This is a genomic window from uncultured Vagococcus sp. (genome assembly GCF_963518325.1).
Classification (GTDB): Bacteria; Bacillota; Bacilli; order Lactobacillales; family Vagococcaceae; genus Vagococcus_D.
Map to the genome: position 1 here is coordinate 1 of NZ_CAUQJB010000032.1, position 56025 is coordinate 56025.

Annotated in this window: 58 protein-coding genes; 15 read left to right on the top strand and 43 right to left on the bottom strand. The window is 39.7% G+C overall.

Features of this window, described 5'->3' with window-relative positions:
• Positions 1-60 precede the first annotated feature (60 nt).
• From RWN13_RS19085 to RWN13_RS19095, 3 genes are all read right to left on the bottom strand, one after another.
• Entirely contained in the window at positions 61-465 is a 405-nt protein-coding gene (locus tag RWN13_RS19085; protein ID WP_314066954.1) for a VOC family protein, read from the bottom strand.
• A 107-nt stretch (positions 466-572) separates the two neighbouring features.
• Positions 573-1439: a PhzF family phenazine biosynthesis isomerase gene (locus RWN13_RS19090; RefSeq protein WP_314066956.1), complete on the bottom strand. Its 867-nt coding sequence runs from the start codon at positions 1437-1439 to the stop codon at positions 573-575.
• Positions 1440-1451: 12 nt separating this feature from the next.
• On the bottom strand, positions 1452-2249 hold the full coding sequence (locus RWN13_RS19095; RefSeq protein WP_314066957.1) for a class I SAM-dependent methyltransferase: 798 nt from the start codon (positions 2247-2249) through the stop codon (positions 1452-1454).
• Positions 2250-2462: 213 nt separating this feature from the next.
• On the opposite strand from RWN13_RS19095, the gene RWN13_RS19100 reads away from it, so the two are divergent.
• Positions 2463-2972 (top strand): anthrone oxygenase family protein, encoded by a 510-nt coding sequence (locus RWN13_RS19100; protein WP_314066960.1) that lies wholly within the window; start codon positions 2463-2465, stop codon positions 2970-2972.
• 82 nt (positions 2973-3054) lie between these two features.
• The gene (locus tag RWN13_RS19105; RefSeq protein WP_314066963.1) at positions 3055-3645 is read left to right on the top strand and encodes a guanylate kinase; all 591 of its coding nucleotides are present in this window, start codon (positions 3055-3057) and stop codon (positions 3643-3645) included.
• 18 nt (positions 3646-3663) lie between these two features.
• Here the strand turns inward: RWN13_RS19105 and RWN13_RS19110 are convergent, their stop codons facing one another.
• Complete coding sequence (locus RWN13_RS19110) at positions 3664-4629, bottom strand: putative phage abortive infection protein (protein WP_314066965.1); 966 nt, start codon at positions 4627-4629, stop codon at positions 3664-3666.
• Between the two features lie 207 nt (positions 4630-4836).
• On the opposite strand from RWN13_RS19110, the gene RWN13_RS19115 reads away from it, so the two are divergent.
• Entirely contained in the window at positions 4837-5106 is a 270-nt protein-coding gene (locus tag RWN13_RS19115; RefSeq protein ID WP_314066967.1) for a hypothetical protein, read from the top strand.
• A 222-nt stretch (positions 5107-5328) separates the two neighbouring features.
• On the opposite strand, the gene bglX is transcribed toward RWN13_RS19115, so the two are convergent.
• The 3 genes from bglX to RWN13_RS19130 all read right to left on the bottom strand — a co-directional run bounded on the left by bglX (position 5329) and on the right by RWN13_RS19130 (position 9797).
• Positions 5329-7545 carry a beta-glucosidase BglX gene (gene bglX, locus RWN13_RS19120; RefSeq protein WP_314066970.1) on the bottom strand — a complete coding sequence of 739 codons (2217 nt, stop codon included), beginning with the start codon at positions 7543-7545 and terminating at the stop codon, positions 5329-5331.
• A complete protein-coding gene (locus tag RWN13_RS19125) occupies positions 7546-8829 on the bottom strand; it encodes a PTS transporter subunit EIIC (RefSeq protein ID WP_314066972.1) in 1284 nt (427 codons plus the stop codon).
• 128 nt (positions 8830-8957) lie between these two features.
• Positions 8958-9797, bottom strand: coding sequence for an AraC family transcriptional regulator (locus RWN13_RS19130; protein ID WP_314066975.1), 840 nt, complete (start codon positions 9795-9797; stop codon positions 8958-8960).
• Between the two features lie 278 nt (positions 9798-10075).
• Between RWN13_RS19130 and RWN13_RS19135 the strand changes: the two genes are divergently transcribed.
• Positions 10076-10249, top strand: coding sequence for a hypothetical protein (locus RWN13_RS19135; RefSeq protein ID WP_314066977.1), 174 nt, complete (start codon positions 10076-10078; stop codon positions 10247-10249).
• Positions 10250-10387: 138 nt separating this feature from the next.
• Here the strand turns inward: RWN13_RS19135 and RWN13_RS19140 are convergent, their stop codons facing one another.
• Both RWN13_RS19140 and RWN13_RS19145 read right to left on the bottom strand, forming a co-directional pair.
• Positions 10388-12214 (bottom strand): penicillin-binding transpeptidase domain-containing protein, encoded by a 1827-nt coding sequence (locus tag RWN13_RS19140; protein ID WP_314066978.1) that lies wholly within the window; start codon positions 12212-12214, stop codon positions 10388-10390.
• A 157-nt stretch (positions 12215-12371) separates the two neighbouring features.
• Positions 12372-13769, bottom strand: coding sequence for a glycoside hydrolase family 1 protein (locus tag RWN13_RS19145; RefSeq protein WP_314066981.1), 1398 nt, complete (start codon positions 13767-13769; stop codon positions 12372-12374).
• 251 nt (positions 13770-14020) lie between these two features.
• Here RWN13_RS19145 and celB point away from each other — a divergent pair, with 251 nt between their 5' ends.
• Positions 14021-15289, top strand: a complete 1269-nt coding sequence (gene celB, locus RWN13_RS19150) for a PTS cellobiose transporter subunit IIC (RefSeq protein ID WP_314066984.1) — start codon at positions 14021-14023, stop codon at positions 15287-15289.
• A gap of 69 nt (positions 15290-15358) precedes the next feature.
• A complete protein-coding gene (locus tag RWN13_RS19155) occupies positions 15359-16069 on the top strand; it encodes a GntR family transcriptional regulator (protein ID WP_314066987.1) in 711 nt (236 codons plus the stop codon).
• Between the two features lie 49 nt (positions 16070-16118).
• Here RWN13_RS19155 and RWN13_RS19160 read toward each other — a convergent pair whose 3' ends face one another.
• Both RWN13_RS19160 and RWN13_RS19165 read right to left on the bottom strand, forming a co-directional pair.
• Positions 16119-16961, bottom strand: a complete 843-nt coding sequence (locus RWN13_RS19160) for a hypothetical protein (protein ID WP_314066989.1) — start codon at positions 16959-16961, stop codon at positions 16119-16121.
• The gene (locus RWN13_RS19165) at positions 16937-17305 is read right to left on the bottom strand and encodes a hypothetical protein (protein ID WP_314066990.1); all 369 of its coding nucleotides are present in this window, start codon (positions 17303-17305) and stop codon (positions 16937-16939) included. Before RWN13_RS19165 ends, RWN13_RS19160 begins: the two co-directional genes overlap by 25 nt.
• 211 nt (positions 17306-17516) lie before the next feature.
• Here RWN13_RS19165 and RWN13_RS19170 point away from each other — a divergent pair, with 211 nt between their 5' ends.
• The gene (locus RWN13_RS19170; RefSeq protein WP_314067094.1) at positions 17517-19004 is read left to right on the top strand and encodes a PTS transporter subunit EIIC; all 1488 of its coding nucleotides are present in this window, start codon (positions 17517-17519) and stop codon (positions 19002-19004) included.
• Positions 19005-19008: 4 nt separating this feature from the next.
• Positions 19009-19686 carry an N-acetylmannosamine-6-phosphate 2-epimerase gene (locus RWN13_RS19175; RefSeq protein WP_314066991.1) on the top strand — a complete coding sequence of 226 codons (678 nt, stop codon included), beginning with the start codon at positions 19009-19011 and terminating at the stop codon, positions 19684-19686.
• Between the two features lie 80 nt (positions 19687-19766).
• On the opposite strand, the gene RWN13_RS19180 is transcribed toward RWN13_RS19175, so the two are convergent.
• Both RWN13_RS19180 and RWN13_RS19185 read right to left on the bottom strand, forming a co-directional pair.
• Positions 19767-20588 carry a MurR/RpiR family transcriptional regulator gene (locus RWN13_RS19180; RefSeq protein WP_314066994.1) on the bottom strand — a complete coding sequence of 274 codons (822 nt, stop codon included), beginning with the start codon at positions 20586-20588 and terminating at the stop codon, positions 19767-19769.
• 84 nt (positions 20589-20672) lie between these two features.
• Positions 20673-21296 (bottom strand): hypothetical protein, encoded by a 624-nt coding sequence (locus RWN13_RS19185; RefSeq protein ID WP_314066997.1) that lies wholly within the window; start codon positions 21294-21296, stop codon positions 20673-20675.
• Positions 21297-21511: 215 nt separating this feature from the next.
• On the opposite strand from RWN13_RS19185, the gene RWN13_RS19190 reads away from it, so the two are divergent.
• Entirely contained in the window at positions 21512-21898 is a 387-nt protein-coding gene (locus RWN13_RS19190) for a DUF1398 family protein (protein ID WP_314066999.1), read from the top strand.
• Between the two features lie 110 nt (positions 21899-22008).
• On the opposite strand, the gene RWN13_RS19195 is transcribed toward RWN13_RS19190, so the two are convergent.
• The 20 genes from RWN13_RS19195 to RWN13_RS19290 all read right to left on the bottom strand — a co-directional run bounded on the left by RWN13_RS19195 (position 22009) and on the right by RWN13_RS19290 (position 41521).
• Positions 22009-22359: a DUF2200 domain-containing protein gene (locus RWN13_RS19195; RefSeq protein WP_314067001.1), complete on the bottom strand. Its 351-nt coding sequence runs from the start codon at positions 22357-22359 to the stop codon at positions 22009-22011.
• Positions 22360-22397: 38 nt separating this feature from the next.
• Entirely contained in the window at positions 22398-22598 is a 201-nt protein-coding gene (locus tag RWN13_RS19200; protein WP_314067003.1) for a hypothetical protein, read from the bottom strand.
• Between the two features lie 21 nt (positions 22599-22619).
• Entirely contained in the window at positions 22620-23558 is a 939-nt protein-coding gene (locus RWN13_RS19205; protein WP_314067005.1) for a magnesium transporter CorA family protein, read from the bottom strand.
• Positions 23559-23637: 79 nt separating this feature from the next.
• On the bottom strand, positions 23638-24270 hold the full coding sequence (locus RWN13_RS19210; RefSeq protein WP_314067007.1) for a hypothetical protein: 633 nt from the start codon (positions 24268-24270) through the stop codon (positions 23638-23640).
• Between the two features lie 15 nt (positions 24271-24285).
• The gene (locus RWN13_RS19215; protein ID WP_314067009.1) at positions 24286-24810 is read right to left on the bottom strand and encodes a hypothetical protein; all 525 of its coding nucleotides are present in this window, start codon (positions 24808-24810) and stop codon (positions 24286-24288) included.
• A gap of 318 nt (positions 24811-25128) precedes the next feature.
• Positions 25129-25503 carry a hypothetical protein gene (locus RWN13_RS19220; RefSeq protein ID WP_314067012.1) on the bottom strand — a complete coding sequence of 125 codons (375 nt, stop codon included), beginning with the start codon at positions 25501-25503 and terminating at the stop codon, positions 25129-25131.
• A 15-nt stretch (positions 25504-25518) separates the two neighbouring features.
• Entirely contained in the window at positions 25519-27102 is a 1584-nt protein-coding gene (locus RWN13_RS19225) for an ABC transporter (protein ID WP_314067014.1), read from the bottom strand.
• Entirely contained in the window at positions 27095-27853 is a 759-nt protein-coding gene (locus tag RWN13_RS19230; RefSeq protein ID WP_314067015.1) for an ABC transporter ATP-binding protein, read from the bottom strand. The genes RWN13_RS19225 and RWN13_RS19230 overlap by 8 nt, the downstream gene beginning before the upstream one ends.
• Before the next feature lie 141 nt (positions 27854-27994).
• Positions 27995-28222, bottom strand: coding sequence for a hypothetical protein (locus tag RWN13_RS19235; protein ID WP_314067018.1), 228 nt, complete (start codon positions 28220-28222; stop codon positions 27995-27997).
• Positions 28223-28553: 331 nt separating this feature from the next.
• A complete protein-coding gene (locus RWN13_RS19240) occupies positions 28554-29126 on the bottom strand; it encodes a recombinase family protein (protein ID WP_314067021.1) in 573 nt (190 codons plus the stop codon).
• 732 nt (positions 29127-29858) lie between these two features.
• Positions 29859-30887, bottom strand: a complete 1029-nt coding sequence (locus RWN13_RS19245; protein WP_314067025.1) for a WxL protein peptidoglycan domain-containing protein — start codon at positions 30885-30887, stop codon at positions 29859-29861.
• A gap of 23 nt (positions 30888-30910) precedes the next feature.
• The gene (gene lepB, locus RWN13_RS19250) at positions 30911-31588 is read right to left on the bottom strand and encodes a signal peptidase I (RefSeq protein ID WP_314067028.1); all 678 of its coding nucleotides are present in this window, start codon (positions 31586-31588) and stop codon (positions 30911-30913) included.
• 23 nt (positions 31589-31611) lie between these two features.
• A complete protein-coding gene (locus RWN13_RS19255; RefSeq protein WP_314067031.1) occupies positions 31612-32283 on the bottom strand; it encodes a hypothetical protein in 672 nt (223 codons plus the stop codon).
• A gap of 32 nt (positions 32284-32315) precedes the next feature.
• The gene (locus RWN13_RS19260) at positions 32316-33383 is read right to left on the bottom strand and encodes a DUF916 and DUF3324 domain-containing protein (protein ID WP_314067034.1); all 1068 of its coding nucleotides are present in this window, start codon (positions 33381-33383) and stop codon (positions 32316-32318) included.
• A gap of 109 nt (positions 33384-33492) precedes the next feature.
• On the bottom strand, positions 33493-34257 hold the full coding sequence (locus RWN13_RS19265; protein ID WP_314067037.1) for a WxL domain-containing protein: 765 nt from the start codon (positions 34255-34257) through the stop codon (positions 33493-33495).
• Between the two features lie 108 nt (positions 34258-34365).
• Positions 34366-35094: a WxL domain-containing protein gene (locus RWN13_RS19270; protein ID WP_314067039.1), complete on the bottom strand. Its 729-nt coding sequence runs from the start codon at positions 35092-35094 to the stop codon at positions 34366-34368.
• Positions 35095-35167: 73 nt separating this feature from the next.
• Positions 35168-35470 carry an LPXTG cell wall anchor domain-containing protein gene (locus tag RWN13_RS19275; protein ID WP_314067041.1) on the bottom strand — a complete coding sequence of 101 codons (303 nt, stop codon included), beginning with the start codon at positions 35468-35470 and terminating at the stop codon, positions 35168-35170.
• Between the two features lie 36 nt (positions 35471-35506).
• On the bottom strand, positions 35507-39478 hold the full coding sequence (locus tag RWN13_RS19280; protein ID WP_314067044.1) for a pectate lyase-like adhesive domain-containing protein: 3972 nt from the start codon (positions 39476-39478) through the stop codon (positions 35507-35509).
• A gap of 78 nt (positions 39479-39556) precedes the next feature.
• The gene (locus RWN13_RS19285) at positions 39557-40840 is read right to left on the bottom strand and encodes a hypothetical protein (protein WP_314067047.1); all 1284 of its coding nucleotides are present in this window, start codon (positions 40838-40840) and stop codon (positions 39557-39559) included.
• Between the two features lie 135 nt (positions 40841-40975).
• The gene (locus RWN13_RS19290) at positions 40976-41521 is read right to left on the bottom strand and encodes a recombinase family protein (protein ID WP_314067050.1); all 546 of its coding nucleotides are present in this window, start codon (positions 41519-41521) and stop codon (positions 40976-40978) included.
• A gap of 634 nt (positions 41522-42155) precedes the next feature.
• Here RWN13_RS19290 and RWN13_RS19295 point away from each other — a divergent pair.
• Complete coding sequence (locus RWN13_RS19295; RefSeq protein WP_314067054.1) at positions 42156-42764, top strand: recombinase family protein; 609 nt, start codon at positions 42156-42158, stop codon at positions 42762-42764.
• Between the two features lie 371 nt (positions 42765-43135).
• On the opposite strand, the gene RWN13_RS19300 is transcribed toward RWN13_RS19295, so the two are convergent.
• Together RWN13_RS19300 and RWN13_RS19305 are read right to left on the bottom strand one after the other, a co-directional pair.
• Positions 43136-43462: a YbjQ family protein gene (locus RWN13_RS19300; RefSeq protein ID WP_314067056.1), complete on the bottom strand. Its 327-nt coding sequence runs from the start codon at positions 43460-43462 to the stop codon at positions 43136-43138.
• A 12-nt stretch (positions 43463-43474) separates the two neighbouring features.
• Positions 43475-44218 carry a MerR family transcriptional regulator gene (locus tag RWN13_RS19305; RefSeq protein ID WP_314067058.1) on the bottom strand — a complete coding sequence of 248 codons (744 nt, stop codon included), beginning with the start codon at positions 44216-44218 and terminating at the stop codon, positions 43475-43477.
• 317 nt (positions 44219-44535) lie between these two features.
• On the opposite strand from RWN13_RS19305, the gene RWN13_RS19310 reads away from it, so the two are divergent.
• The 5 genes from RWN13_RS19310 (at position 44536) to RWN13_RS19330 (ending at position 47745) form a co-directional block, all read left to right on the top strand.
• Entirely contained in the window at positions 44536-44967 is a 432-nt protein-coding gene (locus RWN13_RS19310) for a universal stress protein (protein ID WP_314067061.1), read from the top strand.
• Between the two features lie 19 nt (positions 44968-44986).
• A complete protein-coding gene (locus RWN13_RS19315; RefSeq protein WP_314067063.1) occupies positions 44987-45355 on the top strand; it encodes an iron chaperone in 369 nt (122 codons plus the stop codon).
• A gap of 141 nt (positions 45356-45496) precedes the next feature.
• Complete coding sequence (locus tag RWN13_RS19320) at positions 45497-46222, top strand: VTT domain-containing protein (RefSeq protein WP_314067066.1); 726 nt, start codon at positions 45497-45499, stop codon at positions 46220-46222.
• Between the two features lie 48 nt (positions 46223-46270).
• On the top strand, positions 46271-47197 hold the full coding sequence (locus RWN13_RS19325; RefSeq protein WP_314067069.1) for a CorA family divalent cation transporter: 927 nt from the start codon (positions 46271-46273) through the stop codon (positions 47195-47197).
• A gap of 116 nt (positions 47198-47313) precedes the next feature.
• A complete protein-coding gene (locus tag RWN13_RS19330) occupies positions 47314-47745 on the top strand; it encodes a universal stress protein (RefSeq protein WP_314067071.1) in 432 nt (143 codons plus the stop codon).
• Positions 47746-47786: 41 nt separating this feature from the next.
• On the opposite strand, the gene RWN13_RS19335 is transcribed toward RWN13_RS19330, so the two are convergent.
• The 8 genes from RWN13_RS19335 to RWN13_RS19370 all read right to left on the bottom strand — a co-directional run.
• The gene (locus tag RWN13_RS19335) at positions 47787-48830 is read right to left on the bottom strand and encodes a DUF916 and DUF3324 domain-containing protein (protein ID WP_314067074.1); all 1044 of its coding nucleotides are present in this window, start codon (positions 48828-48830) and stop codon (positions 47787-47789) included.
• A 69-nt stretch (positions 48831-48899) separates the two neighbouring features.
• Entirely contained in the window at positions 48900-49502 is a 603-nt protein-coding gene (locus tag RWN13_RS19340) for a WxL domain-containing protein (protein WP_314067076.1), read from the bottom strand.
• A 1-nt stretch (position 49503) separates the two neighbouring features.
• Positions 49504-49815, bottom strand: coding sequence for a hypothetical protein (locus tag RWN13_RS19345; RefSeq protein ID WP_314067079.1), 312 nt, complete (start codon positions 49813-49815; stop codon positions 49504-49506).
• Between the two features lie 15 nt (positions 49816-49830).
• Positions 49831-51330, bottom strand: a complete 1500-nt coding sequence (locus RWN13_RS19350) for an adhesive domain-containing protein (RefSeq protein ID WP_314067081.1) — start codon at positions 51328-51330, stop codon at positions 49831-49833.
• Between the two features lie 294 nt (positions 51331-51624).
• Positions 51625-51900, bottom strand: coding sequence for a hypothetical protein (locus RWN13_RS19355; protein WP_314067084.1), 276 nt, complete (start codon positions 51898-51900; stop codon positions 51625-51627).
• 38 nt (positions 51901-51938) lie between these two features.
• Positions 51939-55070 carry a UDP-N-acetylmuramoyl-tripeptide--D-alanyl-D-alanine ligase gene (locus RWN13_RS19360; protein ID WP_314067086.1) on the bottom strand — a complete coding sequence of 1044 codons (3132 nt, stop codon included), beginning with the start codon at positions 55068-55070 and terminating at the stop codon, positions 51939-51941.
• A 136-nt stretch (positions 55071-55206) separates the two neighbouring features.
• Positions 55207-55341: an LPXTG cell wall anchor domain-containing protein gene (locus RWN13_RS19365; protein ID WP_314067089.1), complete on the bottom strand. Its 135-nt coding sequence runs from the start codon at positions 55339-55341 to the stop codon at positions 55207-55209.
• A gap of 47 nt (positions 55342-55388) precedes the next feature.
• Positions 55389-56025, bottom strand: a 637-nt coding sequence (locus RWN13_RS19370) for a hypothetical protein (protein WP_314067092.1), incomplete at its 5' end; no start/stop codon positions are given.

Here is a 56025-nt window from a genome sequence, read left to right on the forward strand (position 1 = left end):
ACAAAAAAAGTGGGATAAAAGCAGATTAATCATCTACTTTTGTCCCATCCTCTTTTTTTGTTAAATCAGATTAAATGACCAGTTAATACCAAACTTGTCTGTTGCTTGACCAAATAGTTCTGACCATTCAGTTTTTTGCAGAGGCATTACATTTTGAGCATCTGTTGACAAGCCTTCGAAATACTGAGTTAATTTATCGGCATCCGTCACTTCTATCACTAATCCAACATTGCGTCCATAAGGAACAGCGGTCATAAAACTAGGTGTATCCGAAAACATGATCGTATGACCTTCCACAACTAGACTAGCATTCATCACTAAGCCCTGACTCTTTTCATCTAAATCAGGCATTCCTAAACTGCCATAAGTGACTAAGTCCTGACAGCTTGTTCCAAAAACACCTTCATAAAACTGAATGGCTTCCTTTGATTGATCCTCAAATGTAAAATAAGTTGCTATTGGCATTAATTAATCCCACCTTTTTTTATTTTAGTATAACACAGTCATATTAATAGCTAATACTTTTACGCTTAGAGACTGATGTTAGAAGGTTAAGGAGATAACAGGAATGTTTATCCCAACTTAATCTCAATTACTCGATTAAAACAAGCCGTCCCCACAATACTTACCTGAAAGTCTTTCTGGCGAGTAACCTTGACCTGAACAAGACCTTCACGATTCACATGTTTCCCCTGATAGACCCTTAACTCTTTATCGAGCTCCTCATAAACGTGAGTCAGAAGATAAGCTCCCATGACCCCAGATGCCGTTCCCGTCACCGAGTCCTCAGCCGTTTCAGCATAAGGCGAAGAAAAATGGCGACCGTAATAAGTTCCTTCACTAATGGAAAGGGGAGCAAAAGGATGAACTGAAGCACGTGGTTGAGCCTCGAGTAACTGAGGAAAAACCGCTGCATTCACCGACATTTTATCTAGAATACCAGCCTCCCTAAGGGGAACAAGTAAGGTCCATGACCCCGTATTCCCATATTGAATCGGCCATGTGGGATGTAAATCCGCTACCTCAATTCCCAAACTGGCACACAAGGATGTCGGATTTCCTTGAAACTCAATAAACTGGGGGCGAGCCTGTCTCATCTCAATCTCCTGATTTTCAGCCCTGTAAGAAATTGGCAATATCCCCGCACCAGTCTCAATCGTCAACTCACAATCCTCGCGATCACGATACAGCGCAAAAATAGCGCCCATGGTAGCATGTCCACACAAGGGTGTTTCATAACCAGGTGTAAAATACCGCAAGCGGTGATCGGCCCCCTTACTTGAACAGATAAAGACTGTCTCATTAAAACCAATCTTTTTAGCTAGTTGCTGCATCTCTACCTCAGTAAAGTCATCACCATTTAACACCACTCCAGCCGGATTCCCCTGACCTGGAACTTGTGTGAACCCATCAATATGTAATACTCTGCACTCTCTCAATTCATTACACCTCTACTTAATCCCAATATTCACCCGGTAACTGAAATAAAAACGACGGGGTTGACCACCAAAGAACTCCTTAACTGCCTTCTCAAAAGCTACTAACTCATTCGCTATTAATTCTGGCTGATGCTTCAAGATATTCTGAATCCCACCTTGACTTAAGGCCAGTTTTATAAAACGGTCACCGTCCCCCAGTTCCGTTTTTGACACTAGCACTTGTCTCGTAAATCGAAAGTAACCACTGCGGGACATATTGATTAAATGATTGTCCTTTGCCCATTTTCTCTGATTATCCCGTAAGGCTGGCTCTGTCATTTCTAGCTGATTGACCTTATTGAACAAGGAGTGATAAAGCTGCTCGGCTTGCCAGTCAGAGACAGGTGGCCACTCATTGTCAATCGTCAAAAAAACACCATCATGAGTTAATAACCGATTGATTTCCTGTAAAGTGGTATGCGGCTCCATCCAATGAAAAGATTGGCTACAACTGACAATGTCGGCACAACCTGTCTGTAAACCTGTATCATGAGCAAGCGCCTGCTGGTAATCAACGTTAGTGGTCTTTTGTTTTTGAGCCACACCTAGCATATCATCATTTGGCTCCACCCCAATCACCAATTGAGCATGATTGGACCAAGCTCTTGTTGAGAGACCCGTCCCACTTCCTAAATCAACCACAACTGCTGGCTTTCTGCCTAAGTCACCACAGGCTAAGGCAATCACATCCTCTGGAAAGGAGGGCCTAACGTCTTCATAAAGCTCAGCAAAGCCAGAAAAACGTTCAACATTCTTTTGATGATTTGTCATAACAAAAACCTCCTACTTGTATAATAGTAATGGGTTAATTATAGCATACCCCTCTCTTTCAATTCACCGAACTTGCTTTTTTAATTCAAAGTGATGCATGATTTTATCAAAAAATGGTATGATAGAACCATCACTAAGGGGCGTGTAACTCACCTTTTTTAGTCTAAATTACAAGTCTCTTAGGAAAACACCTATCAAAAAGGAGGTCAAATAATGATTGGACCACTTCCCATCAGCCATGCTGCCCTTTTAGGGATTACGTTTCTTTTAGGAGGCTCACTGTTTCTTTTTTTCTTTTTTTGGTCAATTTCGAAAATGCCCAGTCTCAATAAAGCACCTGCCGATGTAGCAATTCCATCGATGAACGCTATTAATAAAGCCCTAAAAACCCCTTTATTTAGTAGCGCGTTCTTTCTAACCCCTCTGGCTTATCTGGCTTGCGGTTTATTAACCCAATACATTGCCCAACACGGAGGCGCTTTATTTTTCTATCTGAGTGGGATTATCTATGTCATTGGCGTTGTGATTGTCACCGGTACCATCAATGAGCCTTTAAATTTCCAATTAGCACAAGTAAAAACGGCTGCCTCTAATGACAATCAGCAAACCTGGCAAACTTATTCGACAAAATGGCAATTCTGGAATAACCTTCGCACCCTTAGTAGCGGTATTGCCCTTCTGCTATTTTTTATCGGCGTCTTTTTCTTACTCAAGTATGATTAAAACTAACCCCAGGACCATGTCGGAAGTCACAACGTATTGGCATTACCGATTAACAATCCATCAGTGAAAGGAGCAGGTTCTCATGATTAACACCGGATTAAAACACTCACTATTTGTTATTATTGGCCCTAGCGGCTCAGGTAAAACCCGAGTGACAGAAGCGGTGTTCCCGAAACAGGCAAAAATCATCACCCACACCACTCGGCCAATCCGCCAAGAAGAAAGAGAAGGCATCGATTACTACTTTGAGACTGAAAACAGCTTTCAAAAGCTATTTCAATCTGGTCAACTAGTGGAGCAAGATCGGTACCACGGCTTTCATTACGGTGTCGGCCTTGCTGAAATCAGCAAGCGAACGGCTAGTCAGCCAGCTTATGCCGTATTGACTTACAGCGGTTTAAAGGAAGTTTACCGCCATTTTCCTGAGGATGTCATTGTCATCTTCTTTGACGTCACTAAAGAGCACGTCCAGCATCGCTTAGCCCTACGAGAACAGGATTCAAAGTTAATTCAGGAACGTCTCACGCTCTATGATCAGGAGATTCTCATTCGCGATCAGCTTGAAATTTTTGCCAAGTGCTATATGTTAGATGCTAACCAACCCTTTAACGAGGTGGTGACTCAATTCAGCCAAATTCTTACAGATGTCAAAAAAAACGTTATCCGGCCCTAACTGGATAACGTTTTTATCTTAATAGCTAGTTCGTTTTAAGTAGTTCTGTTGCAGACTGCGAGATTCCTGATAAGCCTCGCGCATTTCTTGGCGATGAGCACTGCTCACCTGTTCATCAGTATGTGCCACAAAATGGGTGATGGCAATATCCTTCATAACAGCTGGTAAATTAAGATAAACGTTATCTTTTATTTGACCTTCATCTCCAAAGAAAGACGTATAAGATAAATCAATCCCTGTTTCTACCCCTTTAAGGCTAAAGAGTGAGTAAATAAAGATCAGATATAATTCTCCTTCAGACAGCTGACTACGTAAAATACCAATATAACGATGATACTCTGTGCCATCTAGTTCCAAGGCCTCACGCCGTTGATTTAACAGAGTAATAATCGTTTGAAAACGATGGAAAAATGGGTCAATAATTAGTTTTTGTGAGGCCAACCAGTCTTCAATCTCTGGTTGATTTTCATTCAAGGTTTCTCTGATTTGACGTTTCATTTCTGCCAAAGCGTTCTGATCCATGGCTGTCTCAGCTAAAATCGGTAAATCTTCACTAGTTTGAACAAAGTCGCTTAAGGCTTTGGCCATATCAGTTCCAGAGTTAAGCTCTACTTTTTTCTGATTAAAAAGGGTAAGTAGGTGATAAAATTCTTCCCCAGTCGCCCCCTGCCCAATTTGGCGAGTCACCCCAGTTTGACTGATCATCAAGCGATTAAACAATTGCCACAACAAGACGGGAATCGCCACTAAAACAGTCAATTTTAAGGCTTCTAGCCAGGGATTAAGGGTTGTCCCAAAAAACAGGAACCTAAAGGCAATCAACGCTATCACCCCAGCAATGATCGTTTTGTAAATAAATTGCCGTTGACGGCTTGTTTGTTGAAAACTCTGTTGAGGAATGGTTAAGGTCTGCTTCGATTTATCAATAATATCACCAATTGTCACATTTTTAAATTTTTCATATGAGCTCTTTTTTTCGGTCATTGGTCTTGCTCCTATTCTTAATAGAGGTTCTCCCTCTATTAAATCATTTAATAGTCATTTATTCAATTAATTCAGCATTTAATAGGAAAGAAGTCCTCATCCCCTGAAAACAACAGTCGTTTGTTAATATTAATACAAGCATAGTGTTTTATTAATTACCTTTTATATGATATTTTTTACTTATATTCAAATAAAGGTGGGATAAACATGGATGAACAAATCACACATATCAGAAAGCGACAAGTTACAAGTCACTCAACAGAAACCATTTACGAGGTACTACTGGACAGCGGCGACACGCTCTCTGTGCCAACCTTATTAGACTATCTATCGTGGGGCTTTAATTATTATTTTATCGATTCTGCCAATCGGCCCGTCCATGTGGAAGCCTGTCACCCTATATATAAAGACTCATTTATTCAATCAAAAAACACCAATGCTATTCAAGATAGTTTGTTATTACTCCCCACTTTTTAAAAGGGAAGTGACATGTTATTTTATCGTTCGAATAGTCTGTCTATTTCGTTGTTGATTATTGAGCAAAGTCGCTCTATAATAAAGAGTCACTAATGTCCATAGTGGCACAAACCTTGCCTCTAGTTACGAACGTAACTAGGGGCTCTTTTTATTCACAACCCGATCACAAATAAAGCGGCTAACGGGATCACAATGACCTCGGTAGCCGACTTCTACTCGTTATTAAATAAGTCTTACTCTGATACTTTGACACGCCTGACTGTTTTTACCTACAAAAATCTCAAACTCACCCAGCTCTGAAGCCAGTCCCATGTCTTGTTGATAAAAACGAAGCATCTCTTCCGTTACCTCAAACCGTAGCTCACGACTCTCATAAGCCCCTAACTGAATTTTTTTAAATCCTTTTAGTGACTTAACGGGTTGAACGACGCTAGCGTATAAATCGCGAATGTACAATTGAACAACTTCTTGCCCTTCAATTGCTGACTGATTGGTCACCGTAACCCTTACTTCTAATGGTTTAGTAACACTGAACTCTTTCGTGTTAACCCCCAGCTCAGAATAAGTGGTTTCATGATAAGATAACCCATAGCCAAATGGAAACAACGGCTGATTGGGTGCATCCAAATACTTAGAAACAAAACGACCGCTATGTTGAGACTCATTTTCTGGACGACCCGTGCTGTAGTTATTGTAATAAACAGGAATTTGTCCTTCATTGACAGGGAAACTTTGTGTAATTCGTCCAGAAGGATTAACCTTGCCATATAGAATATCCGCTAAAGCATTGCCACCTTCAGTCCCTGGGAACCAGCCTTGAATTAGGCCGTCCACTAACGACTCTTCTTCTGTCAAGACCAAAGGGCGACCACTGATGATGATCAAAACGATTGGTTTATGTAATCCCGCTAATTCCTTAAGTAACTCCTGTTGTTTAGCAGGAATTCTTAAGTTAGTCCGACTACCAGCCTCACCACTTTGCAAGGTGTGCTCGCCTAAGGCCATGACAATCACATCCGCTTCCTCAGCTAGTTTGATAGCCGCTAATTTTGTTTGCTCCTTTTCCTCCTGACTCAATTCAATCCCCGAAATGATTTTTTGCGAATAACCAAACTCACCTAAAAATCCATAATCCTCCAGCATGTCACACCCTTGTTCATAGTCAACATGCTGACTATAGCTTCTCATGGCTTCTTTAATGGTCGTAACGTCTTCCATTCGACCATGAACCGCCCATAAGCCCATAAGTTCCTGACTGTCTCCGTAAGGGCCTATTAACGCTACTTTTTGTTCTGGCTTCAAAGGCAGTACCTGATTTTCATTTTTTAACAAGACCATTGACTCACCAGCAATCTTGCGAGCCATCGCTTTATTTTCTAACGTGAAAACACCGACCTCTTCCCCTTCAACCGTCACACCACGATAAGGATCTTCGAATAAACCAAGGTCATTTTTTAGTGTTAGCACTCGCCAAACTGCCTGATCCAATTGATCCATGGAAATGCGACCCTCGTCAATCAATTCGGCTAAATGATTGGAATAACAGGCTGTCTTCATGTCAATGTCATTACTCGCTTCCATGGCCAGGTAGGTCGCTTCTTTGTTGTTTTCAGCATAACCGTGTGTCACCAGTTCCTGGACCGCCGCATAATCACTAATGACCACACCGTCAAATCCCCATTCCTTCCGCAATACCTCATTCATCAGCCATTTATTACCAGTTGCAGGCACGCCTTCAACCGTATTAAAAGAGGTCATCACTAGTTTACTGCCAGCATTCACTGCCGCCTCATACGCTGGTAAATACTCTTGACGCAAACGCCGTTCTGACATGTCTACATGATTATAATCACGACCGCCTTCTGCCGCACCATATGCCGCAAAATGCTTCACACAGGAAGCCAACCCTTTCCCTTCATCAAAGTCATGCTGAAACCCTCTAACCATGGCCTCAGCGTAACGCGAATTTAAATACACATCCTCACCAGTCGATTCTAAACAACGGCCCCAACGGGGATCTTTGACCAAATCAACCATCGGCGCATAGGTTACATGGGCACCACCTGCAACTGACTCCAACGCTATTTTTTGATAGCCCTTCTCAATCAGTTCAGGATTCCAAGAAGCCGCCTGTCCCAGAGGAATCGGGTAAACTGTCCGATAACCATAAATAATATCCGACATAAACATCAAAGGGATTTTATGACGACTTTTGGCCAAGTAATTATCCTGAATCCGTCGAACGGTTTCCGCTCCAGTAATATTCAGAACAGAACCCACCAGTTCAACCATCTCTTCCTTGATGCCTAACTTTTTCTGAGGCCCAACTAACATAGCTTGGTCTTCTTGAAAAAAATCACCAGACAACTGAATTAATTGCCCAATCTTTTCGTCTATTGTTAATTCCTGCAAAAGTGTTGCTAATTGTTGACTATTCATTTAACGTTGAGCTCCTTCTTGTTCTTTTTTGACAGCATCTTTTTCTGCCCATTTAAACCACGGATACCATAATAAAGGCGACAATACCACATGTAGCAATAGCATCAAAACAATGATCGATCCCTTGCCTTGAACGGCAGCAAAAACCCCCACAGGCAAGCCAAACACTGTCGCTGCTCCAGTAAAGCGTGCCACGATGCCCAGTTTGATTAAGACATAGGAAATAATAATGGCAATCGTGTTATTAAAAATAAAAGGAAAGGCAAATTTAAAATTCAGAACTAAGGGGGTCCCAAAGATAACTGGCTCGGTAATACCAAACAAGGCTGGAATAATCGAAATTTTCCCCAACTCACGGTACTGTTTACTCTTCGAAAGCAACATGAGAAAGACTAGCCCTAACGCCATCCCTCCCCAAGTAATGGTCGTAAAGAAGGCATTTCCTAAAATATTAGGCGGTGTTTGCCCAGCAGCCACCGCTTCTAAATTTTCCATGTCCAAAGCCATCCAAATAGGCATCATGATTGGCATGATCACATTGGTCCCATGAATCCCAAAGAACCATAGAACCTGTTGAACAATACTGATGATAATCATTGCCCCAATCGTTCCACCTAACCCTTTAAGAGGTTCCTGAATCGTAGTATAAACCAATTGATGCATGGTTTCATAAGGGGTTAGCAAGAAAAGTCGGGCCACAATGATAAAGACAATCCCTAAAATAATCGTGGGAATCAATGCCTCAAATACCCGTGTAACCATCGGCGGGACACCCTCAGGCATTTTAATGGTCCAACCGCGTTTCTTGATGATCGCATAGCCTTTGCCGACCACTAACCCGATAATAATTGCTGTAAAAACCCCTTGAGCGCCTAGCCAAGTTGTCGGTAACACGGTCACTGCGCCATCACCTACAGGCATTGAAACAGAAGGTGTCACAATTAGAAAACACATCAAGGCAATCAGTGCTGCCGATATGCCATCATCATTTGGAACCAAACGGTTGACCAAGTTTTTCCCTAATAAAATAACGACATAAACAGCCATGGCTCCAATGGTAAAATTCGTGACCTGATTTAAAACTGGGACGAAGCCTTGTAAAAACCCAATATCTTTACCGGCATTGCCAATAAAGATGACCAGTAATAAACTCATTGAGCCTAAAAAAACAGGACCTAAGGTGGCCATCATCGACGCAGACAAGGCTTGTAAATAGATATTCGTCCCCAGTTTGTCAAAATAGGGATTGACCTTGTCAAACCATGCAATTACTTTTTCTTTCATTTTCAAATCCTCCTAGTTTAGAACGGTTTGTTCTGAATGTCTGTTAACTGACTATATGTCCTCCTTATTATAACGGTTTCATTTCTGAGACAACGGTATTCAATTACCATGATTTCGGAATAATATTGTCATTTTCTTTTTTTGCGAAACTCGCTAGGTGACATTTGATGATATTTTTCAAACGCACCAAAGAAGGTTCGGACATTATTAAAACCAGAAGATAACGCAATATCCAAAATCGTCCATTCTGAGTTAATCAACAAGTTTTGGGCGTGTTCAATGCGAACCAAGCTTAAATAATCAGAAAAATTAGTCCCCATATTTTTTTTGAAAAATTTCGAAAAATAAGTCCGCGAATAATTAAAATGGGCTGCTACCTCAGTCAATGACAGATCCCTTTGATAGTTTCCTTTAATATAATTAACTATATCAACTAATTTCTTTTGATTTTCTACTGATTTCAACCGATTTTGATCATCTAAAGGCTGTTTATGATAGTTAAGTAAGAATAATATCAGCTGGTACACATTAATTTTCGTGGCCAATCGTCCCTCTGTTGTGTCATCTTGAGCCTCCTCCACCAACTTAGTCAGACAGTTTTCTAGTTCTTCTCCAATTGGATATTTAACACTATTCAGTTTAAAGACATACTCCTGGTTGTAATGATTTTCTGTGACTTTTTGCATAAATTTCAGCGGTAACTGGATGACTAAAATATGATTTTTAATCGGACTATTTGTGGCGTGAACCACATTGGAATTAAGTAAAATCAAATCGCCTTCCTGCAAGAGATACTGATTCATTTCCGTATGAATCCTTAGTTGGCCTTCAATACAATAAAGAATTTCCACACTTGCGTGCCAGTGAGGAGCGATAATTCGCTCATAACTGTCTGCCTTAAAAGCAAACAGCTTTACCTCTAATAACTCATCAGGTTTAATGACCTCGTGTCGATAACTAGACTTCATCTCTGCTCTCCTTTATCATCATTTACATCAAAATACTTATTCCCCCCTCTCTGATAGTGCCAGTATACCTTATCTCCCACCTACGGAAAACTACTCTTTTGCCAAAAGTAGCTCATTAAACTTTCTGTTAAAAATAAAAAATTGACACTGTTTACCCATAAAACCTGACAACATTGTTAGCTGACACCTAACCACTTTCTTGCTATACTGATGCTATAATTACAGACGGAAAAACGGATGCTTTAGCATCAAAGTCCTGATGAAAGGAGTTCCTTAACATGAAGCCAGCACTCTTAATTATTTCGATCACCCTCTTTTGTTTCATCCTACTAAGTTTTGGCTTTATTTATTTTTGCGCCATTAGCGTCCTGATCAACTTGGGATTAGCTGGTTGGTTTGCTCTTGCCAAGGGAGTTGATCGCAAACAGATTAAACAACCTAATCTTGATTAACTGGCATTTAACAATCAGAAACCAGTCTTATTGAGCTAAACTAGCTAATCCCTATGACAAAAGCTAATCCTCATCGACCTGATTCACGACGGAATAAAGCAAAAACAGTCATCCCCCAAGGAGATGACTGTTTTTGCTTTATTCCGTTAATTTTTTCAATTCCAAGGCCCGTTTTAAGAGGTTGTTAGAAATCGGTGCAATGATATCGGTGGGCACATCCACTCGTGAACCCGCTTTGTTAACCGTCACATAGACGATAAACTCAGGATCTTCAATCGGCGCCATCTGCACCACTGAATGAACGTATTGGTCTTTGAGGTAGGAGCCATTTTCAAAAATTTGCGCCGTCCCCGTCTTAGCGCCAACGTTATAGCCTTCAATGGCATACATTGTTCCCAAACCATATTCCGGCAACGTCACCACATCATTCATTAACCCTAGTACTTTAGTGGCCGTTTCGGGGCGAATCGGTTCACTGATCACTTCCGGCTCGATGATCTCTTCTTTGCCATCTGTAACGATTTTTTCTATAAAATTAAGTTTCATCATCTTACCCTGATTGGCAATGGCCGTAAAACCTTGCATCATTTGGAAGTTAGTGACCCCAATCCCCTGACCATAAGCCGTCATGGCTCTATCGACGGTGGTCGAGTCTTGAATCACTCCTGAACTTTCCCCAGAAAGTCCAGAATTAGTCGTCTTGCCAAAACCAAATTTATCTAAATAGGTCTGCCAGGTAGGCCCCATAGCTTGTTGCAAATGAACCATTCCCACATTACTGGACCAAGCAAAGGCTTGTCTATATGTCATCAGACCCTTACCTGCCACATTATGATCATAAATCGTGGCATCATCCACTTTAATATTTCCCGACATAAAGGTGGCATTCTCGTCAAAGTTGCCTGAATCAATAGCTGCAGCAGCCGTAAAAACTTTCATCGTCGAGCCTGGCTCATAAGAGGGGTCCTCGATTAGCAAATTACGCCACATGGCTTCTTGGGTATCTGTATCTGAAAGCCCCTCTTTCGTTTCCGGATTAAAAGTCGGTCGCTGAGAGGCGGCTAGAATATTCCCTGTCTTAGCATCTGCCAGCATGACTCGCATATCCGTCATGGCAAACTGGCTGTAAACACTGCTCATAAGCTCCTCTGCATAACTTTGCAACTTCACATCAAAGGTAGTGTAAATATCTGCCCCATCTTCTTTTTTAGACACTTCCACGACAGTCCCTGGAATCTTGCGTCCCTGGCTGTCTTTTTCAAAACGGATTTTGCCATTAGTCCCACTGAGTATCTTGTCGTACATGGCTTCAATTCCAAGAACCCCAACAGCTGCCTTATCTTCTGGAAAATCAGTATAACCGATCATATAAGAAGCAAACTCACCGTTTGGATACATCCGACTTTGACTTTCCTTAAAATAAAACCCTTTGATATCAGCCGCCTTAAAGTCTTCTTCAATTTTTTTCTTGGTCTCAATATCGATGCCTTTTCCTTTAGAACCAAACTCGGAATAAAGAATTGGCTTGCCAGCCTTGTTTTTACCAGGATTGAGATATTTGTCTAACTCCTTGCTTTCAATGCCAAGATGTTTTTGAATGATTTCAGCCGCTTGGGCTTTTTTGTCTTTTTCCAAATAAAGAATAGGACGTTCACCAGTTTTAGTATCGGCAATTCCTTTATAGGTTTCATCTAAAACGACGTACATTAAATAAGAAGACACCTCCGTCGCAATAATTTCACCATTGCGATCGTATATCGTCCCTCGCTTAGCGACAACTGGCTCTTCCCCTTGATATAACTGTTTGGTTTTTTCGTCTAAGGAAACCTTTCCTACTTTTCCAGCACTAACTATATATGATAAGCGCCCAATAAATAACATAAAGACAAGTATTGTCAAAATGAAAAAAATTCTGGCTACTTTCCGACGTTCCATAATTGGATCTACACTTCTACGTTTTTTCATACGAATTCCCCATTTTCTCTGTTACCCTTAGTTTACGCATAAAACCCAAGGGAGTCAAAGGTTTTAATCCTTGTTTGAGCAATGATTAACAAACCTTAAGAAATGAAAAAAACTAACAGAAACTCACAACACGTTCCTGTTAGTTTTATTAAGTTATTTAATCATTAAACCCATTGGCATCTGAGACAGCTTTATACCAATGACCACTCTTCTTAATCGTCCGTTTACCATCTTGGTCAAGATCAACCGCGATAAAGCCATAACGGTTTTTATAAGCATTCATCCATGACCAGTTATCCATACACGTCCACATATGGTAACCTTGGACATTACTGCCCTCTTGAATGGCTTGATGAACAAATTTCAAATGATCTTTAACAAATTCAATCCGGTAATCATCTTGAATTTCACCATTCTCATCAATGTATTGTTCTTCACCTTCAACCCCCATACCATTTTCAGAAATATAACAACGAATATTGCCGTAATTTTCCCGGACATTGGTTAAAATATCGTACACGCCTTTTTCATAAATTTCCCAACCACGGTAAGGATTCATTTTGCGACCTGGCATCTCATAATTATCAAAATAATCATCTGGAAGAGGCCCGTTACTGTGGTCTACCTCTGATTCTTTCGCCTTAATACGACGAGGTTGATAGTAGTTAATGCCTAGCAAATCGATGGTATTCTCTTTAATAATCTCAAGATCCCCCTCTTCGATTTGTGGCAACATCTCAAGTTCTTTGATGACCTCAATTAAACCAGCTGGAAATTCCCCTTTAATAGCAGGATCCAGAAATGAGCGATTGAAGAAAAGATCTGCATAATTAGCCGCTTTAACATCTGCTTCATTCTGAGGGTCACGTGGGTAACTTGGGGTTAGGTTCAAAATAATCCCAATTTCCCCTTCTAGCTTCATTGAATGATAGACCTTAATAGCTTTGGCGCTTGCTAAGTTTTCATGGTAACCCACTTGAACAGCTTCCTTCATGTTGATGTGATTTGGGTAATGGAAATCGTATAAATAACCACCTTCAACTGGAACAATCGGTTCATTGTGAGTAAACCATTTTTTAACACGGTCACCAAATAGTTCGAAACACGTTTGAGCAAATACCACATAAGCATCGACTGTTTCACGATTCAACCAACCACCTTTTGCTTGCATCGCCATTGGCATATCAAAGTGGAATAAATTGATAAAGGGTTCAATATCATTGGCCAACAACTCATCAATCACTTGATTGTAAAACGTCACAGCCTGAGGATTAACCTCACCAGTTCCCTCAGGTATCAGACGACTCCACTGAATGCTTGTCCGAAATGATGTATGACCTGTGGCTTTCATCAATTGGATATCCTCTTGATACTTTGTCAAAAATTGAGAGGTTTTTTCTGGCCCAACCTGATTAAAGAACCGTTCAGGTGATTCTTCGTACCATTGATCCCAAATACTGTCGCCTTTTCCGTCACTTGGTAAACGACCTTCTGTTTGTGGGCCACTGGCTGCGGATCCCCACCAAAATCCTGCTGGAAACGTATATGTTGTCATTAGTTAAACTCCTTTTATTCAGTCTTTTATTCTCTTACTTTTTCTATTATACACCACAACACCAGACAAAGACAAATCTTTTAATAATAAAAGACTAGTCTTTGTAAAATAAAAATGGTACAATGTTTTAGAAATCGATTTCATAGATATCTTGGTTCAAGGCCTAATTACCCTTGTCCAGACTAATTAACGGAGAGCTTTCCTTCGACTGTTAAGCAGCGAACAAGCCTCTAAAAAGGAGCGTATTAATCATGAATCAGTTTATGGATAAATTAGCGGAAAAAATCTTACCCATCGCTAATAAACTGGGGAATAATCGTTATTTAACCGTCTTGCGGGACGCCTTTATGTTGTCCTTTCCCCTGACGATGTTTGGCTCAATTATTGTGGTTGTCAATAATTTACCTTTTTTTAGCGACAGTACGAAAGGAACTTTGACCACCTTATTTGGGAACGGACAAAATGCCACCATGAGCATTATGTCTGTCTTTGTCACCTTTGGTATCGGTTATTATTTATGTAAATCTTACGACGTCGAAGCCATCTTCGGTGGTGCTGTTTCCTTTTCATCTTTTCTTATTTTAACTCCTTTTTTCACCACTCTTGAGGATGGCTCCGAATTAGGTGGCGTCTTAACCCTCGACCGCTTAGGTGCTAAAGGCATGTTTATCGGCATGATTGCCGCCTTTATCGCAGCTGAATTATTTGCTCGCATCACAAAAAAAGGCTGGCAAATTAAAATGCCTGACGGCGTGCCACCGGCTGTTGCTAAATCATTTGCCGCCTTAATTCCAGCGATTATCACTCTTTTTATTTTCTTAATGGTCAATGCTGGCATGACTGGGATTTTCCATGCGAATCTCCATGACTTAGTTTATGAAGTTATTCAAAAACCATTAATGGGACTTGGCAGCGGCTTGCCAGCTACCTTGGTTGCCTTATTCTTTGTCCAGTTTCTTTGGTTCTTTGGCCTCCATGGGCAAATCATCGTCAACTCCGTCATGGACCCTATTTGGAACACGTTGATGCTAGAAAACCTAGATGCTTATAAAGCTGGTGAAACACTACCACATATTATTACCAAGCCATTTATGGAAGTCTTTACCGTTGGCTTAGGCGGATCTGGTATGACCCTAGCCGTTGTCATCTTAATGGCCTTTTTCGTCAAAAGTCAACAATCAAAAGATGTGGGCCGCTTAGCTCTGGCTCCTGGTATTTTTAATGTCAATGAGCCGGTTATTTTCGGTTTACCGATTGTCATGAATGCCACCATCTTTATTCCTTGGTTGTTAGCTCCATTAGTAGTAACTACCTTGAACTACTTTGTGATGGCGATTGGCCTTGTCCCTGCGCCAACTGGTGTCTCAGTTCCTTGGACCGTGCCGATTATCATCAATGGGATTTTAGCAACTAACTCCATCTTAGGAGGCTTACTGCAAATCGTCGACTTTATCATTGTCGGTGTTATCTGGTTCCCATTCCTAAAAATGCTAGATAAGCAGCGGACGATTACGGAATAACCATTATTAGATTGTCTAAGTGGCAGAACTTCTATATAATAAGGTCATAATGAAAGGTGGCCGATGAACGTGACGAAGTATGAAAAAATTGCGAATATTTTACGAGACCGTATCAAGGATGGCCTCTACCCTAAAGATTCGCTTTTGCCTAATCAACTGAAATTTGTTGAGGAATTCAACGTTAGCCGCGTCACCATCAAAAAAGCCATCAATATTTTGGCTATGGAAGGGTTAGTGTACAGCCAACGAGGCGCAGGTACCCGCGTTCTTAAAAGTAATATCTGGGGTGGTCAAGACTTCTCCGCCAAAGAATATGACGGTCTTAGCCAACAGATGAAAAATCATGATTTAACCAGTCAAATTATTGCCTTTGAGGTGGAATTTCCTGATGAACTAGTTCGCGAAAAACTGTTACTAGACAGCCACCAGCCTGTCTATAAAATCATTAGACTACGCTTACTAGCCAATGAGCCCTATGTCCTTGAACACACTTATATGCCCACAGAGTTAGTTCCTAACTTAACCCCAGCCATCTTGGAAAAGTCCATTTACGACTACATCCATCAGGCATTAGGGATTTCCTTCGCCGGTGCCTACCGCAATCTCAAAGCAGATAAAGCGGATCACTTTGATAGGGACCACTTAAACTGCTTAGAAACCGATCCAATCTTAGAGGTTGAGCAAGTCATTTACTTAAAAGACGGCCAACCCATAGAATATTCCCGTAGTCGCAATCGGTTTGACCAACGGAGTTATTCAATATTGGATGTTATCGAATAAACTAAAAGAACCCCTAGCTAACATTTTAGTTGGCTGGAGGTTCTTTTCATTATTCCCTGGCTTGAGTAATCCCTAAACTGTCAATCATCTGTTCAAACATCACTTGTTCTTCAGGCTTTAGGCTTTCTTCTGAATAGAATAAAATATGTCCTTCAATTTCGTCCGTTTCAAATTCATAAACAAACCCTTTTCTACTTAAGGTCATTAAGACCTCCCGTTGAAGCCCATGATAATCAACTTTTTCTTTTTCCGTGACTTTTAAACCAAGATCAGCCAATGAATAACTATCAGGTGATACTGCAGAGGCCTTATTTTTAATTGAAAGTTCCACTAACAATCCTGGAAAGTCATCACTCCCTACCACTAGCCAGGAATTCCCATTAGCATCACTGACATCGCCTTCCAATATAAGGTTAAACGCAGCAGGTAAATCCAGCTCCACCCGCTCTTTTTCCACGTCAAATTGGGTATTTTTTTCACCAGCAAAGGACTGAGCAACACTCGCCTCTTGAACTTCCGATATGTAAGTATTCTGACTGCCTTTAAACATCCGCAGTAGTGTCAAACCAATCAGCAGCAACAGCAAGATTACCACTAAGCCAAATTTCTTAGTCGGTTGAAGGGGCTTTACTCCCGTTTCAGCGGTAGTTTCAGGTTTCTCATAGATATGATAATTTGTTGAAAAAACCGTAAAATCAGGCCCATCAACATAGGTAGCAAAGCCTGTTCCTTCTCCCAAAGGATCTTCCAAAACGTCCTGAACCTCTGATGGAGACTCTTGGGTCAATATCCTCACCCGATCTGTCAAAAAAGCAAAAAAATCAGCAACTGACTCATAAAAATCAGCAAACTCCAATACTTCCAACCTTAAATAATCGGTTTTAGCCGGCAACTGCGCCCTAAAAAGGCAATAAAATCAGTGGTTAATCCATCGATATTACCTAAAGTTTGTTGGCTAAATGCGGCCAATTGTTGAGAATTTTCTAAAAATTCTTCCTGTGTGACAATAAAATCCAACTTATCCGTCCACTCTTGCCAAAAGTCATGCAGAGTCTCTTCCGTCATTTCTTCACTTTCACTCAATATCTTTAAGGCCCGTTCGTGCGCTTCCCAGACTAGCTGGTATCGTTCCAGCATTTCCATATTTAATAGTCCCAGCCAAAATAAAGGCAGACTGTTATTGGCTTCAAACAACACCTGTGCCTCTTTATTATATAAATAACTGCGATTTCCCATCTATGCGCCTCTTTTCATGACTCATCTCTACTATTAATTCTACCTTAAAAACAGAATAATTCACACCCTCCACTTTTCTTTTTGCTGAATTCATTGAAAACACTTGCTGTTTATTTTTTCATGTGTTACGATTATTTTGAAAATATTATCAAAAGGAGTGAGTATCTTGAAAAAGTTTTTTGAAAAAGCACAACAATTTGGCAAATCATTTATGTTGCCAATTGCGATTTTACCAGCTGCAGGGTTACTTTTAGGAATTGGTGGCGCATTGTCTAATCCCAATACAGTTAATGCCTATCCCGTTTTGGACATCAAGTGGTTGCAAATCATCTTCGCCATTATGTCAGCCGCAGGTAACATCGTCTTCGCTAACTTACCTGTTCTTTTCGCTGTTGGTGTCGCTGTAGGGTTAGCCCGTTCGGATAAAGGCACCGCTGCTTTGGCAGCACTTCTAGGTTATCTGGTGATGAACGCCACCATCAATGCCATCCTAGTGATCACAGGTAAACTAGCTACTGACAACTTAGCTGGGGCTGGTCAAGGAATGGCCCTAGGTATTCAAACCTTGGAGTCCGGGGTCTTTGGTGGCCTTGTAGTAGGTATTACTGCCTCTTACCTCCACAATCGCTTTAACAAAACCGAGCTGCCCCAATTTCTCGGATTTTTTAGTGGCTCCCGCTTTGTGCCAATCATCACCGCACTGGCTGCCATCGTCTTAGGCGTCATCATGTTTTACGTCTGGCCTTTATTTCAGTCACTTATTTTTAACATCGGTGATGTGGTTAATTCAACTGGCTATATCGGTACCTTCTTTTACGGATTTATTCTCCGTCTACTTGGTCCTTTTGGCCTGCATCATATTTTTTATTTGCCATTCTGGCAAACAGCCCTTGGCGGTACCTTAGAAGTCGGTGGGAAATTATTCCAAGGCACTCAAACGATCTTTTTTGCTCAATTGGCTGATCCTAGTACCACACAATTTTTTGAAGGAACCTCCCGTTTTATGTCCGGCCGTTTTATTACGATGATGTTTGGATTAGTTGGGGCCGCTTTTGCTATTTACCGGACTGCCAAACCTGAAAATAAAAAAGTCGTTGGCGGCTTAATGTTAACAGCTGCCTTGACCTCATTTCTAACGGGTATCACCGAGCCGTTAGAATTTGCCTTCCTCTTTGTGGCACCAGCTTTATACGTCGTTCATGCCGCATTTGACGGCCTGGCCTTTATGTTTGCTCATATTTTCAAAATTACAATCGGTCAGACCTTTTCAGGTGGCTTCATTGACTTTATGCTTTTTGGTGTCTTGCAAGGAAACAGCAAAACCAATTGGGTCATGGTTCTAGTGGTCGGTGTGGTCTGGTTCTTCCTCTATTACCTGACCTTTAGTTTTTTGATTCGCAAGTTTAACTTCAAAACACCTGGTCGTGGCGAAGAAATCGAAAAAGAGATCACCCAAACAGGAACTGAGCGTGCGGAAGCAGTTGTTGCCGCATTAGGAGGGACGGATAATCTAGAAACGGTTGACTGCTGTGCCACCCGTTTAAGAGTTACCGTTAAACGAGCAGATCTGGTCAATGAAACAGCCTTAAAACAGACCGGTTCAAAAGGACTTGTCAAAAAGGGAAATGGCATTCAAGTCATTTACGGACCACAAGTCACCATTATAAAAAACGAAATCGAAGAAATGATTGGAGAGTAACCCCTTGTTAAATACTGTTAAAAACAAACTAATTGTCTCATGCCAAGCACTTGAGAACGAACCCCTTCACAGTCCGTTTATTATGGCTAAAATGGCTTTGGCCGCTGCTCAAGGAGGAGCCGCTGGCATACGAGCGAACTCGGTAGTCGATATCTTAGCAATCAAAGAGGCAGTCAATTTGCCTGTCGTTGGTATTATTAAACGGGATTACCCTGACTCAGCCGTTTTTATTACAGCTACTACAAAAGAAATCGATGAATTGGCCACAACAGAATGTGAGATGATTGCCTTAGACGCCACAAGTCGAAAACGGCCAAATGGTCAAACCTTAGCTGAGCTTGTCACTTACGCTAAGGCAACCTACCCCCACAAGCTTTTAATGGCTGATGTAGCCACTGTTGAAGACGTGATCGTGGCCAATCAACTGGGATTTGATTGTGTTTCCAGCACCTTAATCGGCTACACTGCCGAATCAAAACAGGACGAGGTAGCGGCTAATGACTTTGCCATTCTGAAGGAAATGTTGGACATTAGTCACCTTCCATTAATCGCCGAAGGAAATATTGATACACCACAGAAAGCCCAAAGAGTCTTAACTCTCGGCGTTCATAGCGTTGTAGTCGGCAGCGCCATTACTCGCCCACAACTAATCACTGAAAAATTTGTCAACGCACTCCCATAGAACAGACATAAGAGATAAAGAAGGCATTCACCGAATGACCTTCTTTTTTCAATCAAAAAAAAAAGCTGAAATCAGCTTTTTCATTTTGGTTCGCTTTCTTCTTTTAAAATCAACTCCAACGTATCGCTACGCTTGCCATATAAGACAGAATCCCCTAATAATTCATAAAACAAGCAATCTAAAACAAAAAACATGGTCAGTTGGGTGTTAATAAAACGCCCATCGTGCATCGACTTCACGCTCGATGTGTAAATACTAATATCCGCCAACTTTGTCAACGTGCTGTCTTTAAAATTAGTTAGAGTACTGATTGTCACCTGATTCTCCATGGCAATATGGCAGGCTTTAATTAAGGCTTGTGTTTCCCCTGAATTAGACAAACAAATCAATAAATCATCTGGGCCTAATAATTTTGCCCCCATCAACATCATATGTGGGTCAGTCACACAATCTACCGTTAGCCCCATCCGCATCAATTGATACTTAAATTCATTAGCCGTTAGACCCGAACTACCAATCCCACAAAGGGTAATCTTATTGGCTGTTTTTATGGCTGCCACTAAACTGGCGAGCTGCTTGTCGTCCACTAATTGTTTAGAAGCCGCAACCATCGTGTCATAAAAAGAGCCGACCACTTCAATCACACCCGATTTATCTGTCGGTTCTTGTGTCATTTCTCGCCCTAAATAGGACTTCAGCTCAGCAAAACTAACGTAACTCAGCTTCTTGCAAAAACGGGTGACCGTCGCGTTTGATACGTCAGCATTTTTAGCAAGCTCTTGGATAGTCAACTGGCTAATAGCTTCCATATGAGAAATAATATAATCGCCTAAACGAGCTTCCGTTTTGGATAATTGATTGTAGGACTGAGTCAATCTGTTAGCAAAATTCAGTTCATTCATATGCCACCTCATTCTCGAATTGTCATCCCTAGTATAACATATGTGGCAGCCAGGCTCAGAGTAGCAAAAGAAAAACAGCTCTTTCTAAATAATTCTCAAGAAATACAATAGGACTACAATCACAATAATCCCAACTCCCAAAGGACGCAAAACTTTATTCTTAACCCGTGTCCACTGCATATTTTTTAGAATGGCTTCGTTCTTCTTATTTAAGTCAATATGTTTAATCTCCGTAGTATCACAATACACGACAAAGATGGGCTGTTCCTTAGAGAAAAGATTATTATTTTCGCCAATTATCAACGAAAGACCGCGAATCTCAGAAGGTAACGTTCGTGAGCCTTTTTTAGAAATTCCCCACTGCTCCTCATCTTTAACAAAATAATTATTGTCATCTTCATAAACAATCGTCTCAGGATCTGCCCAGTCAGCCCCCTCAATTTTACCTTGCCAAGCTATTTTTAAGTCATCAATAAATCCTTGGCAGTTTCTGGCAACCAGAACATTTCGATAGGTGTCAATAATAATCAACGGGGCTAATAAGACAAACAACAACACCTTTAAAAACATGGGGACCACCCCCAGACTGATCAGCAATAAACACACTAAAATGCCATCAATCCCTAAACGCTTTACCGAGCGTTGCTTATATAATTGTTCAATCGAATGCTGGTATTTACTAAAATCATTTGCAACAGATTCTTTCATCTTAAGCTCCTTATGCTAAATAGATTGGTTTAATCATTGAGTCGGCCCACTTTATATAAGCGACCGTCACTATTAATCGTAGTTTAATTTTATCATAGGAAGCCTAGCAAATGAATTAAAAAGAAAAAAATCTACGCCACACACTCAACGTATTAATTGGCTATAGGCTATAATTAAGGTATCCTTAACTAATAACGCTGAAAGAAGGGTTTCCCATGCTAAACATCAAAGAAATAGAACAAGCCGTTAACAATGAACAAAATGCCGGTGGTTTTGCCGATTTAATGAAAACTTTTTTACAATTAGGTGTGAAAAAATATGACTATCTGATAGCCCAAGGACTTTACCGTTATTACGATGATGATCACCATCTTGACTTACAGATGAATGCTGTTTCTAAATCGGTCTCTCCCCAAGGCAATCCAACTAAACTAAAAGAAGCGGTCCAAAAAGCGCAAGCTGGACAAATTGATTTTGACATCTTTTGCCAACTAGCAGGCGAAGCAGGGATTACCCATTGGCAAACTGACCTGATAAAAAAGAAGGTCACTTACTATAAACACACAACCCCTCTCTTAATTGAACCGATTCCAGGATTATAAAAACAGGCTGAGCAGGTTATTTTTCTTTTCAATGCTTATCCCAATTCACAATCTTACAACAAAAAAACTTAGAGACGACTCTCTAAGTCACTAGTATAACCTTGGAAGATTTATTTCCGTAAGATTTTTTCCATGGACTTTCCTTTGGCTAATTCATCAACCAATTTGTCCATGTAACGAATTTTTTGCATCAACTCGTCTTCTATCTCTTCCACTCGATACCCACAAATAAGCCCTTTGATCATCGTTACGTTCGGGTTTATTTGTGGTGCTTCTTTAAAAAACACCTCAAAATCAACCCGATTGTCGATTTGTTGCTGCAAACTGGTCTGGTCATAGCCCGTCAGCCAATAAATGACCTCATCCACTTCATCTTTAGTTCGGCCCTTTTTCTCCACCTTTTGAATGTATAATGGATAAACACTCGCAAAAGACATGGTAAAAATTTTTGGTTTTTTCACTGTCATTCCTCCCTTCCTGGCTCCTAAGAATCAGATACTTAGGTTTGATTAAGCTCTCTCACAATTAATTCTACCCCAATTTCCAAGGCCTTGATTCTATTGCTCAGCAAGGTTAACTGCCCCTTATATCGTTGAGGGTCTTTGCTAAGAAGGCTACTATGAGCTTTTTGACTTTTGCCAATTAAAGAATCAATCGCCCGTTTAGCCTCCAGTAAGTCATCCTGACTGTATCGATCCATCTCACCACCTCCAATCATCACTTAGAAATAATCTTTTTTCTTTAGAATCATTCCGACGGCCGTTGAAATAGCTACTGTTATACCTACTAATATCCAGAAGGCAAAGGGGGTTTTTTCAAAGGGTAGCCTGACATTCATCCCCCATAAAGCCCCAATGATTGCTGGCACGGTGAGAATAATTGAGACAGATGTTAACACCTTCATCAAATTATTTAAACGATTGGAAATAATCGAAGAAAATAAATCACCAATCTGTTCCAACAACTGATGGTATTGCTGAATCATCATCTCTGCCTGTCGATTCTCGTTATCCATGTTAAGTAGCAACTTTTTGGCCTTCCCTCCCTTGCTAAATACATCAGTTGACTTAATCCCCTGAAAGACAGGCTGATTACTTTTAGTCGCTGCATCAATAAAGACCAGACTTTTTTTCAGGGTCAAAAGACGATACAATTGCCTGTTTTTATTGGAAATAACACTTTCTTCTTCCAAGGCTTTGATTCCCTGACTAATTTCTTTCAAATAAAGAATATAGGTGTAAGAAATCAACCAAGCCACTTCTAAGACAAAACTCTCCTGATCAGCTAAATTTTCAACATAGTCATTCGTTAAAAGGTCGTCAAAAAAACTAGGCAAACTAGCCGAAGCCGTAATAATCAACTTATCTGTTAATACAATCGAAAACGGTTGAGCATCATACCCTGTCATGCCCATCTTGTTTCGGATTTTAAACGGATACAGCAATGTCACTAACGCCGCTGATGAATCGCTCTTAAACTCATATCTGGCGATTTCATCCGAATCCAACACATTAGTTAAATAATCCTTTGGAAACCCATAAGTTCGAGACACTTCCAAAATCTCTTCTTTAGACGGACTAAACAAATGAAGCCACTGTGCCTCTTCTTGTTCCTCACATTTCTTGATACGTGACGCCTTTGTATAATACCCTTGAATCATACAAATCCCCCTCAATTGATTAACTGGCCTTTCAATCTAAGACACGTGATAACAGATGGTTCACTTATCTAGCTACATGTTATGTTATTTTCAAGGATCTTGCAAAGGTTTCACCTTTAACGTTACATGACTCCCTAGCAGCCCCATAAACCGTCTTGACATTATCAGTTCCATCCAGCAGAGACATTGACAATTGCATCAAATAAACAGAGCCCTTTTCTTGTAAATAGGGGGCAATTGCCTCTTTAATCGCCTCTTCGTAAGCAGCCTGTTGCCCTGACATAATCAACGGAAAGCTATCAGGAATTAGCCTCACTTGATAATCAGACTCTTTTCCCTTTTTCTGATAACCCGCTTTAACTTTAGCCATCGTTAAAGGAACTGTATCAGGATTAGAAAAGAACAAAAATTTTTGATGATCATCCTGAATGATTGCTTCAATAATTGGATCTTCAATTTTCCAAATAGGCACACCATCGATGTCAGATTCCTCAATCAAACTGGCATATACCGTACAAGTAATCATGAACCCCACCACATCCGACTTGAGTTCCTTCTTAATCAACGCCATGAGTTTTTTTCTCTGGTCCTCTAAATCCATCTGAGGTTTAATAATCAGGTGCTTTTTAACATTATCATCCTCATTAAAAAGAGCCTCCATATAGGAAATATTACTATCATGGGCATGAATGCCAATTATCTGTTTCATCATCTGCACCTCTTCCCCTTATATTAACTCTTGATAATACCCTTCTCTGCCAATTCCAACAGTCTGAAAATAACGAGAGAGACTTAAATCTTCTGCCAGCCAATCCTGATTATCTTCGTAACTGCCGTCTTTTTTCATTAACTCAATCTCTTCTTGTATATCCTCTGGGGTAGACGGACGATAACAGCCTACACTAATTGCTAAAAAACCATAACCTGTTTCTTCATCGAATTCTCCCTCTGACTGATTAAGCTCGGCTAACAACACCAAGACCTCTTCGGCAGGCCTTTGAAAAACAGGACAGCCCTTTATTGTGGGGATTGTTCTTTCAGATTTTGATCCGTATAAACACTCAATAAACGAGACTTTATCATCTTCAAATGAAATCGATAACTCGTAATCATCTAAGTATAAAGTCTCACTTTCATCCTCTTTAGATCCCTTAAAGACCGCTAAAACACTTGCTTTGTTATCACCAAAATTAACTGGCTGATCGCCGATTAATGCCCCTTTAAGTGGTAGTAATTCAATGACAGTTTTCATTTTTATCCCCTTCCATGCAACTAAGCTGTTACTTATTATAACCATTCTTTTGAACAAAGTCGAAAGTAAACCCACTAACATAAGGGGTGTTTTGCCAATTTAGCAAAATAAGGCTCTCTTACAATTAACGGCCGGTCTTGTCCTTTTATTGACACTCCTTAGAAATGTCAAGCCCACCGATCTCAAGACAGTCGGTAAAAAGTAGCTCTTACTTTGAAACTGAATGAAGTCTGAGTGATGTTTAAAGTCCCTCATTGACTTAATATCCACGCAACCCATGTCGAAATTAATTGTTCAAAAACGAAAAAGGCAGCTCATTTAATTATGAGCTGCTTCTTTTTGGTTTTTGCGATTATCTACCAACTTAAAATGAATTAATTCGTTGATGCTTGCAACTAGCATAACAACTGCCATAATGGCAGACATGTCAGTTAAACTGTTAGTTAGAGAACCACCTCTCATAAGAAACATTGACATAGATATTACCCCATAGGTATATATATTTACACGATAATAGTCATTTTTATTGACTATTACATACAGAGTGACAATTCCCCAAAATAAAAATAAAGGCGTCAGCAGTCCGTTACCGTGTCTGCCTGTACTTGTTACACTAATAATCAGGTCTTTTATCAATAGTCCCAAAACCAACAATGTCATTAATGCGTAAGCTATTTTTGCCTTCTTAGTCATAAGGTCTCTCCTCCTTTAATTAAACTTCATCCAAAACGACTTCCGAAAATGAGTCATCCAGCCATAAGTCCCTACGATAATCAGAACCGCGACAACCAATGTCACAGGCCAAAATGGCAAGTACAACGATGCAACTCCATATAGTACCAATAGGATTACACTGACCAATATCGATGCCATCATCGTCAAAACTAATCCTATCTTGCCGGAACCACGAGAAAATAACTGATCCAAGTTGGTCCAATCCAACAATAATAATCGGTAATCCCTGGCGAAATAAAACAAACTCAATAAAAATGTGCCTAAGACAGCGCCAGCTAATAAAGCAACAATAAATGGCCAAGGAAGTTTAGTAACCACACCACCAAGCAAGGCCACCAAACTACTTAAACTGATTTGAATCGCGACCCCAACTAAAAACTTTTGCTTCAAATAGACTTTCAGAGACAACGGCAGGCTTTTGACAAATTGAAAGTTTTCCTGATCAAGAGAAATCAAATTACTGATAAAAGATGTTTGATTAACCATCATAACCGTCAAAGTCATCCCTGCCACAAAGACCACTCCCGTCATCCGATAATCAATCTGACTTAAATTCAAGGCCCCACTAACGGCAAAGCTCACAATAAAAATGGTTGGCATTAAGATTGAGTTGGATACTACCTGCATGATTAAATTCGGTTCTTTGACTAACTGCTTATTGTAACTCAATAACAATTGGTTTAAATTTTGATGACCTTTATAGGAACGTTTGCCACTACCTTTGGCCGTTGAAGCAGCCGTTAACTGCTCATAAAGTTTAGGCAAGATGAAGAGCTTAATCGCCCCAAGACTCACCAGGAGTACTGCTACTAGTCCAGCCAAACTTATGAAGCCATTTAGAGCAAAGGGCTGACTAGCGATCTGATAAATTGGCAAGAAAAGTGCGATGACACCACGATCCATCGTCGCCGTATCAGCACTAATATTCTGACCATTCATATAAAGAATCCCGCCAACTGCCAGCAACATCGAAATAACCAGTAGCCCACTGGTCACAACTTTTTTATGAGATTTAAAAAAGGCCGTTCTAGTTAAGCCAAAAACAATCAAGCAACAGACACTGAAGATAATCCCTAACATGACGACAAAAAGCACAATCGATAATAACAGTGTTAATGGTAAAAAAAGACCAGAACGCAGACCTGTCAGTAAAAACACCACTAACAGCGGAAAGACAAAGGGCATAACCGTTAACGTCACCACTAAGATTTTAGCAGCAAATATTTCACTTTGACGTATCGGCAAAGGCAAATAGGCCTGTAAATCTTGGCTTTCAAAAAAAACATTGTAAATCACAGTAATCCCTTGAGAAAAAGCTAAAATACTAAATAAAGCCACATAATAGGTAAAATACCCAGGTAACTTACTGAAATCCAAGGCGACCATCGACAGACCGTAAATCACCAAAAATAGAACCATGGAAAAGACATACTGCATCAATAACGAACGAGTTAGCCCTTTCCCCGTTTTGCCCTTTTTACGAGCCTGAATCGTCTGTTGAGGATTCGCATATCGCAAGTTGACCTTGATCAACTCCGAGAGTCGGTTCTTATTCATGAGCATCACCTTGGCTGTCAATCTGCTGCCCTGATTGGCGACCAGCCATTCTCAAATAAATGGTTTCCAATGATTCATTGGGTGATTCGGCTAATAAATCTGCCACAGAGCCATTGTAAATTAATTCCCCTTGCTTTAATATTGCTAAATTGTCACACAACTGTTGAGCAGTATCTAAAACATGCGTGGAAAAAATCACTGTTTTCCCCTTCTTAGCATGGGCACTCATCAATTCCTTTAAATCAAAAGCAGCCTGAGGGTCTAGACCTTGCAAAGGTTCATCCAAAATCCAAATATCTGGATCTGGCAACAGCGCACCGATGATCAGTGTTTTTTGACGCATGCCGTGAGAAAAACTAGCAATGGTTTCATCTTTGTGAGTTCCCATGTCAAAGAGTGTGGCTAATTCATTTAAACGACTGTCTTTAGCTCCTGCTTCCAGTTCATAGGAAGCCCCTATTAAATCCCAATACTCGCCTGCTGTAAGTTGTAAAAAGATATCTGGCGTATCTGGGACATAGGCTATTTTTTGCTTAATCTCCAAAGAGTGTTCCTTTAAATCAAGGCCATCAACTCTGATGGTCCCACTGGAAGGCTCTAAGATACTTACCAGACTTTTAATCGTTGTTGATTTGCCAGCCCCATTATGTCCCAAAAGTCCAAAGATTTCCCCTTGTTTAATGGTCAGATTTAATGACTTAAGTGCTTCTTTACTACCATAATTTTTACTCAAATTAACCAGTTCGATCATCTTTATCCCACCTTTATTATCGATTTTACGCCTTTTTAAAATTGTTGCAACTAAATAATTATGATTGGATTATAGGTCCCTTTAACCGATAGCTAAACAGCCCAAAGAAATTTCCTTCCTTTGGAGCTGTTAGTTATTTAGTTAATTTTTTTCCACACTATTTTTTTGCTGCTGAGCTCTGTCACTAACAACGTCGATTGGATTCGCTTTATTAATCCCCCCAAAACCAGTGTTCACCATAGTGCCCCACCCTTTTTTGACCGGCTCAATTCCTTTGGCTCTTAATTCATCGTTTTTCTTTCGTAATTTTGTACGATGTGCCAGGTTTTTCTTTTGTTGATGCTCACTCACTTTATCAAAAAGACTCATAAATTATCACCTCATCTTATTATCTTCTCTTTATTATACCAATAATAGCCTAATAAAAGGTGACAATTATGTCAGATTCTCTCTCTAATTTAACCGTCGTTCCACTTACATGACAACAATTAACATAATGTTCGAATTAATACATTTGAGGTGAAATAAATACGACATTTATCCCTGGGCATAAGCTCTAGCTTCTAAACCCACATTCAGAATTACCTCTTATCCAATGACTGATTTTAAAAAAACTAATTTACTGTGTTAAGTGGTTACTCTTCTTATATCTCCACTGTGACCTAATCTTAACACCTGTACATATATCCCTCATGTTGCTTTAGCCGCATCCACGCAGTGGGATATTTCGCTGGTGTAAGTACTTGTAAAGAGTTGTTCCTGAAATCTGACATTCTGAAATAATTTCTGACACGGATAAATTGCTATTAATATAAAGTTCAATAGCACGATCAATTTTCTTAATCGGACTAGGACGACCTAACTTAACACCGTTTTTACGCGCAGCATCAAGACCCGCCAATACACGTTCCCGTATTAATGTCGTTTCCATTTCAGCAAAAGCTCCCATTATGGTAAATAGTAAACGACCTGTTGGAGTTGACGTATCGATATGGTTCTCAAGACTGACGAATTTGATGTCACGGTTAGAAAAAATATCTATCAATTTAAGCAGATGTTGCGTTCCACGAGCTAACCGATCTAACTTATATATCACTAGCGTATCTCCAGGCTGAAGGGTCTCTAGTAGATTTGCAAGTACAGGTCGCGATTCCTTTAAGCCACTTTCTCTTTCTGTAAAAATATAATCTACGCCATATGCTTTTAGTGCTTCCGCTTGGGAATCAAATTTTTGATGAGTTGTACTAATACGGGCATAACCATATATAGCCATAATTTTCTCCTTAATAATTTTACATCTTTTCTTTTAACTTAATTTGTCTCGAACTATTTTCAACACACCTTAATTTATGAGTGAATGGCTCCGCAACCTTGTTAAGAGCCTGACATTATTCGTTGTCACTTGCTACGTTTACTTCGATACACTTATCTGTCTACTATCATAAAAGTTTAACTACCTACCGTGATAAACCTTAATGTCTTTTTATCAGTCAATAATTTTCGGTGAAGGCCCTCGTTAAGAGCATGTGACAGCGAAAAAAACGTAACATGATCTTATTTAATAGATCCATTGATTAAATTAGTTCCGCTATTCTTCAGATATAGTTCTAGATAATACTATTGATTAGTTTAAGCTGATAGCTATCAAGGAGGATGCAAAAAATTATAACCCATCATATGCTCATTGTTTCTCCTGAAATTCATTAAACGCCCTTTAACGAACAAAATTCAAAAAAATCATCATATACTTCTCTTAATTCTCGGTCATTCACTTGCTTCGTCTCCTCAATATTGGTAAAGACATAAGAATAATAGCTAACGGACAAGTAGTCAAGAACATTGCTCAGTTGTGTCAGCCATCCAAAATCTTTCAAAGTCTAATTAATTTAATAATAGGCTTTATAAATAACCAATAGGACATTACTTCACAAGTCTTTTTACTATACTTGCCATTAACCTCTCAAGCAAATTTCTCAGCAAACGGCCAGCCTAATCTGGCCATTAATTAGTTAATCAGACGACGGATGACCATGTACAGTATGAACGTCCCCATAATCAACACCACAATAATAGTTAATAATAGCCCTATACTAACTTCATTCTTTATGATAGCTTCTGCATATGTTTTGCTCTCTTTAAGATTATTTTCCGTTACCTCAAAGGGCTCTTGCCACTCCCAACTTAATTGACCAACCGTAACCTTCGTATGAGTCATATATGACCCAACTTTTGGTTTATCCATCATTATTGGAAAATCAATTTGAGAATAGGGAGCCATCCTCATTTGCTCTAACTTACTTTCAGCCAATACTCTATCTGAGTCACTTGCTGTTACATAACTTTCTACTACCATCTCTCTGACTATTGTTGGCGTATCATTATTGAAGCTAGCTTTAGCCATATTTTTTCCTCCTTTAGTCACAAATATACTGTTATTTGGACTCATAGATCCTTTAATACTGCTCTCAGACTCTAACGATTCTCTCAATGAAACAGAGTAGACGTATGTATACTCATTTCTGATCATTACCTTGTCTTTCGTTTTTTCTTCTTTGGAAACCTTTTGTAATTCAATTCCACCTAAAATCACACCTTCAAACTCTTTTTTAGGTATGGTTAGGTCTATTTCAATTTGCTTGGTTTCTCCCTTTTTTAGTCTCACTTCTTTTGGCGCTTGTGCAATATCTGTCAGTTTAACTTTAAGACCATTTGTATTTTTCAAAGAACTTGGACTGTATTCAATGATTCCAGTTTCCCCAGTTTTAGCGTCTGACACGTGAACATTCAGCTTTAACTCATCATCAGTTTCATTGGTCACTTCAGTTATCACTGTTTGTTTTTGAGATGGTTTGACTAATAAATCAAAATAGTTGCCCTCTCCAATTTGGTTTTCTGGCATCATATTTCTATAGGAAAAACCTATCCCTTCCTCTGGTTTGTCACTTTCAGCTTGACTTACAACTGGCATTAATAAACAAAGTAGCAACAACAAGAACGGCATAACGAGCGCTTGATTAGTAGTTAGTTTTCTCATTGTACAAATATGACTCCTCTTATTTAATAGTTAGTAAACTTTGGAAATAATCCCATCTCAACTTTCCCTATGACATCTTCTTGATTGACTACCCCGTAGTGACGACTATCCATCGCACTTTGCCGATTATCTCCAAGAACAAAATAGGTGTCTTTTGGCACTTTCGATTCCCCAATCACTTCTTTCAAGCTGAAATTTTCTGTTAATAATTCTTCTCCCAGTTCCTTTTTCCTACTGTTTAAATATCTTTCGGGTCTCCCTTCATTGTTAATGAACAAGTCATTATTTCGATAATCTAATGTGTCTCCTGGCAACCCCACAATCCGCCGTATTGAATAGGTCTTTTCTTTTCCTGGTACCTTTATATAAACCAAATCAAAGCGGGAGAGGTTTGTATGTCGACTGGCCAATACAATATCTTTATGATTAATTAATGGCATCATGGAATAACCATCCATTTTCCCAAAAGAATAAGTCAATTGTATGGCTGTCAAAATGATTAGACAAGCTAGTAAAAAGGCTAATGCTAAGGATGTTAACTCACGCCCTAACAGCCTCTTTCTATTTAACTTTTTTTTCTTATAATAAGCAGAACTGTGCCTCTTTCGCCTTTTGTTAACTGGTATTAGCCCTTTATCATTAGAGTTATCCTGATAATCATGACGGCCACTAGTTTTTATCTGCCTGTTCCTCTGCTTCATTTATTTCACCAAACTCATCTTGTTTACTTTTTCTCTTTTAATGACGTTTCATCTACTTTATAAAAATTGAGCACTTGTTTCTGAGTTTTTTGAGCATTGTCAATGTCTTCAAGAAAATTTGACAATGATTCCACGCCGGACTCATCATCCAAAAATTGTTCTGAAGCTAGGTTAACTCCCAATTGACCAACCTGAGCATAATATCGATTCAATTGTTGTTGCCCCTCTGTTGAGGCTGAATTATTAGCCCTCTTAGCAGCATAACTTGCCATCCTAATTGATAGATTATGGATATTTTCATTTAATTTTATTCCATCTATCTTTCCAGCTAGTCGTTCATTTATTTGTTCTGCTGCTTTATCTAGCAAATAGTAGCCTGTGACAATCGTCTCAGAGTCTCCCGCTGTCATATTTGTTAACTGATAGAACTTAGAATAGCCCGCCATACTAACCGAAATGACCATTAATACAATCAAGAAAATTAGCCGTTTTCCTTGTTTGCTTTTTAATTCAGCTAATCTTTGTAGATCCCGTCGCCATTTCCTAATACGGGTTCTTCTTTTTGGTTTAAGTCTCTCCGCTTCTTTCATTTTTTTACCTGTGAACACTCGAGAAACGATTGTCACCAGTATTAAGAAAAAAAATAAAATCCCTAAAGATAGACCTGTCAACATAACCATATCCAATATTTCCATTTACATCTTCCCTTTTTGTAAAGTTAAGCATATTATCTTTTTTTATTTTTACTCTTTTTCTTATTAGCTGCTCGTTCTTTCTTAATTAACCCCTTTATACCAGCGCCGACACCCACAGTGACAATTCCAACACCAACTATTAACGCAATCCATTTCCACTCTATCCCCTTTTCTTGTACGAGATTGACATCCTCTTGATTGAATTGATCAGCCTGCTCTTTCGTAATGGTAAAGTCCTTGTCCCACTCCCATTCCCCCCCTTGAGCAGATGCCAACACATGAGCTGTATAGTTTCCAGCCTCCATAGGTGCGCCACCTAAACCGACAGGATACGACATTAAGGTATTGGGTGCCATTTCCATATTATTCTTTTTACTGCTATACGATACATCTTTACTACCTTGTTTCATTATTTCAACATCCAACGTTAGCCCATCGATTTTCATGGCTTGTAAATTCGACACATCCAAAAAAATGGCATTTCGATAATTCTCAAGTTCAGGATAGACTTTTTTCAGTTCTAGTTTTGGCTCTAATGCCTTCTCTGTCATTTGAAGCGTCATACCAAATAAATAAGCAATTTTATTGACGATGGTGGTTGTTTCTCCCTCTGCACCAGGTTGATTTTTCGATTGTAGCTGAACACCACCAGTTACAATGCCATCAAATGGTATCTCTGGCATTTCAATTTTAATGTCAAAAAAACCTTCATCCTTGGCTGCAACCGTGATTTCTTCTGGAATTTTAGCTAGATCAGGTAAATCAAACTTCATGCTACTGTCCTTATTAAACTTACTTGGTCCATATTCGAGTCCCCCTCCCCCATTGGTTCTAGCGCCATTTAAACTTAGTTCTAAAACTAATTCTTCTGATCCTAAATTTCTAATTTTTACCGGAATTGTCTGGGTTTGCCCAGAAGTCATCTTCAATTTAAGAGCTCCGCTCTCTTCTATTTGATTTTCTGGAAATTGTATCTCATAAATATAACCGACTTCATTGACGATGCTACTCTCATCTACCGCAAACACTGTCGGTGATAAAACAATTGAAACAAGTAACAGTATCAATAGAATCAGGGATTTTCGCCTCTTTAAATCCATTAAACTCTCCTTTATTTATAGGAAAAGCACTAAAATTAACATTTTAGTGCTTTTCTACATGATTCATTCGTATTAGAATGCCTTAACTATTTCTGATTCACTAACCTTTTTATAATGAAGCGATTGTCCAAGTAATCTCTGCCACATAAGCTTCTGTCAGACTAAGTGGTGTATTAGCAGGAACATCTAGTTGAACCGACTCTCCCATAGTAGGAACCGCAATAGGGTTCTTACCAATATTAGCAGGGCGTCCAAATTCTACCGTATGCGTTCCCCAACCAGTTCCTGAACTAGCGTTTAGAGCAGTTTCAGTATTGGGAGTTCCATCTGTTTTTAATGTAAAGGTAGATTTAGCTACTGGTTGTAAATCTTCTGGCTGTGTAGAATCAACATGTGGATTCATAAAGGTGATTTCAGCCCCTTTTAATATATTACCTGAAGTCGCTTGAGTAAATGGTTTTGTTACAGCTGCTTTCAATTCCCAGCCCTTAAACGCACCATCACCACGAATATCAGATACTTGCACATAATTTCCGCGCTCAATAGGCTGGCCGTCAGCATCAACTAAATTAGTCGGTAAAGCAAAATATTTCCCCGCACCTGTTGTCAAATCTACTTCACCAAATTTCAAATTAGAAACTAAGTTAACTTGTAAGGTACCTTTGTCTTTATTTTCAACAATTTCTTCTTCATCCTTAGGCTTTACAATCTCTCCTGGTTTTTCTGGATCTGTCGGGCCAACTGGCTCCGTACTTTCCACATATTTGATTGTTCCTTTTCCTGTTGTCGTATCAGCCGCTGCAAAAGCAGTTGCTCCTGACCCTAACACTAATGCTGATAATAATACCGCGCTTGTTAACTTTTGTAATTTCATTTTGTAAATCCTCCTATAATTTCTTTTTTATGTCAACTTGCATATAACAAGTGATCACCTACTTGGTTTCCGGCCCTTTTAACGTTATTCCCGAATCGAACAGAATGTTTACAATACCGCTATTGTCCACGTTAAAGTAGTGGAGTATTTAACTGGATCTTTAGCTATTTGGCCGGGAACAAAAAGAGCAACAGCGCTGTTTTTATACATCGGTTTGTCCTCAACGGTCGGATCAGTCACCGGCTTTCCATCAGCATTTATTACTGGTGTCAACGTATTCTCAATTCCTTCGACTGAACCAGATGACCCAAACTCAATTGTCCATGTGCCTGAGCCCTTGCCTTTACCGGCTATAGCAATTGGATACGTCGCGCCAATTTCACTGATTTTTATGGCATCTTTAACGATCGTCGGCTGATATTCCTGATTGGTTGTTGAGTTCCCCCACTGCTTGTCAAAAGACAAGACAGCCCCAGACAATTCTTTAGTTTGAGCATGTTCATTCATAAACTGAGTTTCTTGTCTAACAGTTAACTGCCATCCCTCTAGCGAACCACGATTATCGGACAATTGAATGTAGTTTGCCCGCGCTGGGGTATCCCCTTTAAATAACTGAGCATTACTATAATAAACCTGATCCTCAGTAGAAACCGCTTGTGGTCCAAAGATGAACTGAGGGACTAAATCTAATCGTAACAGCCCCTCTGTTTTAACTATTTCGCCTCCTGGCTCAACCTCATTTTTTGGTTTTTCCGGATCGATTGGTGGTGTTTCCCAATCTGAACCTAAATACTTTAGTGTGCCACTCGAAATTGATTCATCAGAGGCTGCATCCACTCGGGATCCTCCCATTACTATCGGTAATAAGAGAAGACTACATATATGGCCCCATTTTATCCTGTTATGCACCTTAGTTCCTCCTCTCCTGACATTTCCGAAATAGCATGTAACCACCACTCAAGGTGACCATTACGCCCATAAAACTAAGTGACATGGCTGATTGTTCACCAGTTTGTGGTAACCTAACAATTGGCTTGGCTTTAGATGGAGGCACTGGAACAGGCGCTGGCTTATCAAGCGTTTCTAGATAAAATTCAACAGTGGCGTCATTACCTGCGCTTCCTTCTTTGTTAGCAGCTTGCATATTATAGGGAAGTATAACTAACACGCCATACATAACCGCAATCGTAAAGTAGACTAATTTCTTCGTCAAATACTATTCACCTCTCTCTACTCGGATAACAGTCACTTACTGAATGGTATCTCTTAATGTCCATTTAATGATCCCTTCGTATGTGCCCGTTGTTTTTGGGGCTTTAGATGAATCGATTTCCAACTTAATGCCATCTGCTTTGTCCGATTTTTGCCAGCTATCTGAAATATTGTAAATCCCATCATCACGAACTGAGTCACTGACGTAAATCGTTTTAGCTTCGTCAGTCAAAGTGAACTCTCTGTTGTTATACACATACTTCAATGCCCCTGGGTAATCATCGGTTCCATTAGTCATCTCTTGCATAATTTTAGCTGTGACATCCCAGTTAGGACGCGTTTTTCGATTGTCAGTTATCACTAAGGGCGTATCAATGTTAGTCTTATCTGCTCCGACCTTTTTTTGAAAATCAAGTATGGACACTTGGCCAAAATTGATCATGGCTGGAACAGATTCTAACACCAATTTACCAGCAACTATTCCCCCTGGATTTTTAACACTTCCGCTATTCTTTATCACTATATGAGACGCTTCCGTACTAACTGGCCCTGGAACAAAGGGAAACTCTTGTGGTGACTCGCCTATTCCCCAGGCAGTGTTCTCAATTACCGTATCTACAGCCTCTTGATTAACAACTGTTTTAAATGTAATTGTCGCTTTATCTTGCGGTGCTAAATCACCTAATTCAACTTCCAATTGTCGTGTTTGATCATGATAAATGACCTTTGGTAACGAGACAGCGACACCATTGAATGCCATTTCCACATTTGCCTCCGATAATTTAAAATCTAGACCTGTTGGGATAACATCAGTCAAGCGAGCATTGTACCAAACCTTCTCACTATCAATTGAATCCTTATTTTGAATTTCAACTGTATAACTTAACACAGAGCCAATTTGAGTAATTGGCTGTCCCTCAGATTCCCTATCTGAGCTAACCGTTTTTATTACGTGAGGCTGACTGGGAACCACATCCTGAATGTTGAATAAGCGTGAGGGGTCGAAACGTTCGTCCTTAATAGCGTCGTGATACCCTTCATAACTGTCATAGACTAGACTGTTCTCCGAAAGATTACCATATACACCATCTGGTTCAGCTGTATAGGTTCTTGGAGGATTGATAACATCAGTTTTACCTGCTGTTTCAGTCAAAGTAGTGGTGTCTTTAGCATAAACTTCCACATTTTCATCTGACAACTCCACATACCTCGGTAAGTTAATTATCCATTTTTTGACTGTTGAGTTGCTTGGTTGGGAATTTGCTGTAATTGTCTCACTAATCAAGTCACCTCCATCGCTCTTCAAAAATTGACCATTAACTTTAACAAATAATTTCACTTCAGAAAGCTCTTCTTGGTCCCTTTGATCAAACAAATCAATAGTTCCCTCAATTTGTTTGGTCGCATTAGATAGACGAGTCACAGCCAGGAGATTCCCTGGTGGTGTCACATCCTGTGTCACAACAGGCGGAGCTTTCAAATCCTCAACTTGACTAAAAATATTACGCTTTGAGGTCTCGTCTAAAACACCTCTCCAAGCTTTAACCACTTCTACTCGGTCACCTTTGGCTAAAAAGGCCTTAATAGACGTTGGGACATTGTCCACTTTAAATAGCCCTGCCCTAGGTGACTCTCCGTAGATAGACATACCTGGATTGTTATTATTCATTCCAACGGTTGTTCCGACAACTTCACTCACCTTACCTGTTTTGGTTGTAATTTTTAATTTTACGTACGCCTCATCTGTCCAGGCATCCCGCCCGGTTTCTTGATCCCCAACAGGAACTGTTATATGACCAAAGGCACTTTGATCCGCATTCGTTGATTGTCGAAGTTCATCTACGATCGGCGCTGCGTTATTTCCGCTCATTCTGGCATAAGCACTTGCACCTTGTCCTCCCTCACCATATAAAGTTGGAAAGGTATTGTCCGTATAACTGACAATTTTACTAAAATTGGCTCCACTTAATGAATAGTCAAACAGTGGCCAATTATGAGTTGGATCCCCATCTAAATTGGCTCCTTTTTTCCAAACACTCAAATTTGATTCCGTCGATGTAAAGATGGATGGATTGGAGGTCGTTCCAGCACCAATATCAAAGACCATCCCTCCACCATTACGCTCATTTCTAAAATCAAAATACAGAGGATTATCCACCTTTATATCGGATTGATTCGTATTAAAAATCCCTTGATTGGCACTTGCCGTTTTACCATTGGCCACAAAAATACTTTTTTTGCCTGCAATCAAATTGCCACCATTTTCAGCACGCATATCGATAGCCGCTCCATTATCAGCGTCTACATTTACAACGGCACTTTGTGTGTCACCTAGCTGTTTATCTGCTAACTCAAAGGTATTATTTCCACCATTAGTATAAACAATCCCCTGGTTTCCATTTACAGAACCTGGATCTTGTGGACTACCATTTCCCTCAGTGTACACACTCATTTTCCCACCAGAGGCTACTTTGATACTATTATTGCCACCATACATTCTGATGGCAGGAGTCGTTGCCCCAGCTGTCGTACTCGTTCCTCCACTGACCTTGTTTATTTCAATGAGAGAGTTGTTAGATATATTAAAGGTTTGCGACCCTTGAGATCTAAATCTCAGTGTGGCTCCACGAGCATTTGCAGCACCAGAAGAGGTTAACTTCATCGTACTTCCGTGATCGACTGTAAATACGCCACCCAAACTTTGTAAAATCATCGCAGGGGTACCTGTCGCCTTAATGTCCAATGTTGCACCGTTGTCTAAAGTGATGGTGGACCCATTTCCAACTAATGCTATCAAGGTCCCATCATCGCCTGTGTCAACTCTATTTCCCGATCCTTTTAAACTTGTTTGTTGACCATCAAGTAAAAAAGATCCTTGAGCCTGAATATTAAAAATCAAACCTACTTCAGCATGAAGATTAAGTTGACTATTTTCAATGATGATGATTTGCGTATTGGCCCTAGCACTATAAAAGAAGGCGTTATTGACACTTGAACTCACCTGGGCATTATTTTTAACGGTAAATAGTTCCGAAGTGAACATGCCTCTCGTATCACTCGCAGTATCAAGAGTGTTATTAAATCGGTTAACCCCACCATCAATGGTTATTTTTCCCCGTTCAAGTTCGAAGATTGTTCTTGTCCCAGCAGATGTGGCAATATCAACGTCTGCCAGCTGAAGCTCCCAATTGGTACTATTCACCGCTGAAGCCGATACCCGTTGAGAAGTGCCACTACCCGTGAGTCTAATGTCAGTCATTCGAAAAATTGACTGTGTTGGCGCAGCCCCAAGAGTAATCGTTTGGCCCCCCATATTTAACTCTTTCCCATTTCCATTGATTACAATCGAACGGCTATAAGTTCCTAATATCGGCCTGCTTTCTGCTGTGATATCTGCTAAGAGACTAATGTCAGAAACACTAGAATTCCCCATAGCATCAACAAATTCTTGCCAGGTACTGACTGTGGTAGCTGCTCTTGCAGATAGTATCTGACCACTTGTTGCCAGGCTTTCACCAGAAACTGGCAGCTTAACTGAAACAAATAAATCCTCAAGAGTGACATTAGAATCATCAGATTGGACAGATAATTGATGCTCTCCTTCTTTCAATCCAGTTACATAAAAAAGCAAGTTATGAGTATAAAATTCTTCCTCTTCATCCAATATGTCTTTATTATTATTTTGAATCGTTAAGATAGATGTCTCTTTATCAAACTCTATGGCAAAGCCTTTAGCATTTTTTTTATCGAAGCCGTTATACGCCATTTCCTTAGGAAATTGAATTGAAACTCTTTCCTTAAAATTCGACGGCTGACTGTATCTAAATTCAGATTTTTCGTTTACAACAAACGCATTGCTGCTGTTAATTGAGATTCGAGGAGTATCATCTATCGATGAAGATTCTTTAGCCACTAATTTAGTCGACCGATTGAACGTTGGAATAATAAAAAATACAAGCATGGCTATCAGACAGCTACATGCTATTAAACCTATTTTTCTATTTTTCATGTATGCTCTCCTTCCTTTCCAATTACTGATAGAGGGAAAGGTCTTCCTTCCCCTCTATCATCGTCAAAAATGTCTGTATTACAATTCGCCTGTATAATAAAAATTAATAACTTTAGGTTCTTTAGATTTCACTGCAACAAAATCCTGGCTATCACTGCTGTCAAGTTCCATTTCTTCCTCTGTAAAGTCAAATTGCAACATATTGACATTTACAAGATCGCCCACCTCAACTTGGATTTCTTCTTCTGTGTAAAGTCTATAGCCTAAATCATCTTCTAAATCAACCCAATGTTTAACTAAAAGAGTGGTAAATAGTTCTGTACTCGCACCACTAAAGGTTACTGTGTGACGTCCATCTTTCTTTAATTGAGTGACTTCGTTTCCTTTTTTTAGAGCGGCATTTTGACGGACTGCTGTTATTTGACCATCTTTAAAAGATGTATTCACAACTAAACCACCATTTTCTATAGCCACGGCTTTAGGATTGGATGACCAAACATAGTTTTCAATATTTGACATATTTCTACCCACGGTTTTATACGCCTGATTAATGACAAATGGGTTGTCCGTTATAACTAATCCACTATTTTCATAAACCTCGTTGACGGCTGCGCCACTATACGCTCGCAACATTTGCTTGTCAGCATGTAAGGCAGATAGATGACTGTTAATATTTGTCGAAATACCTGTAATTGAGCTACCTGCATCTTCCGCTTGAATATGGGCGATAATTGAACGAGCACCACTAATCTTTCCCTTACCAACTACTGTAGCACCCTTCCATGCGTAGATATCGCGGTAAGCATAAATCCCAATGCCATTCTCACTTGTTCCTTTAAGAACAGCGCCATAATAAGGCTTAATATCATTGTCACTATACACACCAAAATTATTACCGTAGCCTTCTACCGTCCCATCTTTCATTTGAATCTCGTTATGAACTTTAACACCTGTTCCATTTGCAGTCCCAACTACTTTGCCATTTCCAGAATATTTGAAGGCTTTTAAGTGGTTCCCAACATTAATCGCCACATCACTAGTTGTGGTAACATCTAATTCTCCGGCTCCCCTAAATTCTAAATCCTTTGCTGCTTGAATGCCGTTGATCGTAATAGGTTGACTATTATTAAGTGTAATCTTAATGTCTTTTGAACTATAAATGGTTGAATTACTTTGCAATTCGTATGTCCCTTTTTTAGTCGACAAAATAGTTGTCCCTTGAGCATCCGTTATTATCGTTGCATCGTAGCCCTTCAAATCTGTTCCACCCGTTAAAACAGCGTGAGCCTCTGCGTTCATTGGAATACTTAATGAAAACAGTGCTCCTGCCCCCATACATAAAAGACTTGTTTTTAACTTCACTTCTTTTCCTCCTAATTAACTCTATTATTTATTATTATATTGCTCAAATTCCATCCTCTGGTTTTATCACAACTAAAATAAATCACACTTATTCGTCAACTTACTCTTTCCCTAATCTGAAGCGGCCGTTGACTGCTAAATAACCGGGGTTTTAGTGACATATTTATGAACTGTCCCTAAAGATACCTCGCATTTTTCAGCAATTTGTCTCATAGATAATTTATTATCCGCATAAAGAAAATTCATCAGTTCAATTTTCTCCTTATCAATTTGCGGTCTTCCCCATACTTTGCCTTTGGAAGACGCCTTGACCATTTTGTCTTTAATTTTGTAACGTCCTACTTCTTTTTCCATGTTAACAACCACATTCAATATAAAACCAAAATCTCCTGAGGTAAAACTGTCCACACCATCATCTATAGAAATTAATTGAATCTTTTTCTCAGACAACCGGTTCATTAATTTGGCTAACTCTTTTGTCGTCATTAAAAACACTCTGAGATTAGACACAATTAACTTATCACCCTTCTTACTATTAGAAAGCATTTCATCTAATTCTCTATGGGGGGTTCTACTGTCAGTTTCTACCAAACAGTCTTCACATCGATAGTCTTTCATTTTCTCCATTTGTAAAAAAAGTGTCTCTGGATAATCTTTCCTCAAATAAGCGTAAACAGTCATTTTTTTCTCCCTCTCTACAAAATTGTTTTCACTGGTAATTAACGTCGTCCTAAGAAAAACTGAACAAGGCCTATAGCCATGAAAAAAACATGGGTATGAGTTACCCTATGTCTGTTCCTATCTCCTAATAAATGTAACGTCCACCTTACTTTCTCAAGAAGAAATTCCTATTTCCGAACAACTTAAATCTCAGACTTATCACTTAAACTCAGAGACTCCTGATTTTGATAGTGACTAAACTCTGGTAAGAGACTAGCTATTGGTAATAGTGCTCTAACCATAGCGTCAGACACTTAATGAGAGATTACACTAAACTATTGTTAGATTGAATGCCACTTTTTAGTTTCCTTACGGGTATATTTATAAACTAGAAATACGGTTTAATCACGTTAACAAACCAAAGTCGCCTTAAGATTACAAATGTAATCCAACTTTCCAAAAAACAATAGTTTAATATAAAGTTAGGACTAAGTCAACAAGAAAAATAGATATATATTTTGAACAACACAAAAAAACAACTGAAAATCCTTGTTATCAGCGATTTCAAGCGTTATTCATTAACATAATAATAATTGATCAATATTTATACAAATAATTATGATCATTTTCATTCTAATACGACAGGAGAATAAACATGGCCATTATTGGATATATGCGTGTTAGCACGCCCTCACAAAAATTTGATTCGCAACAAATCGCCATAGAAAAGTACGGAGTTGATAAAATCTATAAAGAGTATGCTAGCGGAAAAAAAGAAAATAGAAGTGAACTGAATCGGGCACTCAATAGCCTTCAAACGGGTGATACTTTAGTCATTTTTAAATTAGATCGCTTGGCTCGTCGAACCAAACATCTGCTCACTTTATTGGAATCCTTTAATCAACGGGGCATTCATTTTGTAAGTATTCAAAATCAAATTGATACCTCTACCCCCATGGGAAAATTTTTCTTTACTGTCATGAGTGCTTTTTCTGAAATGGAAGTTGAATTAATTAGAGAACGCGTCTTAGCTGGATTAGAAGCGGCAAGAGATAACGGAAAAACCTTAGGCCGACCAAACATGTCAAAAGAAGCGGAAAAAGCCATCAACCTATATTTAAATACAGATTTAACGACGGCAGCAATCGCAAAAAAATGTCACATCTCAGTCACGACCTTGTATAACTACTTACATTTGCACCAAATACCTAGAAAGCAAAAAAGTTCTAAAGAGGGTTATGTTAATCCTTCACCGCCTCAATAACGTTGAAACAATTCACAAGTTGCCATGCTATTTGTTACAGATCGATCAGATTCAGAACAGAATGACCGCACCATATTCGTAAAAATGAAGAAAGACAGGACTTTAGTCCTGCCTTTCAACCATTCCAATGACATAAGGAGCCATTAAAGTGATAGCCATGATTCTGTTATCTCACAGGTTTAACAAAATCTCGCCCCATATCTCCCGTGATTCTTAATCTCTTTTGACAAATTCGATTCCACTAAATGATCTATTAAAAGCTGAGCTCATCTAAATAAGTAAAGAAAGAGTTCTATTTAATGCTCTTAATATGACAAACTCATTATTGGTGCTGCATTTAGCTTAATTCTGCACAAATTATTTCGCCAAGATTATCTCTCTAATTTAACCACCGTCCCACTTGCCGTGACAACAATTAACATAATGTCCGAATTGATCAATTGACTGTAGTTCAGCCTCAACCCCACAATCCCATTGCCGCCCAACCGGTGAGCTTGTGCCTCCAACTCTTGAATCGCCCCTTCTCGTCCTAATCGGTACTCCTGTTCATAAGCACTGGATTTACCACCAAACATACTTTTGAGGCCACTTAAGGCATCTTTAAGCAAGTTCACTGAACGGACCTGTTCACTAAAAATAGCTGCTTTGTTTTCTAGTATTTTTTGACCGATAATCTTTTCCGTGGTTGTGATCTGCATCTTTTTCATCTCCTAATTGATTTTCAGTTGAATCGTATAACTCATTGTCTGACTGTATAATAACGATAATTGGACATTTTCTAATATAACCAAGGGAGCTTTCTTTGCTAAATGTTCCTTAACTAAGATATCAGACTTAAAGCTTTCGATCGCTTCATTGAACTGTTCATCTGATTCCGCTAGAAAAGTCAAGCTAGCATATAACCCTTGAGCTAATGGCACATCCCAGTCACTTGAATGACTCAGATAACCAACTTCTGGCCTCTCACTCATAAACTGACACAAATAGCCCATTTCTTCAAGGTTCGTCGCATCAAAATCTGCCATTTTACTGATTGCTTTCAGCTTAAGCTCAGTCCCATCTTCATCATCCTTTAAGAACTTAAAAAAGCGCGGCCCTTCTTCCATAAACACAATTTCATTTAACTTTGTCTGCTGGGCGTCAATCGTCTGAGAGAGAATCTCTCGGATAGTTTCTAACGCCTTGATTTGCTGCTCGATTCTCATCAATGAGGTGGCTAAATGATCACTTAGCTCCTCCTCTTCAAACATCTTCTTAATTTCATCGATTGAATGACCTAACTTCCTAAAAAAGAGAATTTGGTATAAACGGTAAACCTCTACCTCTGAAAAAAACTGGTAGCCATTTTCCTGTGTAAAGGCTGGTACTAATAACCCCTCCTTTAGATAGTGTCTCAAGGTATATTTCGTTATTTTAAATAGCTTGGCTAATTCGCCACTTGTTAAGTCAATCATTTTTACTCCTTTTGTAGACGCCTTGTCTCATGTGTATTTGAAATTCTTAAGAGTCTCATTGTGACTCTTAACTAAACCAATAGAATGATCTGTCTGATAATCTAATGCACTGCTACTATTTTAGAACTGGTGTTGATGCTCTTATCATACACCCTGTAGTTACCACACAGTCAATAATTATATCTATTATCTTGTAAATTCTCCTCTTACAAAAAATAACAGCATAAAAATTGACTAATCAGACTATTCAAAAGATAATAGTAATTAGATACAGATAACAAACGTATATAATAAAAAGAAACATATGGAGGGTTATTATGCCAAATAGAGGAAAATATAAAAAGATATTAGTCGGTATCGACAATTCAGAAAATGCTAGCAAAGCTTTTTTTGAAGCTGCTCATATTGCCAAGCGAAATGAAGCCGTGCTTTATGTCGTCCATGTCATTAATAATCTAGTAGGTTATTTAACAGATGATGCCCTAAGTCAATTAAAAGATGACGCCCAAGAATTAAGTCATAACTTAATTGCTCAAGCAGAAAATATCGGCTTTAGCAATATTGAAGTCATCATTCAAGTCGGTTCACCTAAACAGTTAATCACCCATACCTTGCCTAAAGAGCTAGGTGCCGAACTAATCGTCCTTGGGGCAACGGGCAAGCATCGTTTACAAGAGTCATTGCTAGGTTCCGTCCCTCACTACGCTTCAACTAATGCCAATCGCAACGTCTTAATTGTTAGACAATAAACAGACAGGAGTTAGTCCTATGAAAGAATTCGATGCATTTTTAGCTAAAATTGAACAACCCGATCAAAAAAAAAGAGTGACAGACGTCTTATCTTGGGTCAATGAGACCTATCCTGAGTTAGAAAGAGTCATCAAGTGGAACCAACCGATGTTTACCGACCACGGTACTTTTATTATTGGATTCAGCGTCTCAAAAAAACACTTTGCCATCTCTCCTGAGAGCGTCACACTCAAGCTTTTCTCTCAAGATATTGAAAAGACCGGCTATAGTTTCACCGAGAATATTATCCGCATTAACTGGGACCAACCAGTTGATTACGACTTACTAAAAAAGATGATTGACTTTAACATTGCCGATAAAGCTGAATTCACCCAATTTTGGAGATAATAGCCTAGCTATTGTCTCTTTTTTGTATCTAGAACAGGGCTTTCATTTCAGCTTCCAACTCAAATGTAGTATGATGGAGACAAAGAGTTAACGAGATAACTAGGTTAATTTAATCAACTAAGTATTAAGATGGGAGCACTTATGACACATATAAAGAAAAGAGCCCTTTCTTTTTTTCTACTTATTCTTTTTTCCTTACTCATGTTAGGGTTATTTTTTGATCTTTATCCATTGTTCAAACAAGTCATAAAGGACTCAGGGAATGAACAACAATTGGTTTCATATATCCATGCTTATGGCAGCAAAGGCGTCTTAAGCCTTGTTGGCTTACAAGCCCTGCAAGTCATCATGATGTTTTTCCCTGCAGCAGCTATCCAAGTCTTAGCTGGACTGTGTTATGGGGTTTTATGGGGGGCTTTAATAAGTTTAGCAGGTTATATTTTGGGAAATGTCTTAGTTTTTATTGGTGTTAGACAGTTCAAACAGACCTTTCCCTTGTTTTTTGATGATCCCATCAAAAAATCAAAAAAGATTTCTTTTTTTGATTTAAAGTCAATAAAAACCATGAAACAGCCTCAAGTATTGGTCTTTTTCCTCCACTTGATTCCCGGTATTCCAAATGGGATTCTCCCTTATCTTTTTGCGGAAACGAAGATAAAACTACGGACTTATTTAGTCAGCATGAGTCTGGCTAGCATCCCCTCAACCCTTTTAATGACTTGGTTAGGAGAGTCTGTCGTGAAACAAAATCCTCATTTGATCGTACTTATAAGCCTGCTGGTCGTCTTGCTATTAGGCATTAGTCTCTGTTTTAGAAAGCAAATTAAACTGAAAATTCAGAGACTGACACATAACTCTCAGCACTAATCACTTCTCGCTTAACTCACGTCAATCTAACTGGAAGAAGGTCATGTCATGAATATATATTATGTCAAAGATGAACAAGATATTGATAAAATGGCTCAAGATGAGCGTTGTTTTATCATCTGTAATCAAGAACACTTCAAAGTCATTAAAGAGCAGTTTAACCTTTTTAGAGCAGAGGAACACCGCCATGGTGATCAATTTGATTTGATTCATTTCAAACGGTATGTTGACCATGATGTCTTATCATTTTCCTTTTTTGAGTGGCTAAATCAAGGCTTTCAATTTGAAAAAGTTCAGCTATATATTAGCAAACAGTATGTTATTTTCATTTGTAATCAAAACAAAGCCCTTTGCGAATCTGTCATGGAGACCATTCAAACCGATCAGGACACCCAACCTAATGGGATGCCCACGCTAATTTTTATTTATTACAAGATTTTAGACCACATCTTATCAAACATGTTTTTATCATTGGAAATCTTTGAGAAGCACATGGCTAACATTGAAAATGGTTTATTAACTAAGGGGACCATTCATTTATTCGATGATATTGTAAAAGTTAAAAATCTGTCCTTTGAAGTCAAACGACACTTGCGATTGCTGACATATATTGGTGATGATATGGTGAGTGATGATAATAACTTGATTGCTGAAGCCAATATTAAATATTTCAAAAACATCTCCACCAAGATGAATCGGCTTTACGAGTTTGGCACTAGCTTACACACAAAATCAGAGCACCTAATGGATACCTATAACGCAACTGTTAGTGGCGAGACCAATGATTTCATTAATAAGTTAACCATCGTGACGGTTTTTGCGACACCAATCACGATTTTATCTGGAATTTATGGCATGAACTTTGTTAATATGCCAGAGCTTCGCTTTAAATACGGCTACTTTATTTTACTGGCTTTGGTGATTATCTCAGGGATTGGGATTTTCCGCTATTTAAAAAAATCAAACATGCTTTAATTAGCACTCAAAGAGGTAGCACTTTACTAATTAACGACCAGACAAAATTGACTTTGGCCTATTTTTGATTGATAATTAGTAGGTATTACGATTGACTAATAACTGGAGGTTTTACCATGGAAAGTAACGGAAAATATTCAAAAATATTAGTTGGAGTCGACGATTCCGAAAATGCTCAACGCGCTTTTTTAGAAGCTGCACATATCGCCAAGCGAAATGATGCCACCCTTTATATTGTCCACGTGGTCAATAATATTATGGGCTACTTAACAGAAGAGGCTCTCACTCAGTTGGAAGAGGACGGTCAAGAACTTTGTCGCAACCTACAAAAACAAGTGGAAACCCTTGGTCTTAAAGAAATGATTGTCATCAGTGAAGTTGGCTCACCTAAACAGTTAATTGCCAAAGACTTACCAAACATTTATGAAATAGATTTAGTCGTTTTAGGCGCCACAGGTAAACATCGCCTACAAGAATCCGTTCTGGGCTCACTCCCTCACTATGCGACCACTCACACAGAGTGTAACGTCTTAATCGTTAGACGTTAAAAAGAACACCTGATAACAGTGGCCTGTTATCAGGTGTTCTTTTATTTATGCTTTCGCCGTTTTTTAAGGCGTTGCCTTAACTGACGGTTTCTATTAATTAAGTACAAAATGCCTCCTAGTAACAGTAATAAAACCATTCCAAGTGCAATTAGCCACCAGCTTAGTCGTGGTTCTTTTTCATCTAAAGAGACAGCCTGCTTGTTAAGGCTCTTGGCCTTTTCTGCTTTAATGGTAAACGTCGGCTGACCTTCCCATTTTTTGTCGCCAGCTGTTACAACGACGTTAGTTGTATAAGTGCCTGCTGCAAAGGCTTCGCCTTCAAAAGGCACTTTATAATGAAACAAACTATTAGGAGCGATACTCAGTTGCTCATTTTTTCCTTCAACCACAGTCTTCTCATCTAAAAGTACCTGATACTCAATGGTCACCTCTTTCAAATAAGCTGCCCCTTTATTTTCAATCGCCACTTCAATTACATTCCGGGAATTAACTTGATTGGCTGCGGCACGTTCAATCTGCACATCAGGAGCTACCGCTGTTTTATCATTGTGCAACAAGACTGCAATCTCACGGGAAAAAACATTCTTAATATTACCTTCTACTTCCGCGTTAGAAACTTGTTCTAGATATAAGCCACCTGCCAGCACCCCTTTAAAGGCATTTTCTGGCATCTTAACCATCATCTCAATATCTTTGCTTTGATTAGCCTCAATCCGAATAACCTGCTCACTTAAGGTCACAAGCTCTTCTATATTGGCCGGTGCTGAGGCGGATTTGTCTTCGTTAATCCCAGAGTATTCAATCACCCCAATATTATTGGTGATCGCTCGGTTAAAAGAAGCTTTTAACTCAATCTCAGCCTCACTTTTATTCGTTAGGGTCACCACTAATTTTTCTTCTGAATTTGGTTGTAACAAGAGATTAAAATAAGTCAAGTTTTTGTCGATCTGACTTTCCGGTAGATGCGCCCTTGCATCAAAGGTGTCCAGCGACTGGGCTAAACTAAGTTTTGGATAACAAAAAATAATAACGATCAAAAAAATAACAACTACAATGAAACCAACAATTGAATCCCTGGTCTTCATGATTTTCCACTTCCTGTCCCCTTCAATTAAAATAATGGCTAAAACTTAAGGATTCATAGAAAAAATAGATTAAGGGGTAGCTGATAGTGTCCAGTTGAGCGTCGTTTGATAATTAAGGCCTTTTTTCACAGTGGTTTTCGGCACAGCTAATTCAAATTTAGTTAGAGGTAATGAGGTTTCCCCATTCCCCTCTGTTACTTTAGCCGATAGAACATTTGCAGTTGTGTTAATATCCAGAGTGACTTTCTTGCCACCGAAGCCTTCACCAGTTGGCGTTACAGACAAGTTATTGGTTACGGCTCCCCCTGTAATAGATAAAGCTGCCGCTGTTAAAGTATCACTCCCTCTGGCAAATTGGGCTGCCTGATTGACTTTAACAGACCAACCAGCAGAAGTTCCGCGATTATCACTGACGTTAATCGCTCCCGTTGTGGCAGTTGAGGTCTGAACCCCGTCATCGGTAGCGACCCATGTTTCATCTACTTTGGATTGGATTGGGTGATTACCAAAATTCAAGTTATCCGGTAAGACCGCACTTCCATCAAGGGATAATGTACCAGCCGTATAATCCACTGTACCAGTTGTCGCCTTATCTGCAAAGGCAGTTGTTCCTATTACTAAACTTGATCCAATAAGTAACGTTGATAATACTACTGTTTTTTTCTTAATCATCTTATTTCCCTCCTGTTTTTAATATATAACAAGCAACTGTTATGACGCCAACACCGATCAGTGTCAGAAGATAATCAGTTGTCTCATTGGTTTGAAGTAATGGTTGTTTTGTCTGTTTAGGCACTTGCTCTGCCACAGACTGACTTGGCTGAGCAGGTACTGTCGAACTTTCAGATGTGCTAGTACTTTCCGTTTCCGTTGTTTCATAATACTGAATATTCCCTTGGGTCACAGCCGCCAGTCCGTAAGTTGGGAATGAACACAAGATAAACAAACTGCTGACTGCCAAGTAGTAAACACTTTTCTTAAACAAGCTCCTTTCCCTCCTTTAAGGGCTATCTGAAATGGTCCACACAAGTGTTGTTGAATACCTGCCAACGGTTTTTTTAGTGTTTTTAGGGACTAATAACTCAAATTTTGACAAATCCAAACTGGTTTTGCCAGTAGCCGTTGTATTACTGACCGTTAAGACGTCCTTCTGTACATTTGTGCTTAACTGAATAGCCGACTGGCTAATACTTGTCAGTGAAGCTGGTGGAAAATCCGACACTAAGGCCCCACCCGACACCTTAAGAATGGGCGTCGCCATACTTTGGGAACTATTTAGCCAGTTTTGAGACTGTCGCACCTTAAGCTGCCAATTTTTGGCACCGACTCTCGTATCGGTAATCTCCACCTTGCCGGTTGTTGTCAGACCATTATTCAACGCCGTAAACTGTTCATCAAGCTTAGTCTGAACTGTATGTGAGCCAAAATCCAAGTTATCCGGTAATAAAGTTTGGTTCCAGTCCTGCCGTTCCCCTCTAAAATAAAGATAATTGACTCCCTGTCCCTGGCTTAACAGATTAACGTCAATCAAAGTGGAACGAATCACTGTTCCATTTAGTTTGGCATCAACATCGGCAGTCATACTGCCCGGCCCGGAAACCAGTGTTGGCATGGTAATCGTGGTTTTCCCCAAGACTGAGGCATCAGCTAATTGCTGGACCCCAGACCCTGCCCCAGTAAGTGCCGGAACTACATTTGTGATGGCAGTTACCACTGGCCCCTTGACTAGACTTAAGGCTGCGTTGGCCGCTAGTGCTGTTGCAATTCCCACCACGCCAGTTCCCGTCACATTGAGACTTCCCACTGCATTGGATAAATTGGTTAAAATCGTGGACAGACTTGAAGCCAAAATTGGCCCAATCCCATCATCAATTGACACACTCAAAGTTCTGCCATCAGTACTGAGGGTCAGGGGACCATCAAAGTTTGTCTGACCAAAGTTACCAAAACTATTAAGCAAGGCCAATTGCTTATTTACTTCAGTAAAATTTAAGCTTACCCCAACCAAGCTACCGAGAAGACCATTTGTAATGTCTCCTAGCGTTTTCACTAAATTATTAACCGCTGTCAAGGTAGCATTTAGAACTGCTACCTTGGATAAATCAACTACCAGTATGGTGTTAACATGGGCCTGACCGTTAGCCTTAACCTTATTAGCCAACTGACTTGGCATCACTAAAACACCGTATTTTTTTCCCGTTAAGGTCGCAGACACGTTCGCTAAACTCTCACCGGTAATCGTGAAAGTAACAGGTTGATTAAGAGTCGCCGTGGGCCAGCGATTTGTACTTGTAGTTCCACTAGTGTTGGCCGTCTTGATATCCGATAATATCTCAACAGTTAAGACGTCTGCAAAGACAGGTTCCAGAAAATATGGGACATACATACTTGATAGCAGGACTGCCAGACACCCGACTAGCAGTCGACAAAAAAACAGCTTCATTTCACTTACAACAACTTTAAAATAACTTGATTTAACCATCCCTCCTTTATCTATCACCTATTTTCACCTTCTCTCTCAAGTTGCTCCATCACCACTCACCATCAATTATAAGACAAAAAGTTCATTATAACTAACGATAAGATAACTAAAAACGGATTCGATAACTTTTAAATACATATCTATCATTCTCGAACTATTAGAAGACTTAGCTATTCGGCATTATTAAATAACACAATTTAAACATCATAACGTTCCTTTAAAAAACGAGCTAACTAGGTAAAACCCAAACACCATCTCCTGTCTTATAAGGTTTTATTTCCACTCCCCAATAAAGGTTACCTTTAAAAGACACTACCATCGGCCTCTTTTTGGCCCATCTTTTAAGATGTATCGTTTTGCCCCCTTTTCAATACGATCAGGGGAATCATCCAAGTCCGTTTCCCAGGGATAAAAACCATCCTGATCCTTTTCAAAATACAGATCAATTTCCTGATCCCGCTCTTCCTCACTTAAGTGTCGGTGACGATGTCGATTCACCAGATAGCTAATTGAACCAATCAGAATCACACCTGCTAGAGCCCAAAAGCGAATGACACCTATGGGTGAAGCTAATAATGTATGAAGCATCTCTTGCCCTCCCCTTTCTCAAGCACCTTATCCTAGCTTTAACTTGTCAAGCGTGCCAATAACAGGTCACTTGCCTTATAAAAATCACTGTGAGAAACCGACCCTTTTAACAACACATAGGAGTCGTCTTCCAAACTGCTTTCGATTCGATCTAATAGTTCTTTTAAATTGCTGCACCATTTTTTTTGTAACTCTTTAGGTAATTGAGCCAGAACCGGCAACATGTTTTCACCATAACCGATTACCATATCGGGATCAGCGTTGACAATATCCGCAATCAACTTTAAGTGTGTTTGTTCTGCCGACTCACCTAAGTCGGCTATTTGCCCTAAAACTAAAATACCATTGCCTTTATAAGCATTTTTCCGTTCTTTAAAGATACTAATGGCATTACTCATTGAGGGCAATGACGCATTGTGAGTATCATCGACAATATCTACCCGATCCCCATTTGATAATTTAAGCCGATGGGTTTCCAAAATTTTCGGTAACGACTTAAAGGTCTCAAAGCGATCTTTGACTTGTTCAATCTCAAAACCTAAACTGTCCATCATCAACAAGGCTGCTAACGAATTTTGAATCAGACCGTCACTGCCAATGTTTAAGCGATACTGATAGTCTTTATCTTGGTAATGAATGTCAATCACTGAGGAGTATTTATCATTTTGGATTTTTTTTACGTACATATCTGCCTGAGGCTTGGTCAAGCTATAGGTTTTAATTTGCTGAGTGTGGGCCTTAGCTTCGGCTTCCAATATGGCAAATTCCTCTTCCCCCATATCATGATTAATGATTGCCACGCCTTCAGATGTCAAGCCTTTAAAGATGTTTTTTTTGTGTTTCGCCACATTTAGGGTGGTGTGAAGGGTACTTAAATGGGCTTCGCCAATCGACGTCACTACGGAAATAGTTGGCTTAATCAAAGGTGTCATGGGGCCTTTTCCTTTAAAATTTAAGGCGTTCAGTGAGACTTCTAAATTAAGAATATCCGGCCCTTGGCTCAATTTACTTAAGTATAGAGGCATAGCGAATCGTGTATTGTGATTACCACGATTAGACAAGACCACTTTGTCCTCACCAATTAGATGCTCGACCATTAAGCGCGTGGTACTTTTCCCTGCTGAACCGGTAATAGCGATAACAGGCCCTGTAAATTGTTCACGTAAATAGTCAGAAACTTCGTACATAAACTCCCAGATATTTGGCACTATAAATTGAATTAAAGTCGGCTGATTTTCAATCGGCGTCTCTGTCACCAACAACCCGATTTCTTTTACATGTGGCATGATCTGCTGGTTGCCATTGGTCCAATGAACGTGTCTATCATTATTTATTTCTGTTCGCCGTTCTTGAGAAACGGCTAAAAATGCAGTGTGAGAAAGCGTTTCTTTCGTTAAAAACTGCTCCTGGTATTCAAAATTGCTGATTGACTGTGCCACTACCTGTTCCGGATGTAGAAAATACCCTTTAAACTGCTTGAACTCTTTCAGCTTAAGACCTCTGTCTTTTTGAGAGACCTCATAGCTGTTGATTAATCCTGATAAGAAATGTTCAGCATCATCAATTCTCATGCGGAAACGATCATGGCGAGTATAAAAACCGCCCTCAATCACCTTAGGTTCCTTAAAGTACATGCCATTTTCAGGGAACATCACCCCTGTTGTTACTTCATGATAGGTCCGTAAGGCCATGACTTGTCTAATGCGTTCTTTAACTTCTTTGTAATCTTCCTCAGACTTGAACAATTCCATGCAAAAGTCCTGATAGCCTAATTCATCCACCATTCTAACAGCTGCTACTAGTAGTTCCAGCATGGTTGGGTAAGCCGTGTCTCGTTTTTCAATAAATGACAAGTTGATTAAGACATTTTTTAAACCAAATTCAAAGTACTCTTTTTTAGGTTTGTATTTGATTAATTCATTCACAGAATAACTAAGCCAGTGATCGTGGTAACGTTCATAACGGTTGTCAATAAAATGATTAATTAATTTTTCACCTACAACTAAAATTCCCGGTTGTTGCAACAGTTCATAGGATCTTACCAAACTGAATAAGGCTTCACCATCGTAATAAATAATCCGAAACTTCTCTTTGACCTGTAAGTCTTGATCAAAGACATGAGTGGTGTTTCCCTGATCGTCAATAAATAAGCGAGACATGCTTTTCACCAATGCTTGCAGTAATTTTTCAAAGCGTTTGTCCTGAGTCACCGACTGGTATTTGGCAACGGCTAAGATGGCTGTCGCTTGAGCACCTAGTTTGTATTCAATCTCACCACTTAAATTATCTTTAATTAAAAAATAACCATTTGTATGGACGCCTAATTTATTCAACCCCCAGCGCAGTCCCGTACAGATATCAGCAAATTTCTCTGAATGACCACTGAATTCCACTGCTTCCAATAAGGCGTAAAGGGATGAAAAATGACGAACAGAGTTATACCCTTTAATCGGTTGATTATACGTTGGATAATAGCCGTAAATAAATTTGCCATCGCCTTGTAGTTGACGCATCAGGTAATCCTCGCCCTTTTTTATGACCGCAGGCAACTCACTGGTAATACTTTCTTTTCCAAATAATCTGACCTCATTACCATTGCCATAGTTTTCAAGGGGGATAATTTGGTGATGTTCAATGAAAAATCCTTGTGTCTTAAATAAGCCAAAGGTACTGGTTTTTAGGTAATTAAGGGATGGTTCTAAGATGTTGTACTTACGATTAACATAACCTGCGTAGTTGCGTTCATCGATTTCCAAATTAGGTAAATTGAAGCCCATTTTGTGATTTTTATCTGGCTTTAGAATGGCATTTCCCACCAATTCCTCTTTTAAAAAGAGATGCGGCCGAGAGCCTTTAATTCGAAAACCACGATTGATATAATTATTCCGCTTGATCGATAAAAAATAGCGGGTCAACTCCTCATAATTAAGGGGTTTCTCCTCTGTGATTAAATCCACTCTCAACCAGTTTGGTAAGGCGATAAATTTTGCTAATTTCTTCTCTAGCTTCAGCCAAGCTTTATCAAATGTGCCACCTTCCACTTCGAAAACAGCGGCCCTTGTATTGCCATCTGAAGCAGACGCAACCAGCGTATAAGTCTCTGTCCCAACATTAATTGCTTGTAATTTATCCTTTAACTGTCTCAAACTCTCTCTGCCTTTGATGTCCATCTTCAAAACCCCTTTTCTAATGAATGATTGTTCTCATGTCTTTCTTAGGTGTTATGAAAGTGCTAGAAACCGTCACATTCTAACACTTTCATAACACCCCCTAAAAGCTGTCATAAGCTTTTAGGGGGAATCTTAGTTAACTTCTTTTTCTTTTGGAATCTTTTTTACGTTTATACAACGTCGCACCGGAAAGGAAGGTCAGCACTGCCCCTATAACACCCGTTGACGTTGACACTGCTTCAGAAGTTTGAAGCAAGTCTCCTCTTTTCACCGGTGTTTTTCCTTGGCCGCCTGAGTTCGACGCGTTATTGACGTAAATCACTTTTGGATCTTTGTCTGGATCTGGTTTTGGCTTAACGATTGGATCAGGTCCATCACCATCTGCATCAGCGTCAGCATCCGCATCGGCATCCGCATCGGCATCAGCGTCGGCATCGGCATCCGCATCAGCGTCGGCGTCAGCATCCGCATCTGCATCGGCATCCGCATCAGCGTCGGCGTCAGCATCAGCATCAGCATCTGAGTCTCCATCTGCGTCGGCATCTGAATCACTATCTGAATCAGAATCACTGTCTGAGTCACTATCTGCGTCAGCATCTGTATCAGAATCTGAATCAGTATCGGAATCAGCATCCGCATCGGCGTCGGCATCGGCATCAGCATCCGCATCAGCATCCGCATCGGCATCGGCGTCGGCATCGGCATCTGCATCAGCGTCAGCATCCGCATCCGCATCAGCGTCAGCATCTGCATCGGCATCGGCGTCAGCATCGGCGTCGGCGTCAGCATCCGCATCGGCATCCGCATCGGCGTCGGCATCGGCATCGGCATCGGCATCGGCGTCAGCATCGGCATCCGCATCCGCGTCAGCATCGGCGTCAGCATCGGCATCAGCGTCAGCGTCGGCATCCGCATCCGCATCAGCATCCGCATCAGCATCCGCATCAGCATCCGC

Excerpts from the sequence above, each read along its gene's own strand:
- RWN13_RS19305 (WP_314067058.1), bottom strand. The coding sequence starts at position 44,218 with ATGATTGACTTAACAAGTGGCGAATTAGCCAAGCTATTTAAAATAACG.
- RWN13_RS19315 (WP_314067063.1), top strand. The coding sequence starts at position 44,987 with ATGAAAGAATTCGATGCATTTTTAGCTAAAATTGAACAACCCGATCAA.
- bglX (WP_314066970.1), bottom strand. The coding sequence starts at position 7,545 with ATGAATAGTCAACAATTAGCAACACTTTTGCAGGAATTAACAATAGAC.
- RWN13_RS19235 (WP_314067018.1), bottom strand. The coding sequence starts at position 28,222 with ATGAGTCTTTTTGATAAAGTGAGTGAGCATCAACAAAAGAAAAACCTG.
- lepB (WP_314067028.1), bottom strand. The coding sequence starts at position 31,588 with ATGAAGCAGAGGAACAGGCAGATAAAAACTAGTGGCCGTCATGATTAT.
- RWN13_RS19230 (WP_314067015.1), bottom strand. The coding sequence starts at position 27,853 with ATGATCGAACTGGTTAATTTGAGTAAAAATTATGGTAGTAAAGAAGCA.
- RWN13_RS19200 (WP_314067003.1), bottom strand. The coding sequence starts at position 22,598 with ATGGATCGATACAGTCAGGATGACTTACTGGAGGCTAAACGGGCGATT.
- RWN13_RS19240 (WP_314067021.1), bottom strand. The coding sequence starts at position 29,126 with ATGGCTATATATGGTTATGCCCGTATTAGTACAACTCATCAAAAATTT.
- RWN13_RS19310 (WP_314067061.1), top strand. The coding sequence starts at position 44,536 with ATGCCAAATAGAGGAAAATATAAAAAGATATTAGTCGGTATCGACAAT.
- RWN13_RS19170 (WP_314067094.1), top strand. The coding sequence starts at position 17,517 with ATGTTGCCAATTGCGATTTTACCAGCTGCAGGGTTACTTTTAGGAATT.
- RWN13_RS19110 (WP_314066965.1), bottom strand. The coding sequence starts at position 4,629 with ATGACCGAAAAAAAGAGCTCATATGAAAAATTTAAAAATGTGACAATT.
- RWN13_RS19330 (WP_314067071.1), top strand. The coding sequence starts at position 47,314 with ATGGAAAGTAACGGAAAATATTCAAAAATATTAGTTGGAGTCGACGAT.
- RWN13_RS19135 (WP_314066977.1), top strand. The coding sequence starts at position 10,076 with ATGAAGCCAGCACTCTTAATTATTTCGATCACCCTCTTTTGTTTCATC.
- RWN13_RS19260 (WP_314067034.1), bottom strand. The coding sequence starts at position 33,383 with ATGGATTTAAAGAGGCGAAAATCCCTGATTCTATTGATACTGTTACTT.
- RWN13_RS19300 (WP_314067056.1), bottom strand. The coding sequence starts at position 43,462 with ATGCAGATCACAACCACGGAAAAGATTATCGGTCAAAAAATACTAGAA.
- RWN13_RS19105 (WP_314066963.1), top strand. The coding sequence starts at position 3,055 with ATGATTAACACCGGATTAAAACACTCACTATTTGTTATTATTGGCCCT.
- RWN13_RS19115 (WP_314066967.1), top strand. The coding sequence starts at position 4,837 with ATGGATGAACAAATCACACATATCAGAAAGCGACAAGTTACAAGTCAC.
- RWN13_RS19215 (WP_314067009.1), bottom strand. The coding sequence starts at position 24,810 with ATGAAAACTGTCATTGAATTACTACCACTTAAAGGGGCATTAATCGGC.
- RWN13_RS19140 (WP_314066978.1), bottom strand. The coding sequence starts at position 12,214 with ATGAAAAAACGTAGAAGTGTAGATCCAATTATGGAACGTCGGAAAGTA.
- RWN13_RS19290 (WP_314067050.1), bottom strand. The coding sequence starts at position 41,521 with ATGACTGTTTACGCTTATTTGAGGAAAGATTATCCAGAGACACTTTTT.
- RWN13_RS19205 (WP_314067005.1), bottom strand. The coding sequence starts at position 23,558 with ATGATTCAAGGGTATTATACAAAGGCGTCACGTATCAAGAAATGTGAG.
- RWN13_RS19085 (WP_314066954.1), bottom strand. The coding sequence starts at position 465 with ATGCCAATAGCAACTTATTTTACATTTGAGGATCAATCAAAGGAAGCC.
- RWN13_RS19340 (WP_314067076.1), bottom strand. The coding sequence starts at position 49,502 with ATGATTAAGAAAAAAACAGTAGTATTATCAACGTTACTTATTGGATCA.
- RWN13_RS19320 (WP_314067066.1), top strand. The coding sequence starts at position 45,497 with ATGACACATATAAAGAAAAGAGCCCTTTCTTTTTTTCTACTTATTCTT.
- RWN13_RS19280 (WP_314067044.1), bottom strand. The coding sequence starts at position 39,478 with ATGAAAAATAGAAAAATAGGTTTAATAGCATGTAGCTGTCTGATAGCC.
- RWN13_RS19245 (WP_314067025.1), bottom strand. The coding sequence starts at position 30,887 with ATGAGAAAACTAACTACTAATCAAGCGCTCGTTATGCCGTTCTTGTTG.
- RWN13_RS19125 (WP_314066972.1), bottom strand. The coding sequence starts at position 8,829 with ATGAAAGAAAAAGTAATTGCATGGTTTGACAAGGTCAATCCCTATTTT.
- RWN13_RS19220 (WP_314067012.1), bottom strand. The coding sequence starts at position 25,503 with ATGACTAAGAAGGCAAAAATAGCTTACGCATTAATGACATTGTTGGTT.
- RWN13_RS19295 (WP_314067054.1), top strand. The coding sequence starts at position 42,156 with ATGGCCATTATTGGATATATGCGTGTTAGCACGCCCTCACAAAAATTT.
- RWN13_RS19335 (WP_314067074.1), bottom strand. The coding sequence starts at position 48,830 with ATGAAGACCAGGGATTCAATTGTTGGTTTCATTGTAGTTGTTATTTTT.
- RWN13_RS19225 (WP_314067014.1), bottom strand. The coding sequence starts at position 27,102 with ATGAATAAGAACCGACTCTCGGAGTTGATCAAGGTCAACTTGCGATAT.
- RWN13_RS19325 (WP_314067069.1), top strand. The coding sequence starts at position 46,271 with ATGAATATATATTATGTCAAAGATGAACAAGATATTGATAAAATGGCT.
- RWN13_RS19100 (WP_314066960.1), top strand. The coding sequence starts at position 2,463 with ATGATTGGACCACTTCCCATCAGCCATGCTGCCCTTTTAGGGATTACG.
- RWN13_RS19355 (WP_314067084.1), bottom strand. The coding sequence starts at position 51,900 with ATGCTTCATACATTATTAGCTTCACCCATAGGTGTCATTCGCTTTTGG.
- RWN13_RS19180 (WP_314066994.1), bottom strand. The coding sequence starts at position 20,588 with ATGAATGAACTGAATTTTGCTAACAGATTGACTCAGTCCTACAATCAA.
- RWN13_RS19265 (WP_314067037.1), bottom strand. The coding sequence starts at position 34,257 with ATGAAATTACAAAAGTTAACAAGCGCGGTATTATTATCAGCATTAGTG.
- RWN13_RS19190 (WP_314066999.1), top strand. The coding sequence starts at position 21,512 with ATGCTAAACATCAAAGAAATAGAACAAGCCGTTAACAATGAACAAAAT.
- RWN13_RS19165 (WP_314066990.1), bottom strand. The coding sequence starts at position 17,305 with ATGGGAAATCGCAGTTATTTATATAATAAAGAGGCACAGGTGTTGTTT.
- RWN13_RS19145 (WP_314066981.1), bottom strand. The coding sequence starts at position 13,769 with ATGACAACATATACGTTTCCAGCAGGATTTTGGTGGGGATCCGCAGCC.
- RWN13_RS19185 (WP_314066997.1), bottom strand. The coding sequence starts at position 21,296 with ATGAAAGAATCTGTTGCAAATGATTTTAGTAAATACCAGCATTCGATT.
- RWN13_RS19210 (WP_314067007.1), bottom strand. The coding sequence starts at position 24,270 with ATGATGAAACAGATAATTGGCATTCATGCCCATGATAGTAATATTTCC.
- RWN13_RS19360 (WP_314067086.1), bottom strand. The coding sequence starts at position 55,070 with ATGGACATCAAAGGCAGAGAGAGTTTGAGACAGTTAAAGGATAAATTA.
- RWN13_RS19095 (WP_314066957.1), bottom strand. The coding sequence starts at position 2,249 with ATGACAAATCATCAAAAGAATGTTGAACGTTTTTCTGGCTTTGCTGAG.
- celB (WP_314066984.1), top strand. The coding sequence starts at position 14,021 with ATGAATCAGTTTATGGATAAATTAGCGGAAAAAATCTTACCCATCGCT.
- RWN13_RS19130 (WP_314066975.1), bottom strand. The coding sequence starts at position 9,797 with ATGAAGTCTAGTTATCGACACGAGGTCATTAAACCTGATGAGTTATTA.
- RWN13_RS19255 (WP_314067031.1), bottom strand. The coding sequence starts at position 32,283 with ATGGAAATATTGGATATGGTTATGTTGACAGGTCTATCTTTAGGGATT.